A 57,671-nucleotide genomic window follows, 5' to 3' on the forward strand; every position below is an offset into this window, starting at 1 on the left:
GGACTGCACCTTTGAAGGTTCGCCAGTCACGATCCTGGTCGACGACCAGGCCCGGCCCCGGTTCGAACGCGCGACCGTGCGAGGCTCGACGCACACCGCGCTGTCGGTAAGCGCGGAAGCCGCGGTGACCGTCGGCGGACTGCGAATGACCCCCGAGAGCGGCGTCGGGATCGTCCTTTCCGGACAGTCCACGTTGGACCTCGCCGACGCGTCCATCGAGACCGGACGCGAAAGCGGGGTACGGGTCACCGAGGACGCCCGGTTGACGATGATGGACCTCCGGGTGGACTCGACCGCAGACAAGGCCGTTTCGTTCACCGCCAGCGCACCGTCCTCCGCGAAGTCGGCACAGGTGCGCGGCGGCGGCCTGCACGTAGCCGGAACCGCGGAGATCTCCTTGCAGGACTGCGAGGTCATCGATTCCACAGTGGACGGAATCACGGTCTCTTCGGGTTCGCTAACCGCTTCGCGCTGCCGGGTGCGCAACGCGCAAGGCAACGGCGTGTACGTCGCGGCTCAAGCGTCCTTCACCGAATGCGAGGTCCTCGGCGCGGGCCAGGACGGCTTCCACGTGGAAACCACCGAACCGGTCAGCATCCGCGACTGCGTCGTCAACAATGCCGCCGGCGAACTTGTGAACGGTGAACACGCGGACGTGGACAACCTGAGCACCGATCACACCCGCGCCGCCGAAGTGCCGGCCGGTCCGCCGAGTGACGTCGCCGCCGAGCAGACCGTGAGCGAGGCCGCGGGCGAGGTGCTCGAAGGCCCGCTGGGCGATCTGGAGGCGCTGGTCGGGCTGGCCGGGGTGAAAAAGGAGGTCACCGGCCTGATCAACCTGATCAAGATGTCCCAGATGCGCGAGCGGATGGGCCTGCCGATGCCGCCGATGTCGCGGCATCTGGTGTTCGCCGGCCCGCCCGGCACCGGCAAGACGACCGTGGCCCGGCTGTACGGCACGGTGCTCGCCGAACTCGGCATCCTGTCGAAGGGGCACATGATCGAGGTGGCCCGCCAGGACCTGGTCGGCCAGTACATCGGGTCGACCGCGATCAAGACCACCGAGGTCGTGGAGAAGGCTGTCGGCGGCGTGCTGTTCATCGACGAGGCGTACACGCTGAGCGCGCCGACCGGCGGTTCCGGCCCGGACTTCGGGCAGGAAGCCATCGACGCGCTGATGAAGATCATGGAGGACCAGCGCGATTCGCTGGTGGTGATCGTCGCGGGCTACTCCGAGCAGATGGAGCAGTTCCTGCAGTCGAACCCCGGCCTCGCGTCGCGATTCACCCGCACCATCGAATTCCCGAACTACAGCGTCGACGAACTGGTCACCATCACTACGGGCCTGACCCGCAAGCACTACTACGAAATGACCGACGACGCACTGGCCGCGCTGCGCGAGTATTTCGAACGGGTGCCGAAGAACTCGACGTTCGGCAACGGCCGCGTCGCACGCAAACTGTTCGAGGCGATGGTGAACAACCAGGCCTCCCGACTAGCCCTGCACCCGCCGTCCAAGGACATCGAACTAAACCGGCTGACCGCCGACGATCTGCAAGCAGAACTCACACAACTCCCCTCCGCGACAAAGTCGGCCGTCTCGGTCACCGCCGACCCAGCCGCCGCTGTTTCGACCAGCACGGGCTGGAAACGGCTCAGCGGCCTAGTCGGCCAGAAATCGGTACGAGAGAACGCCGAACGGCTCCTGCTCAACCTCGGCAAGCTCACCCACGAACGCCGCCCCCTCGGCCATCAGGCGAACCTGGTGATCAGCGGCAAACGCGGCACCGGCCGGTCAGAATACGCGAAACTGTACGCACAAATCCTCTCCGAATTCGGCATGACCCCGACCGGACAGCTAGTCCGCCGCAACCTAGCCGAAGACCTTTCGCCGCAATGGCCAGGCCAAGCCGAACACCTAGTCCGGGCCTCGGTGGAAGACGCCTCCGGCGGCACCCTGGTCATCGACCTGGACGGCGATTGGGACACTTCGCCGCACACCCCCGGGATCGAAGCCCTGGAAGCGTTGTCCGAAATGATCAGCCGCCGCCCGGCCGATCCCGTCGTGGTGTTCACCGGCGAAAGCCACCGAGTCGGCGACCTGCTCGCCCAACTGCCGACCCTGCGCGACGCTTTCCCCTACGGCTGGCAACTCGGCGAGTACACAGTGGACGAGCTAGCCGAAATCGCCGTGCGCCTTTTGGTCCGGCGCGGCCACGAGGTCCCCGACGACGTCCGCGACGCACTCGCCCACGAACTCTCCGCCGCGTCCGACCACACCGCACACGCCGCACACGAACTCGCCCGCACGCTCTCGGCCGCCGCCGCGTCCCGCACGCTCGCCGCCGCCGACCTGCGCGGCATCCGCCCGCCCGACACCGGAGCCCTGGCCCTCGGACCCGGCCTCGCCTCGGTCGGCTGACCCCTTACGGAGACCCGATGAGCTCGCAGTACGAAAAGATGCTCGAGGACGCGATGGGCGCCTACCAACGCCAGCGCGACCACTTCGACGAAACCCGCCGCGAGGTCGAAACCGCCACCAGCACCGTCACCTCCGCCCGCCGCGAGGTGACCGCGACCGTCGGCCGCACCGGCGAACTGACCGAGCTTTCCTTCCCCACCAGCGCCTACAAACGCATGGCCCCGACGGAACTGGCCTCGGTGATCGTGCAAACGATCTCCGCCGCACGAGAGAAATCGATCACCGCCGCCGCGGAACTGATGGCCCCCCTGCTGCCGCCCGGCATCTCCGCGCAAGACCTGATGAGCGGAAAAGCCGACGTCAACACCCTTTTCTCGGCCCGGGTGCCGGGATTCGACGAAGGGATCCTCCCGTGACCGACCAGTTTTTCGTCGACGCCGACGGCCTGGACGGCGGCCGCGACGGCTTCGACGGCAAGAGCGCCGAACTGCGCACGCTCGCCCAGCGGGTACAGAGCCTGGCCAACCCCGGCCGGATCCAGGACGCGGCCGGAAACGACAAGAACGGCAACGAGTTCTCCAAGACGCACATCCAGTCGGCCGCGGAGATCTACAATGGAATCAACGCCTGGGCCCTTGCTGTCGAAGCGACCCGGGACGCGATCTCCGACATGGCCACGTCGTTCCGCGAAGCCGACCAGGGCGCCTACGACGGATCGAACGCGCTTTTCAAGAACTTCACCGACCTGAACGGCAAAGTCCACAAAGCCGACCCAGGCGGCACCGATGCACCACCGACCGAATACCGCCGCGGCGTACGGATCCAAGGGAAACTCCTCGGCAAGCAGGACCCCGAAGCCGAAGACGGCGGCGGCTGGACCGCGGCCAAGAGCATCCGGGCCCAGACTCCCGACCGCGGCGAAGAACCACAACGCTTGAAACGCCTTTCGGCAGAACGCCCCGTCCTCGCCAACACGGAGGGCGAGGTCACCCCGCTGCAACCGGCCAAGTCAACCGTCTTCGTCCGCTCCAAGGCTCCCGAAGGCGAGTCCTGGCTGCCCGCCACATCGATCCCCGCCCAGCCCCCCGTCCCGCCGGAAGACCCGATCTCCTGACTCGTTTCCCGCTCCGCACAAGGAGGTGACCCGCGATGAGCCTGATGGTGGACCCCAGCCTGAACTGGGTGTTCTACATCATCGCGGGTGACGCCTGGCCCCAGGGCGACGAGGACAAGGCCCGCGAACTGGCCGCCGAATGGGACCAGGTAGCGCAACAGATCGCCGCCGCGGGCACCGGTTTCAGCCAGCTTTCGCAACAGGTAGTAGCCAACGTAGGCGGCGACGTAGCGACGAACTTCGCCGACCACGCGAACAAACTCAGCACCATGGGCGCCGGTTTCTCCTACCGGGCCCAACAACAAGCCGCCGCCCTGCGCGAATACGCGCTGAACGTGGAAAACGCCAAATACGGCATCCTGATCTCGATTGCGGTCACCGCCGCGGACCTGATCTGGGCAATGACAAACCCGTTCACCGCGCCCCTGATCCCCGGAATCTGGGCCGCCGGACGGACTGCCGTGATGCAGATCGAACGCTCGCTGATGTCGCGCTTGATGAGCCTGCTGTCAAGGGTCGCCCGAGAGGCCGCGCAGGAAGCCGCGGAAGAGGCGGCCGAGGAAATGCTGGCCGAGTTCATCCAGATCGCCCAGGGCAATCGCGACGGCTTCGACTGGAAACAAATCGGCCAAAACGCCGCCTTGGGCGCGATCGGCGGAGCGTTCGCCGCTGGCGCACACAGCGGTTTGGGGAAGTGGGGCCACAACGTCTTCGGCGCCGCCGGCGTGGAGGCAGCCACGGAAGTCGTAGTAGGCCTATCCGGCGCAGGACTCTTCGGCGGCGACCTGGACAGCCTAGGCTGGGGAGCCCTGAACGGCGGCCTCAGCGGCGCAGCCACGCACGGCGCACATCATGCCGGACAAAGCCTGCACGACAAGCTAACCGGCGGCGGCGATGCCGGCGGCCAGGGGAAGGGACCGAACGATCCCGGCGGGGACGGCGGGACGGGGAACATCAAGGTCAACCCGGTCAACGGCCCGACCTCGCCCGGCGGCTCGGGCGGGTCAGACGGCTCGGGCGGGTCGGGCAGTTCGGGCGGGTCGGGCAGCTCCAACGGCTCCAACGGCCCTGGCGGATCGGACAGTCCGAACGGCTCCGACGGCACGAGCGGCCCGAACAGCTCCAGCGGCCCGAATGGCCACGGCGGATCGGGCAGTCCTGGCAACTCCAACGGCACGGCCGGCCCGAACGACTCCAGCAACCCCGGCGACTCCCGCGGCCCCGGCAACTCCCCCTCCCCAGGCAGCAACTCCACCACCCCGAACAACCAGACACCGCCGGGAAACTCCCCCGGCAACTCAACCACGACGAGCACCCCCACCCCATCCAGCGAGCAGAACCCCACGAACAGCTCACCCTCGGCTGGCAACCCCGCCGCCCCGGGCGACTCCAACGGCTCGACCGGCACCCCCAACACCGCAGGCAGCCCGCCCCCGGCAAACGCCCCCGGCAGCTCCGACCCCACCTCCGGGAGCAACCCGCCGTCGACCGCCGCAAACTCGCCCGGCGACTCCAGCGCACCCAACGGCTCCGCGAGCAACACGACCCCAGCAAACGGCTCCAACTCGCCTGGTAATTCCCCGCAGAACCCCGACACGCCCGGCAATTCCCCACAGAACCCCGACACGCCCGGCAATTCCCCACAGAACCCCGACACGCCCGGCAATTCCCCACAGAACCCCGACACGCCCGGCAGTTCTCCGCAGAGCCCCGGCTCGCCCGGCAGCAACCACAACGCCGCCACCCCCTCCAGCAACCACGCCTCCGGCCCCAGTCCCAGCGCCGGAAACGAGGTCGGAACCAGCACCAACCACGACGTCACCACCCCCGCCGAAAACCCGACCGGCACCCCCGACCCGACCGGCAACCAAAGCCCGGCCACCAGCCCCAGCACGAACGGCAACCAGACCCCGTCCCCCGGCACGAACTCCACGCCCCACCCCGAAACCAGCCCCAACCAAGGTCCCGGCCCGAACACCACCCCCACCGGCCAAGGCGCGACCGGCACCGAGCACAACGCCGCCCCGCCACCGTCCACTCAGGACTCGGTCAAGACCGGAACTCCCGTCGCACCCCCGACCGACGCCGGCAACCCCGGAGCGTCGACCCCGTCCACACCGGACGCCGTCAAGCCCGGCAACCCGCCCAACCCCCACGGCGCGAACAGCCAGCCGATCCCTCCGTCCGCGAGCAACCACCACCCGGCGGCAACCCCCGCCACCAGCAACCACCTGCCCACCCCATCCCCCATCACCACCCCGCACCAGGACACCGGCCTCCCCGGATTCACCGGCACCCAGAACGCAAACCCCGGCCCCACACCCCAGCTCAGCCCGTCGAGCGCCTCCCCGCACTCCGCTCCGGAAATCACCCCAAGTCCGTCGCCCGACAACCACCCCGGCACCGGTTCCCCGCACGACCCCGGCACTCACCCCGCCACGAACCTCAACACCTCCCCCGCCCCTACGCCAAGCCCAAGCCCTTCCCCAAGCCCACCGCCCGGCCCGAGCCCCGCCGTTTCCCCGGCCTCGGCCGGCAACAACACCTCCCCGGCCCCTTCGCCAAGCCCAAGCCCTTCCCCGAGCCCGTCGCCCGGCCCGAACCCCGCCCTTCCCGCAACCTCGGCCGACAACAACGCCTCCCCGTCCCCCGACCCCGGCCGCACCTCCACCACCAACCCAGGCCCGGCCTCCGCCACCCCTGGCGCGAAAACCACCTCCACAACCAACCCCGACCCCACACCCACCAGCTCAAACCCCAACCCAGCCACGTTCACGCAGCCCAAGCCGCCTCCCCCGCCGACGTCCACCAGCGTCACCGGCATCGACTCGGCTCCCAGCCCGACCTCCACCCCAGGCACGACCGGACCGGTCACCAGCCAACCCCCGTCCCACGCCTCCCCGACCCCAGACACCAACACGCACCAAGCCGGCAACCCCGCCTCGAACCCGAAGCAGTCCTCCACCCCCAGCCCAGTTCCTTCCACCACCTCGCCGATGACCGGCCCCACCCCGACCCCCGCTCCGAACCCTGGATCGAAGCCAGCCCCTGCCCCCGCCCCGACGCCGAACCCCAGCTCAGCCACAGACCCGCGCCCGAACCCCACCACCGATCCGCGCCCGAGCCTGACCACGCGCCCCGACCCAACCCCGGCGGCGAGCCCCCATCCGGGTCCGTCGGCCAATCCGACCCCGGCACCGACCCCCGCCCAGAACACCAGCACCTCCTCCACCGGTGCAAAGCCCGCCTCCCCCACCGATGCAAAGCTCACCTCCACCGTGAACCCGGACCCCACCGCCACCCCCAACCCGGCCGCCGCGAAAACGGCTCCCAAGCCGCCCCCGACCCTGGCCCCAGCGAAGCCGATCAACACCAACCCCGCCCCAGCCCCCCAACCGCACCGGGACCTCCCCGCCCCCGCGCGAAGGAATCTCCACACCCCGGTCGCCGCCCCGAAAAAAACCGCCGCCGCGCCAAAGAACCTCCACACCCCCGTCGCCGCCCCGAAAAAGCCCACACCGGCCACCGGCCCCGGCCCGAACACAGGCAAGCAGCCTCCGATCACCGGCGGCAAGGCCGACTTCGCCCAGCACCACAAGAACTTCAAGTACACTGTCGTCCACGAAACCGGCATCATCGGCACTCTAGGCGCCCGCAACGAGAACAACCAGAACAGCATCGGCGTAGTAGCCACCGTCGCGGCAACGCCGAACGACGATCTCCGCGCCATCGCCGAGAAGTACTCAAGCGGATTCACCGGAAACTCCGCCGACGGGCGCTTCGCCCTGGTGATCGGGATAAACGGCACGCCAGGATCCGAACAAGCAATAAACCAGAAGATCCAGCAATTCCAGAATACCTGGGATAACCGTTTTCCAGTAGCCCTGATCGGGTTCACCTGGAAGCACCCGAGCAACCCGACCATCGACCAGAAGACGATCCCCTACGGCGGCATCCGCGAGACGATCGCCCGGAACCCGGTCACCGGGCGGCTCGTCGACGGCATCCGGGAAGCAGGCGGGAACAACGAGGTCTATCTGCACACGGGAGACGCCGACGTCCACTCTCTGAACACCCGCAACGGGCCGCTGTTCGACGCGGTCACCACCGCCGTCGGCCAAAACCCCGAGGGGCCGCCGGAGGTGGTCAGCGGCGGCTACCACGTCCGGCCCGAGGACGGGGACCTCGCGAACCGCGCCGCGCGGCTGGATCTCGACGTGCGGCAGGCCTTGGCCGGGATCGACTCCCGGTCCGTCTATTTTCCCGAGCCGAACACCTTCGTCCGGATGGCAGGGAACAAGCTCGAAAACGACGTCACGTTCGGCATCAAGAACCCCAACACCGGCACCTTCGAGTACGGCGCGAAGGAGGGCCGGGGAATCGTCGATTCGGTTCTGTCGCAGCGCAATCCCGGCTGGCAATACAGCGATCACCCGACCGCGATCGCGAAATTCTCCTCCGATCTCGCCATTCAGACCGACGGATCGCGCATCGCGGGCAAGCTCGGCACGGACCCGAACGGCATCACCGCGCTCGCCCAGAGCCACGCGAACGAGACGCGGTGGGCCGACCAGATCGGCCACTATCTCGGCAACCACACGACTCTTGATCCGAATCTGGCGAAGATCGCCGCCAAAGCCGCTTTCCACGGGATCACGGCGACCGGGCCGACGCCGAGCAAACCGGACAAGTTTTCCGACGTGGTCGCGAATCTGCCCAAGGACGACCGCACCGCGCTGGTCAAGGGCATGAAGGAGAACGTCGAGGACGGCAAGAAGCTCGCGGAGCTTACTCTGGCGACGCGGCAGGCTCTTGTCGACAACCTCAGCGGCAGCCGTCCGCCGACGCACACTCCGGCGGCCGCGCCGAAGAATACCGGGAACACAGCGAAGGACCTGAAACCGGAAAAGAAATTCCCTGGACCGAAGGACTGGAACGGTCGTCGCGACACTGCACCCGTGACGCGCTTTTCCTCGGAACGGTTCGATCCGATCAAGAAGATCGCCAAGCAGTTCGCCGGAAACCGTGCGGGTCTCCGGGGCGGGCAGCTCGCCGGGGCGATGGCGCACATCCGGTTCGACGTGCGGCGGTTCGAGATCTCGCCCGGACAGTGGGTCCGCGAACACACCATCCCGATCGATCTCACCTCCCATTCGGGGTCGGTGTCACCCGAGCAGCGCGACCGGTTCGTCCAGGAGCTGCAAACCCACCTCGACGACTGGGTCAACCAGTCCTACCGGCTGCCCGGCGGCGACCAGCTGCACGTCCGCCTCGACGTCCGCGTCGCCGACGACATCCACCCCGACGACACTGGCTGGCAGTCCGACCCGCGCAGCCGGATCCCGGTGAACCTGCACGATTCCACTGTGGACCCCGAAACTCCCGAAACGAATCAGCTGAACTGGGATGTGCACGATTCGACCTTCGGCGTCACGCACGAGCTGATGCACTTCCTCGGTCTCGGCGACGGTTACAAGAACGACGAGATGCTGTTCAACCGCGACGACCAGACCGGCGTGATGGGGCCGAAAGCGTGGCAAGATTCCCGGCTGAATCAGGGCAATCTCGACCAGCTTGAGTCCGTGTCGAACACGGCGAACATCCGTGATCACCATCTCGGCGACGCGCCCGCGCCGAGTCCGCAGCCGAGTCAGGACCACCACCCACAGCCCGATTTTGATGGCAAGCCGACTCTGCACACGCCGATCAAAGCCCCGCAAGAACAAGCGGTCCTCGTGGCGGACGAGCAGACCGAGGAGGAGCCTGACCACCGCCCGCTCTCGGAGCGGCTGCCTGAGTTCGCCCGTGACGGCAAAGCGCTCGGCTCGGTGGTCCCGGTCGACGTCCGCGGCGCGAAAGACGTTGGCACGAGCATCGAGAATCTAATCCACCGCCTGAACCCGAAACAGCAGAACCTGCCGCCGGCACAAGGGATCGACGCGATCACCGAATCGTTGGCCGGGCCCGAGTTCGAGTCCTTTATGGGCGATGGACGCAAGTCGATGGTCCGCGTCGGCGAGAAGTGGTACGAGGTGCACGTCACCGCGGAACCGGACTTCAGCGGGGTCAACGCCGACCAGATCACGAAGCTGCCGCAGCCGACGATCAGCGACGTCAAGAACGAGGTCAAGACCACCCACGCGAGCGCGAACACCGACACCACCGCGAATGTCGTTGGCACGTCGTACTTCGGGCTGTTCCCGGCTGGCCCGTACGCGTCGGTCGGCGGCACCGCACAGCTCGCCAGCCCCTCCGCGGAGCACACTGGCACCACGACCGGCACTGACCAGCGCGTAATCCGCACGGCAGGCGACACGGAGCGCGCCGACGCACCGGTGACCTACAAGATCACGGTGCGCACCGAAACCGGCGGCCTGGTCGGTTCTACTGTGGATGGACACGTTGGACTCGTGCTGTCCACCGATCTGGCCAACCTCAAACAAGAGCAGACGGTCGGACCGACGGAACCGAAGCCGGATTGGGCCAAGAAGATCGAATTCCTTTCGCCGGAAGCGGTCGATTTCGACGAGAACGCGCTGTTCGACCAGGTAAGCAAGAACCTGCATCCTTCGGTGACGAAATTCGGCGCCCCGGGCCGCACGTCATTGCGGGAGTTCCTCAGCCGCGGCGGGGTGCGCAGCATGCTCGGCACCGCGATGCAAGGCAGCCCGGTGGTGTCGAACGACCTGCTCAGCCCACACGGTGCCCACCGCGATGCAGTTCAGCTCGCAGCGCGTCCGACGAACGTCGAATACCTCGGCACGATTCCCGGCGACAGCGAACTGCGGTTCAATGACTCCGCGGTGAACGGCGGGAGCACCACCGTCTCGTCAAAGTACGGCGGTGAGTTCAACGCGATCTTCGGCGGCGGGTCCTATGTGCCCGGTACCGTCGGCGGGGTCGGCGGAGTCAGTGGCAGCTACTCCCGGAAGGTCAATCAACAGTCCACAAGCGGCACTAGTTTCACCAACAAGTCCACAGTGAACGCGAAGGGCGACATCGGGCTATACAAGGTCACTGTGGACCTCGACGTCACCACGTCCACCGGCGAGAAGACCACCGTGCAGGCCACTTCGTACACGCGGATGGGGTTGCCCGAGGCGAAAGCGCAGGGCCTGCCGGTCCCGAAGAACACGCCGGTGAAGTTCAAAGACGTCGGTGCGCGATACGAGCCGCCTTATCTCGCGGCGGCGATGGCGGCCGGAACCGCCCGGCCGGGATCGTTCGAACCGGCGACGCGGGTGCAGCCGCAGATCGAGAACGCCTTGCGGAATCTTCCTGGCGCGGACAAGTTCCTGCCGCGCTGGGACCCGTTCCAAAGCGACAAACAGGGCTCCAGCCAGGACATCGCCGAACGGTTCGCGAACCTGCGAAAGATCACGTCCGCGTTCTCGGTCGCCTCTCTGCGGGGCAAAATGGACAGTCTGCTCACGCAAGGCGTTTCCGCACAACTGAAGCGGCGCGGGCTGTTCACCGACGAATACATCAACGTCACCGTGAAGGCAAAGCCCGGGCCGGGCCGGCATCTTGGCCAGGCAGACGGCCGCGCGGTCAAGAACAGCAACGAAACCAGCCCGTCGCTGACCAGTGCGACCACCACCGAACGGGGCTGGTCGGTCGGCGTCGAAGGCCGGGTGATCATTCCAGGGGCGTCGGCGGTCGCGAACCTCGGCATCAGCCCGACCGTCACGCCGCTGCAATACTCGGACAACCGGACCTGGAAGAACTCCGGCGGCCCGACCGTCACCACGACGACCGGCAAAGGCGGCAGCCCGGATTCGCAGGTGTTCGAACACGACGTCGAATTCGAGGTCGAGATCACCAGCTACACCCGCAACCGGCCGTGGGTGCGGCGGCTGACGCCCGGGTCGCCGTTCCGGATCACGCCCAAGGTGTCCACTGTGGCCAAGACCGGCGACCCGGATCTGCCGCCGATCTCCGGCAAAGTCGATATGTGGATCAACGACGGCGCCGCTCTGAAGAAAGACCCGGCGGAATTCAAGCCCGGCAAGCCAGGCGTCGTCTCGATGCGGCCGGACGAGACTCCCAGCATCGACGACCTGCTCACCCAACAGCAAAACCAGACAACGCCGAAGTTCCTGCACGTGGAGGCCTTCGCCAACACCGAAGCATTGCGGGATGAGGCACTGCGCCAGCTCCAGCGTGCGGCCGGCGGTGATGCGGTGCTCGGCCTGTCCGGCAGCGAGGCGCGTGCTCGCGTGGACCGGATTTTCTCTCCGGAGAACTTCCGCGGCCTGACCCCGAAGCTGCTGAAACAAGGCGGAACGGCGAACGGATTCCGGTACGAACGACGCGTCGCCGACCGCGTCGGCGGCCTCGGCATGGGGATGTCGCTGAGCAATCCGAAGCTCGTGGCGGTCTCGGAAACCGGCGGCGGCGACCGGACGTATTCCGGCGGTGCCAAGGCGAGCTACGAGGACACGCACAAGCAATCCGTCGAAGCCAACGTGCAACTCGGCCTCACCGTTCGGCCGACCGGCACCGACACGCACGGCCAAGGCCAGCTTTTCGGGACCGCCAAGTGGAGCCCGTGGCAGCGCAGTTCCGGTTCGTCGAACGAGATCACCGCGAGCATCGATCACACCAACCGGTCCTCTTCGGACAGTCGAACGGTACTCGTGCAGTACGACACGAACGTCCGGCTGATCGCGGAAAGCCGGCAGGAAGGCCTGATCAACGGCTCGATCTCGCGAGCGGGCGCGGACGTCAAGCTGCCGGGCTCGGTGTTCGTGGCGATGACCGAGGACGAGGCACGCGCGGAAGGACTGCTGCCGCCGATCGAGCCGCGCACTCCGGCGCCGGGCAAGCTTTCCGCCCCACCGCTGGTCGGCGGCAAGTCCAGCTCGCTCGGCGCGGCAGTGCTGGAAGACGCGCCGAACCTGTCGAAGCTCGTGCAGGACGCCCGGCAGCAGCTCGGCAAGCTCGGCGGCAAGCTGCTGCCGAAGTCGGTGCTGGACGATTCGATGAACAACCTCCAGCGGACGCTCGACACCGCCTCCCCGGAAGCGGTCACCTCCCTTGTGGACGGTGCGCTCGACGGCGGCGTCTCGTTACTGGCTCAAGACCCGGGCGTGCTCTGGACGGACAATTACCAGCTGCTGCTCAAGGCGAAGATCGTCGACACGCAATTCCTCGACGTGAAGCACGACGGCAGCGAGGTCGACCACGTCGTCAACGCGACCCGCACGGACAAAAAGAACTCCGGCCACGGTTCGTCCTATGGCGGACAGGTCCGAGGGGCCGGCCGTGGCCTGTTCCAGGACAGCCAGCCCAAGGTCAGCGGCTACGACGGCGCGTACCTGGGCGCTTCCGGAACCAAGGCGAAGAGCGACCAGACCGTCGAGAACAAAGCCACGACCACGGCATTGACCTCGTCGTCAAGCGGGCCGTCCGCGCGGTATCAGCATCAGGTCCAGTTCGAATTGGTTGTCGCCCGGGACGGGCATACCTATCCAGTCGCGTCGCAGGAAGCAACGGTGACGGCGAGGTCGTCCGCGGATGATCAAAGGATCTCTGGCGACGAGCAGTATCACACCAAACTGTACGGATCTCGGACCACTGAACTCAGCGCCACGGAGTCCACTTCGGACCGTCTCGACGCCTGGCAGCAGGAGGGTTTCGGGCCGCTGCCGAAGTCTTCGACGGTAGAAGGGCTTCGCGGTGCCGCCGATGTGCGAGCCGCCGCCATTCGTGCGCTGCGGCTGGCCGGGGCGGGCAACGGCCTCACCGGGCCCGGCACCGGCGCGCACAATACGCTGTCCTCCTCGATCACCAATGAAACGCTGCAGGCACATCTCCCGGGCATGGTGGGCAAACCATTCTCGACCCCGGATCTGCATTCCTCCGCGGTGACCGGCAGCAGCCACGCCTCGGTGAAGGTGTACTCCCGCGTGGTGAAACCGGATCTGGTCGGGTTGAGCGATTCGGTGAAACTGGAGCGTTCGGACCAGACCGGGTCCACTTTCACCGGTGAGACCAAGGAAACGGTCACCGGCGAACAGCAGGGCAACATCGGCACCGGCGGGATCACCGACCCGGGCCGGAACACGCATTCCTGGGGCGGTCTCGACGTCCGCAGCCCGGTCGGCCGGACCGATCCGACGTCGAGCACCAGCGCCGCGCAACGGTCTGTCGTCGGCAAGGACAAGGGCCGGACCGGTCTGGTCGGGTTCGATGTCGAGTACCGCGTCGTCGCGACGGTCGACGGGAAGACCGCGGCGGTCGAGGTGCGGGTTCCGCAGTCCTCGCGGACGCGGATGAGTGAGACGGACCTGGAACAGTCGCTGGGCCAGCCGTTACCGGAGACGCTCACCTCAGCGCAGGACACGGTGAAGAAGGCCGCCGAGGATTGGCGCACGGCGGAAGAGGAACTCGAAAAAGCGCAGCGCGATTTCGACGACGCGTGGCTGTCCGAAAACGACAACGCCCGCACCACAGCCGAAGGTGCCCGCGGGTTGAACCTCCCCGCCGACAACAACCCGGTGCAGCAGATGCGCCAAGCGGTGCAGGACGCGCAGAACGAGGCGCGCGACGCGGGCCAAGCACTGCGTACCGGCAACGACGAGATCGCCCGGCTCAACGAACTCGACGAGCAGCTTCTTTCCCTGGCTCTCGGCGAGGAACCGGGATCCGTCGCGCAAAGCGATCTGGTCGCGAATGCGTGGAACGCGCAACGGCAAGCCCAGCAGATCCGCAACGAGCAGGCCGAACTGGTCCAGCAGCGGCAAGCGGCGCAGGATCGCGCGGCGGAAATCCTGGCCGTGCTCGACGAGTACCGCAACAACCACACCGAACATGCCGCCCGGCAAGACGACGCGAGCAACCGGATCCAGGAGGCCCGGGAGAAGGCCGACGAGGCGCTGCGGAAATGGTGGCAGGCCAAGTCCGAAGTGGACAGCCAGATCACCGCGCATGCTTGGCCGCGACCGGACGAGGAAACCCCGGAGCAGCACCACGAAGGCACCGTCGAGGCGAATGACACCACGACAGTGTCCGGTTGGGACAGCGACACCGACCGCCCGTACGACTTCGACCTGTCCGAGATCCAGACCCGCCAGATCACCGACAGCTCCGGCCGGGTCCGCGCGATCTCCTTCCTTCCGGCGAACGAACACACCGAGGGCGTTGAACAGGACTGGGTCTCCGACAATTCCGGTACGGTCAGCACTCTTCCGGAAGGCGCGACGCCGGAGAAGTTCAATCCGCTGTTGAAGCAGGCCAACGCGGACGGCACGGCCCCGGAACTGTCCGGCCGCCGGTTCGGCGAATGGGGCGAAGAAACCACCGCGCCATGGGACAAGGACTCCCTCTTCGTCTTCGCGCACGGCCGCGCGCAGTCGGTCAAGGTGAACCTGCTCGGCGGCCGGACGGTGCGGGTCGACGGGGACACGTTCGCCCGGATCGTGGCGCAAGCGGCTCCGCTGGCCCAATCCCATTCGTCCATCACGCTCATCGCGTGCAGCACCGGCCAGACCGACGGACCCGGCGGCCTCGCCCACGATTTCCAACGCGCGCTCAGCGAACTCGGCGGACCGTCCACAGTGCACGCGCCGACCAAGCCAGCCCTGTTCGGCCGGAGTTCGGCAACGCTCGGCAAAGCCGTTGGAGCGACACACGGTTTCACCACCGTCACCGACGGCGGGCATTTCCGCACTTTCGGCCCTGCTCCCGCCCAAAGCGATCAGCAAGCACCAGCCGAGGAAAACCACTATTCCTCCCCCGCCGACCTGGTGGCCGACCTGCACCGGACCAAGGTCAACGGCCCGCCCCCAGCACCGCTGCTGGGCCCGGACCTGTTCGGCCTGTACCGTGCCCCCGAACCGCCGGAATTCCTGCGCGGACACGACTTCCGCAACCTCACCGCCGGACAGGGCCTCAGTTTCCTGGACCGGCTGGACCTCGCCAAGGGCTACCAGTTGAGCCACGAACACCTCGATCCCGCGCAACTGGACGACAATCGCGAGTGGACCCTGGAGAAGGAACGGCCCGACGACAAGCTGTCCACGTGGGCACCCGGCGACGTCGAACCTCTCGCGAAGACAACGTCGACCCCCTTGCTGATGCACGCCATCTGGCTCGGCGGCCCACTCCAGGACACCGGCACCATGCACACCTTCCGCCAGAACTTCGGTGACGCCGCCGACCGGCTCGGCGAGGGCATCGTCCCCGTGCTGTGGACCGACGTGCCGCGCTGGCAAACCGAACTGGCGCTGACCACCACTGCCCCGGAAGAGGGCCCGGACCCGCTGCACGACGTCCGGGATCTGTTGAGGTGGGCGGCGGAACACGGGATCCAACTGGTCAATGTGGACGAAGTCTTCACCAGCGAGCATCCCATGCGGACACAGGAGTTCTACCTGTCCGAACTGGCCAAGCAGACCGGGCCGGGCTTCGCGGCCGCGAGCGACCTCCTGCGGCTGGAGCTGATGCACCGGTTCGGCGGCCTCTACACCGACGGCGACAACGTCGTGCACGCACTGGACGACGTCGTCCGTGCCGCCGAGTCCGACGCCGGTTACGCGGTACACCGGGTCGGCGGGAACATCGCGAACTCGGCGTTCACCATGTCGAAAGGACACCCGTTCGCCGCGTCCTATTTGGATCAGCTGCGCGAGAATTACGGGCAGACGCAGGCGAACCTGATGCCGCGCGAGGTCGACTCGCTCGGACAGGGCTTCTTCGCGACGCCGCTGGGCCGCGTGCACCGGCAGTCGGTGATGTACCGCTCGGGCCCGGTCGCGCTGACCGAAACAGCGCGGCGGATCGGCCTGAACTCCGCGCTCGAACTGCCGGGCATGACGGAGGTCCGGATGAACAGCGACCACAGCTGGCTGCTGCCGCCGCAGGGCGATCCGGCTCCGCTGTCGGACCGGTTCGAGACGCTGGAGCTGACCCAGCGCGTGGTCCAGACGCTGGTGCGCGGCCTGTACAACCGGGACGGCGATCTGCATCTGACCGCCGTCGAACCCGCGGTGCGCAAGCACGCCGATCCGGACCTCGTGTGGCAAGCCGCGTTGACCTACCTCGCGGACGACCCGGAATTGTCCGCCCTCGTCCGGACAGTCACCGATCGCAGCAGCTACACCGGCAAGGTGCACGACGTTCCCCTGCCCCCGGCCGCCCGCGCGCTGCTGACCATCGACGACAGCCGCGTGCATTACCACCTGGGCGAGGTCCAACGCGCCGCCACCCTGCATGCCGCCGACGCGGTCCTGGTAGCAGATTCGCCTGCCCCACTGGAAAATCTCATCGAGACACTCCGTTCGACCGACGGTTCGGTCGCACCGATCGAGGTCACCGGAACCGGTCCCGACGGTCATGCGCACGCCACCGCCGCGGCTCGCGAATTGGCCGGGCGCCTCGCCGACGCCTTGGGTGCCGACGTGCTGGACCGCGTCCCAGTGAAGATCCGAGTGTCCGAAGGAGACGGTCGCGTCGAGGTCTCTTTCCCGCCACCCATCGAGACGTCGAAAGTCTTCCGAGGTCTGGACAACGAGCCAATGCCCGCGACCCCGCGCCCCTGGAAGCACGGCGGTCACACCGTGGGGGTGCACTACTCAGTCCCCAATGGACCGTCCACAGCAGACTTCGTCCTGACGACCGACGCGACAGCCACCCGAGCCTTCACCGACCAGTTGCGCACCGACGGCACCGACCGTCCAGTCGACGCGGTCACCGTCCAGCCGTCAGCCAGCGCACACCCGGCCGCGGACTACCTGATCAGCGGCGGCACGCGAACTGCCGAGACGGACCTGATGCTCCAAGAACTGGTCCGGACCGCCTCGCACCGCTGGTGGTTCCGCCCGCGCCCGCCGGCCGGGCCGATCGCCCTGAACGACCGGGACGGCACCGTCAAGCTGCTCGGCTGGGTCCTCGCGGAACTCCGCCGTGATAAATTCACCACCCCGATCGAGGTCTCCCAGCACGAACGTCCAGATTTGATCTGGACCGCTGTTCGCGAACTGGCCGCCCTGTCATCGCTTCACACGCAAGACTTGACCGAGCAGCACACCATCCTGCAACTGCACGGCGTGACCGACACCCTCCTGGGCAAACCGGACGCGGCCGCGGTGCTCGAGGACCTGGCCGAGGCGACCCACCACGGCACCGACGTCACCCGAATCGCCGAGGCAGTCGAGGTCTTGGACCGGCACGGCGCTCTGGACGCCGTCCTCAACGCCCCAGGTGGCCGCGCATTGCTGCGGGAAGAGATCGCCCGGATCGCCGACCGCCCGAACCCCGACGGCTACGCCCGCGAGTTGACCGCCGCCATCGAGAAGCTGGCCGCGAAAAACCTGCCTGCGGACGCGTTCCGCACCGTATTGCGCAACGCCCTCGACGGCCGAAGCAGCTCCCGGCCGGCGTTGCATCGGCTGAGCGTCGTCGGGCTCGGCTGGCTGGACCGCTGGCACACCGCCGCCGCCATCCGCCGCTACCAGGCCGAGGAACGCGCCGCGTCCGCCCGGCAAGCCGCTGAAATGGCCGAACTCGCGCAAGGAGGCCCCGGCCGTGCATGAGCTTCGATCGGCGCCGCCAGTAGATTCACCACCGGACGCGGAGGAGGTACCGGCGATGTCCGATGACCAGTGGGTGCTGCTCGTCGACCCGGCGTGGCAACCGGAGCCGGCGGCCGCGAGCCCGCCGCCGCGGGCCGTGGTCGGCGGCTGGCTCGCGCGGGAGGACGGCTCCGTCAGCCGCTTCGAGCCCAACCCGGCCTACGAACCGGCGGCGGAGGACTCCCCGACCGATCCGCTGGACGCCGTACTCCGCCTGACCGCACGCGGCGAAGCCGACTTCGACCAGCTGGCGACCGTCTTCCGCGAGTCAGCCTTCGCCTTCGCGGTGGACACTGACGAGACGCCGCTGATCGCTCCGTCGCCGGACAACATCCCTTGCCTGCTCGTGACGACGGCTCCGGCCCACCGTCGGCGGGTCCGCGCCGCCGGCTGGCGTCCGGCCGCGCCCGCCGACCTGCTCCGCCTGCTGAACGACTACGACGACGTGGACCTGCTCCTCAACCCCGGCTCGCCCGGCTGCCTCCGGCTGCTCTCGGACAGCGTCCGCGAGATCATCACCTGACCCCGCGCATCACGGGCGCAGCACCTCCGCGATCCAGTCGGCCTGGTAATCGGTCCCCAACGACATTCCCCCGATCTGACAGTGCTGCTCAACCGCCTGCCTCCGGCTGCTCGCCGACAGCATCCGCGACATCACCACCTAACCCCGCACATCACGCCCGCAACACCTCCGCGATCCAGTCAGCCTGATAATCAGTCCCCAACGACATCTCCCCGATCTGGCAGTGCTGTTCACCACCCTCATCCGCGGTGAAGCGGCGCAGCTCGCGGTGTGAACTGTTCACACAATCGTCGTACGTGGACCACGCCTCGGAGACCGGGATCTGCTGGTCCTCCTCGCCATGGGTGATCAGGATCGGCACGGTGATCCGGCCCAGGATCCCGCGCAGGTGGAAGTTCCGGGTCGCCTCGACGCACTCCTCCAGCGAACTGGTGCCGAACACCCACATGAGATGTTTGAACAGATGCGGCACCGAAGGCTGTGCACCGTTCCCACCGACGCGGTTGCGCAGCCGTGCCGCGAAGTCGTAGTTGGCACCCCAGCAGACGCACAGCTTGAACCGCGGTTCGAAAGCGGTCGCCCGGGCGGCGTGGTGCCCGCCGAGGCTGAGCGCCACCATCCCGATCCGGTCCGCGTCGACGTCGGGGCGGCCTTCCAGGTAGTCGACGCAGGCCCCGGCCGGGATTTCCGCTTCGGCGAAGTTGTGCAGGCCGTGCTTACGTAACGCCTCCCCCACACCGGGGTTGTCAACGAATAACACCGAGACACCCCGGCGGTTCAGCGCCGTGCCGAAGCCGGTGAGAAACAGGAACTCCTTGATCCCGTCGAGGCCGTTGAAGTGCACCACGGCGGGAGCCGCGGACTCTCCGGCCGGCACCCACAGCGCGGGGAGGAACGACCCCTGATAGGGCACCGAAACCCGCTGGCAGTTCACCTCGCCGAGTTCGAGGTACTTGCCAAAGGTGGCGAGAAGCCGGTCATACGCCTCGACACGCGCGGGATTGTCGTGCTCCGGCATCCGCTCGCCCGTGATGTACATGACGGTGGCGCGCCGGTACTTCTCCGCAGCGGAGTAACGGCGTCCGGCGGCCTCGTCCCTCTCCGCCGCGCGGACGAGCCGATCGCCCGCCCCGATCCACGCCTTGAAGAACGGCTCAGCCAGCCCTGGCCCAGGGGCGTGGTCGCGGAGGTCCCGGCAGGCCCGGTCGATCTCGTCCAGGTTGGCCCCCATGTCCAGGGCCATGGACAACGACAGGTTGGCCGGATAGTCCTTGAAATAGTTCAGCACCGAGCTGTCCTCTCTGCCGGTTCAGTCCCCGGGAGCCACGAGGATTTTGCCGTCGACCGCGCCGGACGCCAGCGGTTCGAGACCCCGCAATACCAAGTCCGCCAGCGGGATCACCGAGTCGAGGAGCACCGCCTCCAGCGTCCCCTCGGCCAGGATTTCGAGCGCTGGCCCCAGATCCGCGGTGCACACATGGGCCACAGTGGACTCGACGGTGACCTCCCGCAGCGCCAGCGAGACCAGATCCAGGGCCGGTTTCTCCTTGGGCAGCCCTACTGCCAGCACCCGCCCGCCGGCGGTAACCATCCGCAGCGCGTTTTCGAATTGCCCGGGAGCACCGCTGGCTTCGATCACCACGTCGGCACCTCGGCCGCCGGTGGCTTCGAGGACCGCGCCGACGACGTCCGGACCGGCGGGCAGCGTGCGAGCCGCACCGAGTTTCGCGGCCCGCTCCAGCTTGGCACCGGGAAGGTCGATCACCGTCACTTCGGCCTGCCGCAGGTGGGTGAGCCCGGCGAGCACGAACGTGCCGATCGCACCAGCCCCGATGACCACCACCGCATCCCCGTCCCGGACGCCCGCTCGACGTGCCGCGTGCAGGCCGACCGCGAGCGGTTGCGCCATCCCTGCGGCATCGACGGACACCCCGGCGGGGATCGGCTGTAAAGTCTTCACAGGCACCGCCACGTACTCGGCCAGCCCGCCCGGTGCGTTCAGCCCGAGTGTGTAGTAGCCGCGGCAGACGTTGGTGCGGCCCTCCGCGCACCGATCGCACTGTCCACACCAGACACCAGCGCCGGAGGAGACCATGGTGCCGGAAGGAAACCCGGGAAGCCCGTCCACGACCTCGCCGACGAACTCGTGCCCGGGGATCATAGGCCCGACGTGCCCGCTGGCCGGATGCGGCCGGTGCAGCGGCACCATGACCGGGCCGCTCGCCCATTCCGTCGCGTCCGTTCCGCACAGACCGTTGCGCCGTACCGCGAGCAGCACTTCGCCGTCTTTCGGCTTCGGCACCGGAACCTGTTCGATCCGCACGTCGCGCGGGCCGTGGTACACCGCCGCCCGCATCATGCCGCGGCTCCCCGGACGCGCTCGGTCGCGGGCGAAAGGTCCGCGACGGAAGTGGTGCGCGGCAGGAAAAGCGTCGTGATCGCGGCGAGGGCGAAGAATCCCGCGCAGACGATCAGCCCGCCGCTGAACCCGATCGTCCCGGCGAGACCGGCGAGCGCGAACGGGGCGAACGCGGAGATCCCGCGGCCGACGTTGAAACAGAATCCCGCCCCGGTGGCTCGCGCGCGGGTGGGGAACAGTTCGCCGAGGTAAGACCCGAACAAGCCGAAGAACGCGGTGAACGCGCCGAAGACCGGGCCGAGCCACATCAGTGCCGTCTGGTGGGTCATCAGCGCGTAGACAGGCAGCGTGACGGTGACTCCGACGAGCGTCAGCACGATCGTCCGGCGTCGGCCGACGCTGTCGGCGAGCAGCCCGAAACCGTTGTAACCCAGGAACATTCCGAGGTTGAGGATGGTCACGAACATCGCGACCGCGGACGCGGGCAGACCGCGTTCGACGGTCAGGTAGGTCGGGAGCCAGGTGGTCGCGCCCCAGTACCCGGTCAGGGCCAGCGCGGCCATGAGGGTGCCCAGCAGGGTGGTCCGGCGCAGCGAGCCGCTCAGCACGTTAGCCACTGTCACGGAGCCGTCCGCGTCGTGTGATTCTTGCTCAGCCCAACTCGCCGACTCCGGGAAGAAAATGAGAACGAGTAACACCGGCACGACGACCGCGGCTCCGGCGGTGAGAAACATTAACCGCCAGTCCGGCAGGAAGGTTGCGGAGATGAGCGCGGCGATCGCCCCTCCGGCGGGGAACGCGCTGATCACGAACGCGGCGGCGCGACCGCGGTAGCGCGGCGGCCAGGTCTCGACCACGTAGGCCGACACGACACTCCACACCGCGCCCAGCCCGATGCCCGCGAGGAACCGGAGAATCAGGAACGCGCTGAAGTTCGGCACGGCGGCGAGCGCCGCGGTGAACCCGCCGAACACGAGCAGGGAGGCGATCAGCGCTTTCTTCCGGCCGAAGTTGTCCGCGACGTATCCGCCGGTGACGCTGCTGACGCCGATGCCGAGCAACGTCGCGGTCGCGAGCAGTCCGGCTTGCGTGACCGAAAGCCCCAGGTCGTGCCGGATCACCGGCAGCGCGAGGGACAGCAGCACGATCTCCAGCGCGTCGAACAGGTAAGCCAGGAAACATCCGCCCAGGACGATCCACCGGGAATTTCTCATTTTCGCATCTCCACGTTGAGTTGCCAGTGCAATCAGTGCTGGACGAGCACCAGGTCGAACTCGATGCCCGCCCAGCCGCCCTCAGGCGCGGTCCCGTCGGGCGCTGGCCCGGACTCGTGCCGCACCGCCTCGACGACCAGGCTTTCTTTCACGCCGAACACCGCGTCGTCGCCCAGATGCGGGTCGCCGGCGAGGAAAATATGGGTGATCAACCGCCGGTACCCGGGCGCGGTGACCATGAAATGCAGGTGCGCCGGCCGCATCGGGCCGCGTCCGGCTGCCGCGAGCAGATCGCCGACCGGACCGTCGTGCGGGATCGGGTACGGCGCGGGCAGCACGGACCAGAACCGGTACTCGCCGTCCGGTCCGGTGCGCAGCCACGCGCGGCCGGCGGACCGGTTGTCGGCGTATTGCACGTCGTAGAAGCCGTCCTCGTCGGCTTCCCAGACGTCGATCCTCGCGTCGGCGATCGGCTTGCCGTCGGTGTCGCGCACCTGCCCGGACACGTAGCACGGCGTCCCGGCCGCGCCGCGCGCGATGTCGCCGCCGAGCGGGATTTCCGGAGCTTCGTCGTGGAAAAACGGCCCGAAAACCGTCGCCTCGGTCGCGCCGGGAGTCTGCGGTTCGTTGATCGCGACGGTCAGCATGGACAGCCCGAGCACGTCGGACAGCAGGATGAACTCCTGCCGCCGGTCGTCGGTGAGGTGCCCGGCACGGGTGAGGAAGGCGATCGCCGCCTCCCATTCGCGTTCGCTGAGCCGGACTTCCCGCGCGAACCCGTGCAGGTGCCGGACCAGGCTCTGCAGCACTTCCCGCAGCCGCGGCCCGGCCCCGTCGAAGCTGGCCACGACCTCGTCGGTGACGGCTTGTTCCCGTTCAGCAGCAAGGGTTTCAGTCATGTGAGATCCTTTCCCGCCCACGCGGCATGCAGCAGAGATCGAAGGGCCGCGGCGGTGACCGGACGGGGGTTATCGGCGGGCATGTGAAGGTCCGCCAGCACAGTGTCCACATCGGACTCGGCCATTCCGAGTTCACGCAGTCCGGCCGGGACGCCGAGGCGTGCGCCCAGTTGGTACAGCCCAGCGACCGGGTCCGTTACCCCGAGCGCGCGGGCGATACGGGACGCGGCATCAGCAGCGTAGGGAGCGTTGAAGGCGAGGACGTACGGGAGCACGATCGCGTGCGTCTGCGCATGCGGCAGGTCGAACGCTCCGCCAAGGGCGTGGCAGATCTTGTGGTGCAGTCCCGATCCTGCGACCGCGAACGCCGATCCGGCCAGGTACGCGCCCAGCAGCAACTCCTCGGCCGCTGCGGGGTCGGCGAGCCCGGCGGCCAGGTGCCGGATCCCGTCTTCGGCGACCGCGCTCGACACCGGGTTGCGTCGCGGTGCCCAAAACGCTTCGACGCAGTGCGCCATCGCGTTGAGACCGCTGGCGGCCGCCAGTTCCACCGGCAACGTCCGGGTCAGGTCGGGGTCGTAGACGACGGTCCGCGGCAGCACCCGCGGATCGGTGCCGGTCGTCTTGCGGCCCGCCTCGGTCAAGCCCCACACCGGGGTGACCTCCGAGCCCGCGTACGTCGTGGGCACGGCCAGGATCGGCAGGCCGGTGGTCAGCGCGACCGCTTTGGCGGTACCGGTCGTCGAACCGCCCCCGACCGACAGCACCAGGTCGGCCCCGTCCGCAGCGGCTCGCGCCTGTTCGGCGGCCTCGATCGGGACGTGCGGGCGGACCTCGGTGAACGTCGCCGCGACCCGGCCGGCAAACGAGCTGGACAACTCGCCGGCCAGCTCGACGTTGTCCGCGATGACGAGAATCTGCTTGGCCCCCAACGCTTCCACTTCCGCACGCAGCCGGGACCGCGCGGTGCCGGAGCCGAAGACCACCCGGCCGGGCAATGCGTCGTAGGTGAACGCCGTCATCAGTTCGGCTCCGGCAGCACGGTGGGCTGGTAAGCCAGCAACAGCCAGCGGTCGTCCTCGCGCACCCACACCGCCAATGCCTTGTTGGCCAACGTCTTCCGCGTTCCGCCGGCGGTGATGTCCGCGCGCATCTCCCCCACCACGACCGCGGTGTCCCCGGAGACGAGGATGCGCTCGATCGGGTGGTCGATGCGGTGGTAGACGTAATAGCCCGACCGCAGCTTCTCCCGGTACGAATCCAGCGTGTCGGTGACGGCGTTCGAATGCGTGTAGGCGAGATCCGGGTGCGCGAGCGCGACGAACGCGTCGATGTTCCCGGAATTCATTGCGGTGTAACGGTCTTCTTCCAGCGCCCGGATAGTCGCTTCGACCTGCGCGGTCATGAAATCGTCTCCTTTTCGGTCACGCGCACGCATTGCGCAGCCGCAGTGCGGCGAGAACCTGGGCCATGTCTTCGTCGCCGAGCCCCGCGGCGATCGCATCGTCCAGGACGGCCCGGGACGCTTCCGCGCCCGGCAATCGCTGTCCCGCCACGTCGAGGGCGAGGCCGAGGTCCTTGCGGATCAACGACACTGGAGCGGCGACCCCGGCCGACGCCGGGGCGAGGAACGCTTCTTCCTTGTAGCCCACGTACGGGGCGCCGGCGGCGCTGGTGCGCAACACGTCGTAGAACACCTTCAGATCGAGCCCACCCGCCTCCGCGACGAGCAGGCCTTCCGCGACGCCCTGATTGACCGCGGCCAGCACGGTGTTCACCGCGAGCTTCGCCGCCGAACCCGAACCGACCGGTCCGGTGTGGACCTGCGTCGCGGTCATCGCCGCCAGAACCGGACGAAGCCGCTCGAACTGCGCGACGGTCCCGCCGACCATCGTCGTGATCGAGCCCGCCTCCGCCATCGACACACTCCCAGACACCGGCGCGTCCGCCAACTCCACCGGTCCGGCGGCCAGTTCGCGCACCAGTGCGGGCCCGACGGTGCCCATCACCACGTGCAGGTGACCCGGGTTCGCGCTGGTCAGCCCGTTTTCCACCAGGTCACGGGTCGTCGCTCCGTCCGGCAGCATGCTGAAGCTCAGCTGCGCTCGCGCGAGCCGATCGGGCGTGCCGACGACGGTCAGGCCGTCCGGTGCCGTCTCCAGCCCGGGGTCGTAGGCGAGGACGGTGTGCCCTGCCCGGGCCAGCCGGGCGGCCATCGGCGCGCCCATCCGGCCGAGCCCGGCGAATCCGATCAGCACGGGATCCTCCCTCGGAATGCGTTAACTCTTGTGTTCAGCTACATTAAACATCAGTGGACAGATGTCAAGTGTCAGCGGACACAACGAGGCGGGAGGGAACCCGGTGCGCGGGACTAGGTCAGGCGCGGGGGTCCGGCTTGGCGGAGAGCCGGTCGAAGCTGAGCAGGTCAAGTGCTTCGACCGCGTTCGACGGCTTGCCCGCGGCGGGCGCGGCGCCGAGCTGCGCGGCGACCCAGTCGCGGGTGTAGTCCAGGTCGTGTCGTCCGGCGACGAACCACACGCCGCGGGCGGGTTCGTCGCCCTGGTTGACGTACAGATGCGGCCGGGTCGAATCAAAGCAGAGCGAATCGCCCGCGCGGATGTCGTGCCGTTCGAAGTCGAGCAGCAGGGTCAGCTCGCCGGACAGCAGGTAGGCGTACTCGATCCCGCTGTGCCGCATGAGTTTCCGGTCCGCCGCGCTCGCCGCGCCGGGCTCGTAGGTGACGAGCAGCGCGTCCGCCGCGGTGCCGGGGCCGACCGCGAGCCGCTCCCATCGGACGCCGTTGGCCATCTCCAGCACCGGGTTGTCGGCGCCGCGCTGGACGACCTCCGGCTGCCCCGTTTCGACCGGGGCGACGGCTTGGCTTCCGCCGAGGCCGAGCAGGTCGTCGAGCGAGACGCCGAGGTGGCTGACCAGGGAGTACAGCGTGCTCACCGAAGGCTGGGACTTGCCGTTCTCGACCTGCGACAGCAGACTCGCCGAGATCCCGGCCGCCGAGGCCACGCCGCGCAGGCTCAGGCCACGGGCAAGGCGCGCTTGCCGCAGCGCCGGGCCGATCTTGTCCTCCACCTGCTGCCCCATTTGCTCTCACTGAACACTGCTGGCGATTTTAGTTCAATCACGGTACATCGCAACCTCCGGGAGGACCCCATGACCGCGCCGTTGTCCATCCGCACCGTTCTCGCCGGGCGACCGGTCTCCCGCGACGACGTGCTCGCCTGGGAGACCGGCCGGATGCGCAAGGCCGCCGCGAAAATCGGCCTCCCCGCCCCGACCGGCGACCTCCCGCGCATGCAGGAAACCTTCACCGAAGCCAAACTCGCCCTCGGCCCCGACGAGGTACGCCGCCGACTGGCCCGCGACCTGCGGCTCAGCGACGCCTCCGCCCGGGCGCTCACCGCGCTGTCCCGGGGGAAGCGGACCACCAGCACCTGTGACCTCTATGTCACCGGAGCGGGCACCGCGGCCGAGTTCGCCGCCTGGTTCTCCGACACTGGCCGGAGCGACTACGCGCACAGCATGATCGCCGCCAACCCCGACCACTTCCTGATCGACACCGCGCCCGACGGCCGTCAGGAAGTCGTGGAGACGACCGGCGGCAGCCCGTTCGCGACGAGGTTCTTCGTCGACTACGAGGACACTGCTTCGCTTGTCACGCCCCGAAATCCAGAGTTTCCGATCGAGGCGTCCGGCACCGCGCGCAGCAATGCCGGGCTGGCGATCGGCGGGGTGCGGCACGAATTTCGTGATCAGGACGGCGGATTCCACGCGCATCTGTGCGTCGAGTTCCCCCGGTGGACCGCGCCGTCGATGATCGCCCAGCACCGCATGCACCTCGCGTGCGAGTTCGGCAACTGGATCACTTTCGCCTTCGGTGGCTGAGACTCCGGTTTTTGTCGGTGCTGCGCGCGATGATGTCTCCGACAGCAGCCGAAGGGGAGGAAACGGCGATGCGAGTACTGATGAGCGGCGACGCACCGATCAGTTACGGGCAGATCTATGTCCAGAGCGAGCAAGGGCCACCGGGGTTTTCCGAGTGTTTCGGCGGCCAGCGCAACGGCCTGTGCGGCGGCGCGGTGCCCGGCACGCTGGTATTGGTCACCGGTCTGCACAGCGGCGAGGTCGGCTTCCGAGTGGAGTCGCACGACGAGGAGCCGCCGCTGGACGAAGCGTGGGAGGAGGTAGTCGAGGTGTCGTTCCGCCCAGTCGGCGAAGCGTCGCTGGTCTCCTGGGGCGGCAGTGGCTTCTGGCCGCTCGACCTGCGCGAGATCGACTACCGGGTCCGCTACAGCGGAACGCGGATGGACGAGGCGCACCGGCTGGGCATCCCGGAGGGCGAGTATTTCGAGCCCGATCGCTACCTGCTCCAGTTCTGGCCCGGTCCGCCGGAGCCGGACCGGGTGGTCAAGCAGACCAGCGCGGCCGCCGCCTACTGGCACGACACGGCCAGGAAACAGCCGCCGCCCCCGACTCCGGAGGAGAAAGCCGAAGCCGAGCGCCTCGCTCGGGTGCGGCGGGAACGAGCCGCCGAAGAAGCGCGCCTCAGGGCGGAAAGACACGCATGGGGCGGAAGCCTGCCCAGCGAACGGCTGCGGCAACTGGCGGGCAACGCGATGAGCGTGGCGAGGCTGGACCGTCCGCTGATCGACGCCGTCGAGCGAATGGATCCTGCCGCCCAGCGGCAGATCGCCCGGTGGACAGTCCGGCGCGCGTACGCCGAGGCCCAACTGACCGAGGTCGAGTGGATCGCCCCGGCCCTCGCGGCGATGGACCGGGGAGAGCCGCTGCCGCCACCGTTCGACGATGACCGGCGGGCGTGGGATCTCCTGCTCTCCGACGAACGGGTCCCGCGGACGCTGGCCACCTCGCCGGACGGCGAAAGCGACAACTGCCTGCAGCAGGCGATGGCGTTTCCGGCGGTGTTCTCCGCTCGGGAACCGGACCCGCTGAGGGCCGCGTTCGACGCGCTCTGGGCGGCGGCGGTGACGTTCGGGTATGGACGGCACGGGGCGTTGTTCGCTGAGGTGCGGCAGGCTTTTCCGGCGCTGGCGGGAGGTGCGGGGTGAGCTGCGTGGCGGCGTTCGCAGCCGGGCTTGCGTGGGGCTGAACCGGACCGCGCCGACGGGACATCGCGCTGGGAGGCCTCCGAGGGGCAGCCGTCAAACCTTTGGGGCACAACCGCTTCAGCACGACCGCGACCGGCTCAGAACGGAAGCGAACGCACCGACGAGACCCCCGCACAAAGAGCCAGCTCCCTGCCCGCAACCCCTCGATCACAACCACAGCCCTGCTCACGACAGAACCAGCCGAACCCCCGAAACCCACACCAGGAGGCCAACCGAGAAACCAACCACTAGCCCCAACCCGCGCCCCTCCGGCGCACCCAGGACCGGCTCACAACGGGACCGACCGCACCGGCGACACCCCGGGCTGCGGGTCGACCGGCAGCCAGTCGTTGCGGGTCGCGTGCAGGGCGAGCTGGAACCGGTTGGCCGCGCCGGTGCGGGCCATCAGGTTCTCCAGGTAGCGGAACATCGTGCGGCGGCTGACGCCGAGGACGCGGGCGACCTGGTCGTCGGTGAGGCCGGCGGCGAGGAGGCCGAGCAGGCGGCGTTCGCTGGGACGGATGGCGGGGCCGGAGCTGTCGTCGGCGAGGCCGAGCGGGAGGGCGACCTGCCAGCACATGTCGAACAGCCCGGCCAGCGCGTCGAACAGGCCGCACGCGCGGATCAGCAGCACTGTGCGGTCCGCGCCGGACAGGGCGGCGCAGTCGTCGACGATGAGGAGCTTCACCGGCACCTCGGGCAGCACTCGCGCCTCCTCGCCGCTTTTGCCGCAGGGCAGGATGTTTTCCGCGACGTACTCGGGTCGCTCCAGCGCGAGCCTGCCGTAGACGGCGCGGTAGCGGACGCCCCTGGCCAGGTTCTCCAGTTCGATCTCGTTGGCGTCCGCGTCGGCGTAGTACGGCGGGGAGTCCAGGCCGCGCACCTCGGTCCGCGCCGCCCGTTCGAGCTGCTGCACGCGTTCGGCGGCGGTGGTTCCGCTGACCACCTCGATCATCGGGTCGGCGAGGTCGCGGGCGGACTGTCTGCGGTAGCGCTCGTACAGGCGCGTCAGCGCGGCTCGGGCGGCGGCGAGTTCGGCCTCGCGCTGTCTGCTCAGGACCTCCAGCACCGGTTCCGGGCGCAGCGCGGACATCGGCGAACCGGGGCCGTCGGCCGGGCCGGCCAGTCCGATTCCGGCCAGCGAGGACAGCACGCGGCGCACCTCGCCCGGATCGCGGCCGGTCGCCGCGGCTAGCCGGTCCGGCGGAACGGGGCCCGACGAAAGTAGGTCGAGATAGATTTCTGCTTCGTCCGCTTTGAGCCCGAGAATCCTGAGATGGCCGGTTGCTTCGGGAACCATTCGGGGGCACCTCCACCGGGCGAGCCGACACCATTGCGCCACTGGCACCAGCGCGTCACCGCCGGGGCTGAACGAACTGTAGACAACGGAGCACCGAATGGCCCGACGCCGTTCGCAGGAATTTCCCTGGGAGGGATCGTGTCCCGTTCAGCTCGAAGAATCCTTGCCATGGCCGGTTTCGCGGCCTTGGCCTTGACCGCCCCGGCCCTGCCCGCCGCGGCCGCGCCCGCCGCGGCGCATCCGACCGCCCGCGTCTGCGCCGACAACGCGAAGCCCGGCATGGTCACGTGTTTCGCCGAACGCCAGACCGACACCATGCGCGCGCTGCTCTCCCCGGGCGCGCTGCCCAGCGGGTTCGGCCCGGCGGACCTGCGCTCGGCCTACAACCTCACCGCCGCGGGCAGCGCGTCGGCCACGGTCGCCATCATCGATTCCAACGACGACCCGAATGCCGAATCGGACCTCGCGAGCTACCGTTCCGCCTACGGGCTCCCGGCGTGCACCACCGCGAACGGCTGCTTCAAAAAGGTGAACCAAAACGGGCAAACCAGTCCGCTGCCGAGCCCGGATTCCGGCTGGGCGGGCGAAATCTCCCTCGACGTCGACATGGTTTCGGCGATCTGCCCGAATTGCCACATTCTGCTCGTCGAAGCGAACCAGCCGAGCATGGCCGATCTCGGCACCGCGGTGAACACCGCCGTTTCGATGGGGGCGAAATACGTCTCCAACAGCTACGGCGGCGGCGAAGACGGCTCTGAGCCCTCCTCCGACTCCAGCTACTTCCACCACCCGGGCGTCGCGATCACCGCGAGCACCGGCGACAGCGGCTACGGCATCAGCTACCCGGCTTCGTCGCGGTACGTGACCGCGGTCGGCGGCACCTCGTTGAGCCGCAACAGCAGCGCGCGCGGCTGGGGCGAAACCGCGTGGAGCGGCGCGGGCAGCGGCTGCTCGGGCTACGTGGCCAAGCCGTCGTTCCAGAACGTGACGACCAGCTGCGGCAAGCGCGCGGTCGCCGACGTCTCGGCCGTGGCCGACCCGCAGACCGGCGTCGCGGTGTACCAGACCTACGGCGGCAGCGGCTGGGCCGTTTACGGCGGGACCAGCGCGTCCGCCCCGATCATCGCGTCCGTGTACGCCCTCGCCGGCACGCCTGGCGCGTCCGACGCTCCCGCCGCCTACCCGTACTCGCACACCGGCAACCTCAACGACGTGACCTCGGGCAGCAACGGCAGCTGCTCGGCCACCGTGCAGTGCAAGGCGGGCCCGGGCTGGGACGGCCCGACCGGGCTCGGCACCCCCAACGGCACGGCGGCGTTCACCGCGGGCGCGCCCAGCGGCGGCGTCACGGCGGCCAACCCGGGCAATCAGAACGGCGTCGTCGGCACCGCGGCGAGCCTGCAGCTGTCCGCGTCCGGCGGCAGCGGCGGCTACACCTGGACCGCCAGCGGCCTGCCCGCCGGACTGTCGATCAGCTCCGGCGGCCTGATCTCCGGCACCCCGACCACCGCCGGCACGTACTCGGTGACCGCGACCGCCAAGGACTCCTCCGGGGCCACCGGCGCCACCACGTTCACCTGGACGATCACCCCGACCGGCGGGGGCACCTGCTCCGGGCAGAAACTCGGCAACCCCGGCTTCGAGAACGGCACCAGCCCGTGGACCGCGTCCAGCGGAGTGATCAGCACATCTTCCAACGGCGAACCCCCGCACGGCGGCACCTACCTGGCCTACCTCGACGGCTACGGCAGCTCGCACACCGACACGGTTTCGCAGTCGGTGAGCATCCCCGCCGGATGCCACGCCACGCTGAGCTACTACCTGCACGTCGACACCGCCGAGACGACCGCCTCGACGTCGTACGACAAGCTGACCGTCAAGGCCGGTTCGACCACGCTCGCCTCGTACTCGAACCTGAACCAGGCGAACGGATACCAGCTGCGCACCGTTGACATGTCGGCGTTCGCCGGCCAGACGGTGACGCTGACCTTCACCGGCGCGGAGGACTCGAGCCTGCAGACGTCCTTCTGCCTCGACGACACGGCGCTGACCGTGAGCTGAGGCCGCATCCGAGGAAGGCCGTCCCGTACGCGGGGCGGCCTTTCCTTGCCGTGTAAGGGAAGCGGTACGCAGCCCGGCTAGGCGGTTTCGGTGGCCAGCAAGTCGAGCCCGAGCGGGGTGCATTGCTTTTCCGTCGCGGTGCGACACGATCAGCTCGGCCTCGCGCAATGTCTTGGTGTGCAAGGACGCCGCGACCGAGACCGACAACTCGCGGGCGAGCCCGGTAGTGGTGCATCCGCCGACCAGCGACCGCAGCGCCCACACGCGAGGCGGCCTTTCCTTGCTACGCAAGGAAAGCGGCACTCAGCACGGGCTAGACGGTTTCGGCGGCCAGCAGATCCAGCCCGAGCGGCGTGCACCGGTGGCACACGGCTTTGCCGTCGCGGTGCGACACAATCAGCCCAGCCTCACGCAACGTCTTGGTATGCAAGGACGCCGACGCGACCGAGACCGACAACTCGCGGGCAAGCCCGGTGGTCGTGCGTCCGCCGACCAGCGACCGCAGCGCCCGCGCGCGAGTGGCCCCTAGCAGTCCGGCCAGTGGGTCCGCCGGGCGCTCCGGATTCAGCAGCGGAAGCGGGGTGAGCGCCGGATACAGCAGCGTGGTGGGGCGGTCGGGGTAGTAGGCCACCAGCGGATGTCCCGACCACAGCAGCGTGGGCCGCACGATGATGCCGTGTCCGTGCAGGGTGAGGTCGAGATCGCGGGGACAGTCCGCTTCGAGCGTCAGGCCGTTCCACCGGACAGCCGGGCCGAGGCTGGCGAACAGGGCGTGGATGCCTTGCCGCGCAAGGATTTTCGCTCGCCACGCGGTTTCGGCGTCGAAGCCCGCGCGCAGGCTGTGCCAGCGTTCGGCGAGGACGGTCCGGTAGCCGGTGCGGATGGCCTCGTCCAGCACCCGCCACGCTTCGCGGTCCTGCCTGGCCAGGCCTTTCGTCCAGGAGGTCAGCGGGCGGTCGATCGCGCACACCCGCCGGAGTTCGGCGCGCACCTCGGCGCGCGGGGCGGACCGGACGCGGTCGAGCCCCTCCTCGACGGTCCGGCTGGGCGGATCGAGAAACATCGGGCCCGCCCCGGAGGGCGACACGAGTTGCAGCAGCGGTTTGCCCTGGGCAGGCAGCCGCCGCGCGACCCGCTCGCGCCACGGCACGAAGGCCGGGCCCGGGTCGCGCCGCTGCAGCGTCTGCATCGCGAGGGTCAGCTCGACGAGCGGAGCCGGACGTTCGGCGATCGACACGTGCAGAAGATCTTCGGGCGTGCAGCGCAACCGAAACACGAGATCCCCCTCGGTGTGAGTTCCAGCTTAACCCACCGCGCCCCCGCTTTCCGGTGCGCGAACAGCGGATTTCCCGCAGGGGCGGGGCATTGAGCTTTCCCCCGGACCGACGACCGGGCACCGCATTCGGCCGATGGGAATAGTCCGTTCGCGTCCCCTTACGCCGCGCGGCAACGCTGACTGGCACGGCGGCGGCACCGGGGCAGGATGCCGCATCACGCGTCGATCACCTCGGCCAAAGTCGGCAACGACGGATGCGCGCCATGCCGCGTCACCACCACCGCCGCCACCTTCGCCGCGAAACCGCAAGCGTCGACGACGTCCGCGGTGGTCGGCTCGCCGGGAATCTCCGCGAGCCGTGCGGCAAGGGCTCCGACGAACGAGTCTCCGGCCGCGGTCGTGTCCACCGCCCGTACGGCGACCGCCGGGACCTGCGTGGACGACGAGGCATCGAGGACCGCGCAGCCCTCGGCCCCGAGCGTCACGATCACCCAGTGGCATCCCGCGGCGAACAGTTCGGCACTGCCGCGCCGCACACCGTCGGCGTCGAACGGGTCCTGGCCGGTGAGCTGCCGGAACTCGATCTCGTTCGACACCACCACATCGCTGAGCGGCAGCAGCTTCACGGCCACGTCGTCCGCGGGCGCGGTGTTGAGGACGGTCAGCACGCCGCGCGCACGAGCCGTCGCGAAAGCGCGCTCTGTCGCGGCCACCGCGGCCTCCAACTGGCCCACGACGACCCGAAGCTCCGGCAGATCGCTGATCGCCGTTTCGGCGGCATCGGCCGGAATGTCCGCGTTTGCCCCGGCTACGACGACGATCGAGTTGACGCCCTCCGCGTCGACGGTGATCGCCGCCCGGCCGGTCGGCGACGCTGACCTTCGCACGTGCGTCACGTCCACGCCCTCGGCGAGCAGGGCTTGCCGGTACTCGTCGCCGTCCTCGTCCTGGCCGACGCAGCCGAGCACGGCCACGCTCGCGCCGAGGCGGGCGGCGGCCACCGCCTGGTTGCCGCCTTTCCCGCCCAGCTCCCGGCTCGTCGAAAACCCCAGCAGGGTCTCCCCCGGCTCCGGGATGCGCGGCGCCCGGACGATGTGGTCGACGTTGAGCGACGCGACCACCGCTACCGAGGGGCTCATGCGGTCAGCCACCGGGCCGGGACGTCGCGCATCAGCCGGGCCACCGCGTCGGCCGGGACGCCCTCGGCTTCGAGGAGATCGGCGAAGATCGTCGGCACGAACACGAGGCCGTTGCCGCCGTTGTGCGTCCACATCTGCTTCAGGAACAGGTCGTGCGACAACATGATCTGCTCTCCGAAACCCTCGTGCACCCATCGCGCCACGGCACGCGCGGTCTGAGCGACCGTCGGGGCCACGCCTTCGCCGGGGAACGAGATGTCCAGGCCGATCATGTCGAACTCCAGCAGCACGCCGCGTTCGAGAAGCTCGCGCTGATAGCCCGGGTCGTCGCCGGACGGATCGCTGTGCGCGAGCGCCACTTTGGCCGGCCGCGCACCGCATTCGTCCAGGACGAGGTCGAGCACCTCGTGCCCGCGGCGCTGCCAGCCCGGCATGTGGATGTTGAGCCCGACCGCGGGCCGCGCGGCCTGGGCGAGCGCAGCGGCCCGCAGGGAAGCGCGCTCCCCGTCGGTGAAGAGCGGCGAAACGCCGACCTCGCCGATGACCCCGGCCCGGATCCCCGTTTCGCCGACGCCCTGGTCCAGCTCCGCGAGAATCCGCGACGTCTGCGCTTCGACGGCGACCGCGGTGATGCGCTCGCCCTCGAACTTCTCCAGGTACGCGCCGGTGCCCATGACGACGTTGACGCCGGTCGCCTCGGCCACCGCCGCGAGGGCGCGCGGATCCCGGCCGATCGCGGCGCTGCCGGTCGCGTCGACCACCGTGCCGCCGCCCGCCGCGGCGAACGCGGTCACCTCGCGCACGACGCTCGCGTGGTCCTTCACCGCCACGTTGTCCGCGCAGCAATAGGGATCCTGGCGAAGCAGGAACTGCCAGCCCGGCCCCACTTCCGCCGCGGCAAGCCGCCAGGTGGACGCGTAGGCGGGTTCGGCGACCGCGGACGACAGGTCGTTGAAAAGGTGCTCGTGCGGCAGCACCAGCCCGAGGTCCGCCGCGTCGATCGCACCGAGGACGCCGCGCACCTCAGCCACGATGCACCTCCGCGGGTTGCGCAAGGGTCGCTGGTTCCGCGGTATGCCGGGACGGGATCATCGCGATCGCCGCGGCCGCCAGAGCCACGAAAGCACCGATGACGGTGACCAGATGCAGGCTGGAACCCGCCGCGGGAGCGATGACCTCGAGCAGCAGCGACCCGATGAGCTGGCCCGCGGTGGACGCCAGGCCCAGCAGCAGAAGCCCCAGCCCGCGCACCAGCAAGGCCATCAGCGCGATCGACAGCAGGCCGAGCGGTCCGCCGAAGTACATCCACCACGTGCCGGGCAGCACGAAGTGCGCGCCCGACGCCGCCATCCGCACCACGTACACGAGGCCGAGCGCGGCGAAGCCGATGAGGAAGTTCCAGGTGATGGAGACGAACATCGAACCGGAGAGCAGGCCGATCTCGGAGTTGCCCGCGGGCTGCCAGCCGGCGAGCAGGCCGCCGACGAACGGCATGACCGCCAGCGCGATCATGTGCGGGGCCGACCAGTTCGGGGACACGACCAGCACGGTGGCGCAGATGGCCAGGATCGCCCCGGCGACGCGCGGCGCGCTCATCGCTTGCTTGAACGGGACGCCGATGCCGAGCCGGTCGCACACCACGCCGGAGATGACCATGCCGGAGATCAGCGAGGTCTGGAAGATCGCCACCCCGAGGAAGCCGACCGTCACGCCTTCGGAGAGCACGATCACCGCGCCGCACAGACCGGCGAAGAAGTTCCATCGCGGGATGTCGCCGCGCACCAGCTGTCCGGGCAGCCGGAGGAACGCGGTGCGCGTTTTAGGCCGCGACAGCACGAGGATCAGCATCAGCACGAGGCCGGTGCCGAAGGACACCAGCGCGGCGGCGTGGCCGTCGCCGAGCGCGGTGCCGAGATGCCCGTTGACGAGCGACTGCAACGGGCCGAGCATCCCGGCGAAGACGGTCGCGATCGTCAGGACGACGGCTGAGGTCGCGCGGCGAGTGGGTGACGTACTCATCGAATCCTCCTTGATCCTGAGTGCGGCGCGGCTCAGATTTCGCGGCCGGCGAGCCAGGCCATCGCCTGCGCGAAGAGCTTGCGGTAGCCGTCCCAGCTCATGAACTCCTCGGGAGCCCAGTGCGGGGAGATGTCCGAGGTGAACGCGAGGGTGCGGCCGCGGCCGACCTGGCGCGCGGCCAGCATGACGTCGCCCTCGACGGTGGCGAGCAGTTCGGCGTCCGGCTTCAGCGTGGTGTGCTGGTAGCCCAGCAGGATCGGCCATTCCCGGTCGAGGCCCGCGACCACCGGGTGGCCGGACCGCACGACGCGAGCGTTGACGCCCTCGGGAGTCTCCACGCGGTCGTCGTACGGGTCGATGTCGACCGGCAGGATCTCCTCGATCGGCGTGCGGTGGTAGTTGGCCTTGCCCTCGAAGCCCTGGAAGCTCAGGTAGCCGCCGGCCATCATCAGCCCGCCGCCGTTCTCCACCCACTCGCGCAGCAGCTTCAGCCGGTTCGGCGTCGGACGGCCGCGGGTGAAGGTGTCCGGGTGCAGCAGCAGGGTGTTGGAGCCGACGTCGGACAGCAGCACGACGTCGTACGCGTCGAGTTCTTCCAGCGTCTGCGGGAATTTCTCGGCCACGTCGTGCGAACGCAAGTGAGTCACCTCGACCCCTTCCGCCGCCAGTGCCGCGAGCAGCCGCTCGCACCCGATCTCCACCTGCGTGTGCGCGAACGGGTCGTATCCCTTGTGGTCGATCGTCGCACTGACCCACGACTCCCCGGCTAGCAGGACCTTGACCATCGACGACTCCTTCGGGGCGAAAAGTGTTAGCGCGTGTTGCGCAACGTAGCGCAACACCGCCAATATAGGATGCGGTTGCAGTCGCCGTCAACGCTCGAACGGGGAGGAGCCGGATGTCGCTGGCGAAGGTGGCCCGGGAGGCCGGAGTGGCCGTGTCGACGGTGTCGAGGTACGTCCGGGGCGAGCTGAACGTCGCCTCCGAGACCGCCCGCCGCATCGACGCCGCGCTGTCCGCCGAAGGGCATCCGCCCGTGCAGAAACAGGCGGCCGGCCTCAGCCTCGGCCTGGTCGTTCCGTCGCTGGAGAACCCGTATTTCTCCGCACTGGCGGACGCGGTGGTCGACGCCGCCGCGGCGGACGGCATCGACGTGTTCACCGCGCTCACCGGGTCGTCGCCCTCGCGCGAGCGCGCCAGCGTGGAACGGCTCATCCGGCTTCCGGACGTGTCCGGGCTGATCTACCTGGGGATGAACACCACCAACGAGGCCTTCGCCGACCGCCTGCCCGGCGACTTCCCGGTGGTCTTCCTCGACGAGTACGTCAAGGCCGCCGGACCGCGGATCGCGCACATCACCGCGAACAGCTTCGGCGGCGCCTTCCAGGCGACGACCCATCTGCTGTCCCAGGGCCACCGGCTCATCGCGCACGTCGGCGGCCCGGCCGGGCTGCGGACGGCGGACCAGCGCGAGGCGGGCTACCGGGCGGCGCTGAAGGCGCACGGCGTCGAGGTGAACGAATCGCTGATCGTGCGCGGCGCCTTCAGTTCAGCCTTCGGCATGAACTTCTTCGCGCACATGGCCCGGGCCGACGCCACGCCGACCGCCGTGTTCACCGCCAGCGACATCGCCGCCGTCGGCCTGCTCGAAGCCGCCCGGCGTGCGGGAATCTCGGTGCCGAAGGACCTGTCGGTGATCGGCTGCGACGGAATCGCGCTCGGCGAATGGACGTCGCCGAGGCTGACCACCGTCGCGCAGCCGACCGAGGAGATGGCCCGCGCGGCAGTCGACGAGATCACCCGCCTCGCGGCCGGCATCGCCCCCGCCGACCACGTGCTCTCTATGCAGCTCGTCGTCCGCGAATCGACCCAGGAGCACCCCGCATGACCGACCGCACGACCGACCGCATGACTGACGAAGCCCTTGCCCTGCTCCGCGACCTGGTGCGCCAGGACACCACGTCCGGCGGCAACGCCGCGCAGTCCGCCGCCCAGGAGCTGGCCATCTCCTACGCCACCGCCACCCCGGGCGTCCGCCTGCGGCAACGGTCCGCTTCCGGGAGGCCGTGGGTTCTCCTCGGCACCGGTTCGCCCGACGGGCCGCTTTTCGTGTGCCACATCGACACCGTCCCGGTCGGTTCCCTCGATCTGTGGGACCGCGCCCCGTTCTCCGCGGACGTCGACGAGGAGTTCCTGCACGGCCGCGGCAGCGTCGACATGAAGGGCGGGCTCGTCGCCGCGCTGGCCGTGTTGCGCAACGCCGCGGAAGCCGGTGCCGACGCGCAGGTCCTCATCACCAGCGACGAGGAGGTCGGCTGCCGGGGCGCCGCGGAGGCCTCGGCCGCGCTGAACCTGACGCCGCGGATCGTCGTCGTGCCGGAGGCAACCCAGAACCGCGTCTCGCTCGGCCATCGCGGAGCCACCTGGCTGCGCCTGGCCGCCGCCGGCAAGGCCGCACACGGCTCCACGCCCCACCTCGGACGCAACGCCGTCCAGCTGCTCGCCGACCGGGCCCTCGGCTCGCTCGGTTCCCTTCCTCTGTCCACTGAGGACTATCTGGGCGAGGAAACCGTCAACGTCGGCACGTTCGAGGGCGGCACCGCGACGAACATCGTGCCCGCTTCGGCGACCTTGACCCTGGACGTGCGCACCGTGGACGGCGGCGCGCCCGCGATCGCCTGGGCGGCTTCACTCGATCCGGCGATCACCGCCGAGGTGGAACTCGACCTGCCCGCGGTCCGCACGCCGAGCCTGCCGGACGCGCTCGCCGGCCAGGCCACCGCGCCGGCCGCCAGCTATTTCACCGACGCCTCGGCACTGGCCGGGTCCGTGGGCGGTGCGCCGATCGTGATCTGGGGCCCCGGGGATCCCCGCCAGATGCACGCGGCGAACGAGAAGCTGGAGCTGGAGTCGTGGCGGCAGGCGTTGCGCAACTATCAGGACCTGGTGTTGCCTGGCGCACGCTGACCGTTTCCGCGAGACGCAGGTCTCTTTGCTTTACCGCGCGTGTGCAACTATTGTCGACGCTTGTAACCGGCTGACGCCGCCGCGAGCGCCGTCTGCCGCGCGGTAACGAGAGAGAAGAAAAACCTATGTCGCTCAACGAAATCCTGCCCGGACGGCTCGGGTTCGGCACCGCCCCGCTCGGGAATATGTTCCGGGCCATTCCCGAGGACGAGGCCCTGGCGACCGTCGAGGCCGCCTGGGAGCAGGGCATCCGCTACTACGACACCGCGCCGTTTTACGGAGCCGGGCTGGCCGAATCGCGGCTCGGCCAGGTGCTGGCGGCCCAACCGCGCGACTCCTACGTCCTGTCGACCAAGGTCGGGCGCGTCGTCCTCGACGAGCACGAGGACGCCGAGCGGGACTTCGGCGAGAAGGGCGGCCTGTTCGAGCACGGCAACCCCAACAAAATCCTGCACGAGTGGACCGCCGACGCGACCGAACGCTCCATCGAGGACAGCCTGAAGCGGCTCGGCACCGACCGGCTCGACATCGTCTGGGTCCACGACATCGCCAAGGACTTCCACGGCGACCTGTGGCTGCGGAAGTTCGAGGAGGCCCGCACCGGCGCCTTCCGCGTGCTGTCGCGGCTGCGCGACGAGGGTGTCATCAAGGCCTGGGGCCTCGGCGTCAACAAGACCGAGCCCATCGAACTGACCCTCGACCTCGACGAGCCCCAGCCGGACGGCTTCCTGCTCGCCGGCCGCTACACGCTCCTCGACCACGAGCATGCCTTGCAGCGGCTGCTGCCGATGGCACAGGAGCACAACGTCAGCATGGTGATCGGCGGGCCGTACAGCTCCGGCGTCCTCGCCGGCGGCACACACTTCGAGTACCAGCAGGCCCCGCCGGAAATCCTCGAGCGGGTCGACCGGCTCAAGGCGCTCGTCGCCCGGCACGGGGTCAGCATCAAGGCCGCCGCGCTGCAGTTCTCGCTCGCGCATCCGGTGGCCGCTGCCGCGATCCCCGGCGCGACGCGACCCAGCCGGATCGCCGAGGACACCGCCGCGCTCGCCGAGCCCGTCCCGGCCGCGTTCTGGCACGACCTGCGCGCCGCCGGTCTCGTCCACCCCGCCGCTCCCCTGCCCGACAACGCCTGAAACCGGAGCACCACCATGGCATCCACTTCCGTCAGCCGCACCGTGCCCGCCTCGCCCCAGGAGGTCTGGGACCGCATCGGCGGCTTCGCTTCCCTGCCCGATTGGCTTCCCTACATCCCCGAAAGCACCGCGCTCGACGGTGGCCGCACCCGCCGGCTGACCAATCCGGAAGGCGAGACCATCGTCGAGCGCCTGGTGGGCTTCAGCGACACCGAACGCCATTACACGTACGCCATTCTCGAAGCGCCGTTCCCGGTCACGGGCTACCTCTCGACGTTGCGTGTGCACGCCGTGCCCGGCCAGGAAAACGCGGCTGAGGTGCAGTGGTCGGGCAGCTTCACGCCCGACGGAGTCACCGAGGACGAGGCGGTCGAGCTGTTCGCCGGCATCTACCGCGACGGCCTCGAAGCCTTACAGAAGACGCTGACCGCCTGAACGACGTCAGGAACCCACACTATCCATTGTGGACGCCCGAGCCGCAGTATCCTCCATATCGCCGCGAGTCTCCGGGCTGAGCACAGTCGCGACGAGGAACACCGCGACCATCGCGCCCAGGAACAGCACCAACCGTCCGGGCACCGCGTCGAGGCCGGGGCTCGCCAGGTTCACGAAGGTCGGCATCAAGCCGCCGATCATGAACCCGAGATTCCAGCACACCGCGGTGCCCCGGGCACGCAACGCGGTCGGGTAGCGCTCGTTGAGAAACACCAGCACCGGGGCGTAAGCGGCGTTGGCGAAGAACGCGAGCAACGTCGCATACAGCCCGACCAGACCGGTGTTCGCCGGATCGGCGTGCGCGACGAGCCACGTCAGCAGCGGCAGCACGACGAGGTTCGCCGCGCCCATGATCAGCATCATCCGGCGGCGGCCGAAGCGTTCGCTCAGGTGCCCGGCCGCCACCGCGGCGACGATCACGCCGAGGCTGGCCACCAGCAGGATCACGCCTTGGGTGGTGCCGTGCACGCCGGTCACGCTGCCGAGCAACGTCGGCAGATAGCCCGACGTGAGGTAGTACTGCGACCCGGCACCGGCGACCAGCACGATGTTCAGCGCGAACACCTTGCCGCGTCCGCCGCGCACCAGGTCGCCGATCCGCGCCCGGGGAGGCGGGCCGGAGGCGCGGGCGGCCTTCCACAGCGGCGATTCCTCGACGCCGCGGAGCACGAAGTAGCTGAGGATCGCGGCGAGCAAACCGGCGAAGAACATCACCCGCCAGCCCCAAATATCGAACTGCGGCCCGGGGAAAGCGGCGCTGATCCCGATGTAAAGGCCGCTCGCCATCGCCGCGCCGAGGCCCGCTCCCCCGGCGCCGACGAGCCCGGACATCAGGCCGCGCCAGCGTGGCGGCACGCTTTCCGTGCCGAGGGTATGCGTCGCGGCCACGACCCCGCCGACGAAAATCCCCTGTACCAGCCGCAAGGCCAGGAACAGCAAGGGCGCGGCGACTCCGACCGCCGCGTAGGTCGGCACCGCGCCCATCGCCGCGGTCGACAAACCGACCCCGGCGAGCACGATCACCATCGTCTTCTTGCGTCCGGCCCGGTCGCTGACCGCACCGAAGATCGCCGCGCCCGCGGGCCGCAGCAGCACGCTCACCGCGAAGGACGCGTACACCGCGGCCAGGCTCAGAGTAGGGCTGTGGCCAGGGAAGATCAGCTTGCCGACCGTACCGGCGATGTAGAGCAAGATGAACAGGTCGAAGAGATCGAACGCCCATCCGGCGACCGAAGAAACCGCCGCATAGATCGTCGCGCGGCGAGACTGGGGTTTGTCCATAGCCACCTCCTTGTGGTGCACAAACTCAGGGGTTCAACGGCGCCGCAGCGCGCGCCGGATCCGGTCGAACAGCGTGCCGAGCATGAGTTTCGCCGCGCTGGGCGGTTTGACCGGGCCTTCCGGGGCCTGCCCGGACGTCGCGGCCTCGGCGACCGCGGCGGCGAACTGCTCGAACATGCGCCGGCTGATGTCGCCCGCGAGCGCACGGCCGAACTGCGCGATCCGCCCGGTGAGATACACCTTCGCGTCGGCGTGCAGGACCGTGCCGTCGCCCGAAGCTTCAGTGCGCAGCTCGATGTCGGCCTGGGTCTGCGCGCCTCCGGTGTCCTGGCCTTGGGCGAGCACGCGCATCCGGCCTGCCTCGCGGTCGTGTTCGAGGATCTTCGCGACCCCGTTGAACGCCAGCTTGATCGGCCCGACCGACACCCGGGCGCGGCCGGAGTACAGATCGTCGCCGAGTTCGCCGGTCAGCTCCGCACCGGGCAGACATCTTGCCAGCAGAGCGATATCGTCGAACACCGTCCACACGCGACTGTCCTCGACGGCGACCTCGGTGGCGATCTGCACGGCGATGGTTGGTGCCCCGTCCGGAAGGACGATCTCGGTCGCGACCGGTTCCTCGTCGGCTTCTGGCAAGGAACCGGCGGTCTGCCCGGCCGAGCGGCCCGCCAGCGCGTGCCGCCCGCAGTTGCCCGGAGCGGGAATCCCCGCCGGGAACTCCTCCTGCGTCTCGCGAACGGCCGTGACGATGTTTCGGTACCCGGTGCAGCGGCAGATCACGCCGGACAGTTCCGCGGGCAGTTCTTCCGCCGTCACCTCGGGTTTCTCGGTGAGCAGATCGTAGGAACTCATCAGGAACCCCGGCGTGCAGAACCCGCACTGCAGCGCGTGATTCCGCCCGAACGAGCGCTGCAGCGGATGCAGGTCGTCGGGTTTGCCGAGCCCTTCGACGGTGGTGATCTCGGCCCCGTCGAGCTGGATCGCGAACAGCAGGCACGCGCGGGCCGCCTCTCCGTCGACCAGCACCGTGCACATCCCGCACACGCCGTGCTCGCAGCCGACGTGCGTGCCGGTGAGCCCGAGGTGATCCCGCAGCGCGTCGGAGAGCGTGACCCGCGCGGGCAGTCGCAACGTCGTCTCGGTGCCGTTCACCGTGAAGGACACTTCGACCAGCTCGCCGGGCTCCGCACGCACCGGACGCGGCTGTCGTTCCGCTGTCGTCATGCGCCTGCCTTTCGTTCAGCAGCAGCGATTTCGCGTTCGGCCAGCACGCGGAACAGCCGACGCCGGTAGTCACGGGAAGCGTGGACGTCCCCGTCGGTGTCGACCATCTCGTCCAGCAAGTCCGGTGTGATCTCGGCCAGCGCCGCAGTGCGAGTGACCGGGCGGTCGGAGATGCCGAAGCCGGTGACCGTGGCGCGGCCGCCCCGCACGTGGACCGCGACCCCGGCGAGGGCGAAGTCGCCATGCCTGCGGGCGATTTCGCCGAAGCCGTAGCCGTCTCCCTTGCTAGCCAAGGGGAACCGGACCGACGTGAGCACCTCGTCGGGGCCGAGTTCGGTCATCATCGCTCCGGCGAAGAAGTCCCGCGCGGCCACCGCTCGCGAGCCCGACGGGCCCGTGAGCATGAGGCTCGCGTCGAGGCAGCACGCCACCGCGGGCAGTTCGGCGGCTGGATCGGCGTGCGCGAGGCTGCCGCACACCGTCCCGCGGCTGCGCAGTTCCCGATGCCCGACCCACGGCAACGCCAAGCCCAGCAGGGGAACTTCGCGGCTCACCGGGTCGCGTTCGACCACCCGCTGCCGGACGGTGGCCCCGATCTCGGCGAACCCGTCGCCGCGGCGGATCTGCCGCAGCGACGCGATGCCGTTGATGTCCACCAGTACCTCGGGGCGGGCCAGCCGCATGGCCAGAACCGGCACCAGCGACTGGCCGCCCGAGATCACCTTGCCGCCCCCGTCGGCGCGGGCGAGTTCCGCGACCGCTTCGTCCACTGTGGAGGGACGGGCGTAGGCGAACGGTGCTGCCTTCACGGCCAGATCACCGGCCTTGGAATTTGGGCTTGCGCTTGTCGCCGAACGCCGCGACACCCTCCGCGAAATCGTTGCTGGAGCGCAGCATCGCGTACGCCTTGCGCTCCAGCTCGATGCCCGAGTACAACGGCGCGTCGACGCCCTTGTCCAGCACCTCCTTGGCGGTGCGGGCGGCCAGCGGCGAGTAGCCGAGCAGCACGCCGACGATCCGCTCGACCTCGGCGTCGAGCGCCGCGCGGTCCGGGACGACGTTCGCAACCAGTCCCCAATCCCCCGCCTGCCCCGCCTTGATCCGGCTGGCGGTCAGGATGTGGTACTTCGCCCGCGACAGTCCAATCAGCCGGGCCAGCCGCTGCGTGCCGCCGGAGCCGGGGATCATGCCGAGCCGCATCTCCGGCAGCGCGAACTCGCTGCGCTCAGTGCAGACCCGGATGTCGGTCGACAGCGCGAGTTCGAGGCCGACGCCGAAGCAGTAGCCGTCCACCGCGCAGATCACCGGCTTCGGGCTGCGCGAGGCGGCGGTGACGTTGTGGCCGAGGTCGGTGAACGCGACCGGATCGACCTCCATGAAGCCGGCGATGTCGCCGCCCGAGGAGAAGTGCTCGCCCTCGGCCTGGACGACGACCGCCTGGATGTCGTCGTCGGCGTCGATCTCGGCGAAGCGGTCGGCCATGACCTGGCGCGTCTCCCACGTGATGATGTTGAACCTGCCGTGGTCGAGCGTGAGGTAGGCGACGCGGCCGTCGTGCCCGCGGTGCAGCCGGATCTCGCCTCCGGTGAGTGCCATGGTCAGTTGTTCCCTTCCTTGGTTGCCGCGCTGCGTTCGAGCAGCTCGTGCACGACGTTGCCGTGCAGGGGCAGGCTGGTGATTTCGACGCCCTCGCCGGACAGCGCGTCGGCGACGGCGTTCGCGATGGCGACGGGCAGGCTCATGCAGCTGCCCTCGCCGCACCCCTTCGCGCCGAGTTTCGTAAGCGGCGAAGGGGTTTGCAGGTGGTCGCTGTCGAGTTCATAAGCGGTTTCCGCCGTGGTGGGGCAGAGATAGTCCATGAACGTCGCGGTCGGCTGGCCGTTCTCGGTGTAGCGCATCTCCTCGTACAGCGCGCCGCCCAGCGCGTGCGCGAGCGCGCCGTGCACCTGGCCTTCCAGCAGCACCGGGTTGAGGATGGTTCCGGCGTCGTGCACGCTGTACACCTGCTCCAGCCGGACCTCGCGGGTCTCACGGTCGATGCGCACCACCACCAGCTCCGCGACGAATCCGTAGCAGAGACTGGAGTTGATCTGGTCGCTGCGGCTCGGCGCTTTCGACTGCGGCGGGGTGAACGCGGCTTCCTCGTACAGCCGCGCGGACACGCCGTCGGGCAGCGAGCCGGGGTCCCAGTGCACGAGCCCGGCCGCGTGCCGGAACGACACCGAGCGGTCCGGGTTCGCGGTCTCCCGCACTGCGCCGCCGGACAGTTCGACGTCCGCCGGGTCGGCGCCGAGCAGCGTCGCACCGGCGACCTTGATCGTCGCGGCGATCCGTTCCGCCGCTTCGACCAGCGCGCTGGTGAGCAGCGGGGCGAACCGAGACGAGTAGCTGCCGGTGCTGATCGTCCACGGCGTCGTGGCGGTGTCCATCTCGACCACCGGCCGCACCTGTTCGCGCGGCAGGCCGAGCTGATCGGCCACAATGGACTGTGCGACCGTCGCGTGCCCCTGCCCCTGCGGCACCGTGCCCAGCAGCACCGAAACGAGGCCGTTCGGGTCGACGCTGATCCGCACGTGCTCGGTCGAACCGGACTTGCCCCGGCCCGCGGCCCGTTGTTCGGCGGGGGTGGCGAGCCCGACGTAGCCGATGTTCGTCGCGGACGGGTCGACGATCGTCGCGACGCCGATGCCCAGGTATTCGCCGCGCTCGCGGGCTTCCGCCTGCCGTCGCCGGAGCGCCTGGTAGTCGCTGTTCTTCACGAGCAGATCGAGCGCGCCGTGGTAATCACCGGAGTCGTAGATGCCGCCGGTCGGGGTGGCGTAAGGGAAATCGGCGACGAAGTTGCGGCGGCGCAGCTCCACCGGATCGAGACCGCCGGTGTGCGCGATCTCGTCCATCAGCCGTTCGAGCCCGAAGTAGAGCTGCTGGCCGCCGAAGCCGCGGTTGAGGCCGGTCGGGGTTTTGTTCGTGACGACCGCGCGCGAACGGATCCGTACCGCGTCGATCCGGTAGGCACCGGTGATGTTGCCGAAGCACCGGTAGAGCGTGCTCGGCTCGGGCGGCCGCAGGTAGCCGCCGACGTTGTCGATCAGATCCGCGCGCAGGCCGACGACCTGGCCGTCCGGCGCGATGGCCGCCTCGAACCGCATCTTCCGGTCGGACCCCGCCGAACTGGCCAGCAGGTGCTCGACCCGGTCCTCGGTCCAGCGCACCGGCCGCCCGGCGTGTTTGCTGGCGAGCGCCATCAGCGCGACATACGGGTAGATCGCGGCTTTGATGCCGAAGCTGCCGCCGATGTCGGCGGGCACGCGCAGCCGGATCCGCGACGCGGGCACGCCGAACGCCCCGGCCAGCACCGCGACCATGGAGAACGGGCCGTGGAAATTCGCCCACGCCTCGACCGCCGGGCCGTCCGCCTCGTCGCGCCACTCCACGACGACCGAACCGCATTCCATCGGGGTCGACGAGTAGCGCGGGAAGTCGTACTCCCGCGCGACCACGCGGTCGGCAGCGGCGAAAACCGCGTCCACGTCGCCGAAATCGAAGGTGCGGTCGGTGGCGACGTTGCTGTCCGCCGTGTCGTGCAGCAGCGGCGCGCCGTCGGCGAGCGCGTCCTCGATCTCGATGACCGGCGGCAGCGGCTCGTAGTCGACCTGGACGAGTTCGGCCGCGTCCTCGGCGGCATACCGATCCGCCGCGACCACCACCGCGACGGGTTCGCCGACGAACCGGGCCTTGTCGACCGCGGTCGGGTAGTACGGCATCGGCGTCTTCACCGCGAGCGGGAACGGCTTCAGCCCGGCCGCCACCTCCTCGGGCCCGAGCACCGCGGCGACCCCGGGATGCCGGCGCGCGCGGTCGAGGTCGACCCGGCGGATCCGGGCGTGCGGATGCGGGCTGCGGACGATCGCCGCGGTCAGCGTCCCGGCGAACGGATCGAGGTCGTCGAGGAACCGGCCGCGGCCGGTGAGCAGCGCCGGATCCTCGATCCGCGCGCAAGCCTGGTCCGTCACGGGGTCTCCTGCAGATCGTGGGCGGCGAGTTCGCGGCGCAGGATCTTGCCCACGCCGGACTTCGGGATCTCCGGCACCGCGACGACGCGCTTGGGCCGTTTGAGCGAGGGCAGGCCGGACTCGTCCCGCGCGAACCGGGCGACCGCCGCGACGGCCTCGTCCGGCGTGATTCCGTGCTCCGGCACGACGAACGCGGTGACCGCCTGGCCCCACCGGTCGTCCGCGGTGCCGGCGACGACGACCTCGCGCACCGCCGGGCAGGCGGCGAGCGCGTTCTCGATCTCCCCGGGGTAGATGTTCTCCCCGCCCGAGTTGATCATGTCGTCGATCCGGCCGGACACCCACAGGTCGCCCTCGTCGTCGGCGACCGCGAGATCGCCGGGGAAGTACCAGCCGCCGCGGATCGTCTTCGCGTCCGCGTCGGGACGGCGCCAGTACCCGGCGAACGCCTCCGGGCTCGCCATCGACACCGCGATCTGGCCCTGCTCCCCCGGCCCGGCCAGGTCGTCCGGGCTGGCGTCCGGCTCCGGCCGCACGAGCCGGACCCGGGAGAAGAACCCGGCTCTCCCCGCGCAGCCCGGTTTGGCCGCCGCGTCCGGGCCGATCGAGAAGGTGTAGATCTCCGTGCTGCCGTAGTGGTTCACGAACGACTGCGGCTCCAGTGCATCCCGCAGTTGCTCGGCCAGCGAGGTCGTCATCGCCGCTCCCGCGTACCCGATTTTGCGCACCGACGCGGCTTCCCCGAGGCGGCCGGTGCGCAGCAGCGACCAATAGATCGTGGGGACCAGAAAGAGGCTCGCGATCTTTTCCCGCTCGATGAGTTCGAGCGTCTCGTCGGCGTCGAACCGGACCTGCGGCACCCAGGTGCCCGCGGTGAGCACTGTGGACAGCAACGTCCGCATGCCCATGGTGTGGAACAACGGCATCACGCCGAGCGTGGCGTCGAAATAGGACTGTCCAGTTTGGATGATGTGGGCGAGTGCGGCGGCGTGCTCGGCCGCGTGACTGCGCGGAACGCCTTTCGGCTTTCCGGTGGTGCCCGAGGTGTAGAGCATGACGCTGGGGTCGCTGTCGCGCACCCGCACGATCGGAGCCGGTCCGCCGCGTCGGGCGCGATGTTCGACCTCTTCGGCGGAAACACTGCGGACGCTCTCGTCCAGCGCCTTGGCGACGAGTTCCGCGTTTTCGTCGTCGTAGACCACCAGCGCCGGCTCCGCGTCCGCCACGCAGTACGCGAGTTCCGGCACCGCGAACCGGAACGACAGCGGCACCGAAACCGCGCCGATCTTCTGTGCCGCCAGGTGCAAACTCGCCAGCGGCAGGCCGCCGGCGAGCACCAGCACGACACGGTCGCCCGCGCGCACTCCCAGTTCGCCGAGCGCCCGCGCCAGCCGGCTCGTCCGGTCGTCCCATTCGGCGTAGGTGAGCGGATCCGCGCCGCCCACCGCCCGCCGCGCCGGATAGCGCTCGGCCGTCCACCGCATTGCCGTGCCCAGGTCCATCAGTGCTCCGTTACAGCCGTCCGGAAGCGGAAGAACTCCGCCGGTTGATGATCTGTTTCAGACCATCCGTTTCAGACGGTCAGGACCGTACGGTAGCCTTCGGAGCATGTCAAGCGTGCGGTTGTCCACGACCTCGTACGTCGTGCTCGGCATGGTCGCGCTGCGCGGCGCGTCGACCCCCTACGACCTGAAGCGCGCGGTCGGCCGGTCGATCGGCTACTTCTGGACTTTCCCGCACGCGCAGCTGTATTCCGAGCCGAAACGGCTGGAGGACGCCGGGCTCCTCGACGTGCACGAGGAGCAGCACGGGCGCAGGCGGAAGCTGTACACGATCACCGCCGAGGGCTCGGCCGCGCTGCGGACCTGGCTCGCCGAACCGGTGCACGAGCACTTCGAACTCCGCGACGTCGCGGAGATCAAGCTGTTCTTCAACGAACTCGGCGAACTCGGCGACGTCGCCCGGCTCGCGGCGAGCCAGATCGAACAGCATGAACGCCGCATCGCCGAGTACCAGGACATGAAGGACCGCTTCGGCGAGGTGCACGACGTGGCGAACCGCATGGTCACGCTCGAATTGGGGCTGGGCATGGAATACGCGGCGCTCGAGTTCTGGCAGCGGGTCGCCGGGCAGGTCGAACGCGGCGAGTTCCCCACCGCCGCGCGCCGGGCGGAGCAGTGAGGGACGCGGCGTCCACGGGATTCGCCGCCCCGGCCGCCGATAGTCCACAAAGGACACCAAGGAAAAATGCCCGGTTGATGCCCCTAAAACCGCTTCCGCGAGTCCGTGAGGGGAACCCTGGGGGAATCTGATTCCCTCAGGGTTCCCCTCACGGACCGCAAACCAGCCCGGCGCGCACCCCGCCGCGCCGACCCCCTTGCCACGGCAGGGAATCGCTCCCGGGCTGCCGCCCGCCGACTCCGCCCCGGGCCGGAAGCCTCCGGAGCTAGAGCATTGTTGCCCTAGCCGGACCGGACAGTCCGGCCTAGCGTCCGTGGTTCGTGCAGTCCTCAGCACGGAGGCGCGGCTGTGGTGATCGAGCAGGACCTCGCCCGGATCTACGAGGCGATCCGCGCGCTCGCCGGAGGCTCCCCGGTGGCGCTGCGGCACGTCGCCCAGGTGTGCCGGGACGTGCTGGCGGTCGACGGCGTCGGCGTGCGGCTGGCGGATCAGCGCGGTCTCGGCGAACCGGTCTACGCCACCGATCCGCGCGCCGAACGGATGCTCGAACTCCAGATCACCGTGGGGGAAGGTCCCGGGCTGACCGCGCTGCGGCGCCGGTTCGCGGTGCTGTCGGCGGGGCTGGACGAGCCGCGGCGGATCCGGCAGTGGCCGTTGTTCGCGCCCGCCGCGGTCGACGAGGGGATCCGCGCGATGTTCGCGTTCCCGCTGGCCACCGGGGCGGCCTCGATGGGGGTGCTCGAGATCTACCGGGCGAGCGGCCGGACCCTGTCCGACGCCGAGCTGGATCTGGCGCTGACGATGGTCCAGGTCATGACCGGCCACCTGCTCGGCCAGGTGGCCCGCTCGGCAGGCGGCGACGCGGAAGCGATGATCGACGAGGGGCTTTACCACCGCTGGCGCACCGTGCACCACGCCACCGGGACGCTCGTGGCGCAGCTGGGCTGCCCGGTCACGGAAGCGTTGCTGCGGTTGCGGGCCCACGCGTACGTCACCGGTCGCAGGTTGTCCGAGGTGGCGGACGACGTGACCGCGGGCGTGCTGCGACTGCCCTCCGACTACCACGGCGACCGCGAGAAGAACGACTCAGAAGACCGTCGCGACGAAGGCGACGACGGCGAGGGCAGGAGGCGGACGGAATGAACACGCTGAGCGGCGAATGGGCGTCGCTTCTGCTGGCGGCTGCCAGGACGGTGGCCGTCCCCCGGGCTGGGCTGGACGCGGCCTGCCTGCTCACCGATCTCTGCGCCCGGTTGCCCGGCGTGGACGAAGCAGTCGTGCTGCTGCCCGACGACAGCGGCCGCGGCGTCCCGCTCGCGGGGACCGACAGCCAGCTGTTCGACGATTTCCTCGCTTTCCGGGCCGACGAGGACCTGTTCTCCGCCGCGAAAACCGGCCAGGGGCCCGAAACCGACGGCACCAGCACGGTGTACGCCGATCTCGCCCAGCAGACCAGCCGGTGGCCGGGACTGGCCCATGTCGCCGCCGTGCACGCCGTCACCACCGTGCACACGGTCGCGATGGAAGCGTTCGGCACGGTCGTCGGCTCCGTCGTGCTGGCCAGCCGCGAACACCGGACGCTGTCCGCCAGCGAGATCGACGCCGTGCGCGGGTGCGCCTCGATCGCGGCGGCGGGCATGCTGGCCGACGTCGTCGCCGACAGTTTGCCCGACACCGCTCTCCGGCTGACCCGCTACACCGCGCAGCAGGACCAGATCGCCGTCTGGCAGGCCACCGGGATGCTCGCCGCCAGCCGGGGCGTCGGGCTGCCCGCGGCGGAGGCGATGCTGCGCGAGCACGCCCGGGAGCGGGCCCAGCCGCTCGCGGACAGCGCCGCGCACGTCGTGGACCACGGCCCGGACGCCGCGGACGAGTTCGCCGAGCCGGGCGGCGACCCCCGGGTCCTGGTGGTGGATCCGGACCGGTTCGCGGTCCGCTGCCTCGCGGACGTGCTGCACGCGGCCGGCTTCGAGGTCACCGCGACCACTTCCGCGGCGGCGGCGCGGGCGGCGCACACCGCGCCGCCTCCGGTGGCGATCGTCGACCAGACGGCCGCGGGAGCGGCCGACCTGATCCGGATCCTCGCCGAGGAGCCGGGGACGCAGGTGATCGTGATCTCGCCGATGGCGGTGCGCCAGGCTCCGCCCGCGACCGCGAGGGTGCTGCCCAAACCCGTCCACCCGTCGCAGATCCTGGCCGCGGTCCGGGACCTGCACCCCGCCGCGGGCAAGCGGGTGGCGTGATGAAACAGCGGCTGGCCAGCGGATGCGACCGGCTGGACACGATTCTGGGCGGCGGGCTGATCGACCCGTCGATCACCCTGCTGGCGGGAGCCCCCGGATCCGGCAAGACCGTGCTGGCCCAGCAGTACGCGTTCGCCAACGCCGACCCCGCCCGTCCGGTGGTCTACTTCAGCACCCTCACCGAGCCCCTGTCGAAGATCACCCAGTTCCTCGACGGCCTCACGTTCTGCGCGCCGGAGCGGATCGGGACCTCGGTGCTGTTCGAGGACCTCGGCGACGTGGTGACCTCGGGCGGGCTGAACGCCGGGCTCGCCAGGATCACCGAGATCGCGACCCGCACCCGCTGCGCTCTGCTGGTCGTCGACAGCATCAAGGCCCTGCGGTACGCCACCCCGGACCAGGCCGCCTACACGCGGTTCCTCTACGAGCTGGCCGGGCGGCTCAGCGCGCTGGCGACCAGCACCCTGTGGCTGGCCGAATACGACACCGCCGAACTGGCGACCTCGGCCGAGTTCACCATCGCCGACACGACCATCGCGCTGTCCACCCAGGCCAGCGGCCAGCGCACCAACCGCGCCCTGCAGGTGCTCAAGCTGCGCGGCAGCGGCTTCCGGCCCGGCTGGCACGCCTACCGCATCTCCCAGGACGGGCTGGACGCCTTTCCCCGGCTCAGCGACTCCTCCGACGGCGACGGAACGGCCGACCCGGCGAGCCTGGCCCGGGTGAGTTCGGGCATCGCCGGGCTCGATTCGCTGCTGGGCGGCGGATTCTGGCCCGGTTCGAGCACCATCGTGGCCGGGCCGCCCGGCTCCGGCAAGACCGTCATGGGCCTGCACTTCGCCTTCCACGGCACGGAACTGGGCCAGCACAGCACGTTCACCACGCTGCAGGAGAGCCCGCTCCAGCTCAACCGGGCCATCCACAGCCTCGGCTGGGAGCCGCGGTCGCGCGGCGTCACGCTGCGCTGCGAGTCCCCCAACGACATCTACATCGACGAATGGTTCTACGACCTGCTGGCGTCGCTGAACGCCAGCCAGACCCGCCGCCTGGTCATCGACAGCCTGACCGATCTCGCCGCGGCGTGCGAGGACGAGCGCCGGTTCAGCGAATTCCTGCACTCCCTGCTGGGCCGCTGCTCCCAGGTGGGGATCAGCACGATGCTCACCCTGGAGATCCCGGACCTGTACGGACGGGAAGGCCTGTCCGACACCGGGATCTCCCATCTGTCCGACAACGTGATCCTCCTGCAGTACCAGCGCGCCAGCGCCCGCGTCGACCGGGCGCTGACCGTGCTCAAAACCCGGGCCAGCGCGAACCGTCCCTACACCACCACCTTCGAGATCACCGGCAACGGCATCGTCATGGACGATTCGGCCGGTCCGGACGTCACCGCAGCGGGTCGAAGGCGCTGAGATCGATCCCCGGGTCGGCCCGCCGGGCCAGCCGGGCCGCGATCGAACCCGCGTACGGCCCCATCGTGAGCCCCGACGCGCCGAGGCCGTTGGCCACCACCAGCCCCTTCACCTGCGGCACGGCGCCGAGCAGCGGCCGGATGTCCGGCCCAGCGGGACGGAAGCCGACGCGGGTCTCCACATACGTCGCGTCCGCCAGCCCCGGCGCCACCGACAGCGCTTCGGCCAGCACTTCCGCCAGCCCGGCCGCAGTCACCCGGTGGTCGAAACCGGCGCCCTCCTCGCGTGTCGCGCCGACCACGATCCGCGAATCGTCGAAGGCCAGCAGGTAATGCCGCGACTGGGGCAGCACCACCGGCCAGTGCGAGGTTTCCGTTCCCGGCAGCCGGAGATGGACGATCTGCCCGCGCTGCGGTTCGACCCGCACCTCGACCCCGAGCGGCTTGAGCAACGCGGGAGACCACGCCCCCGCCGCCGCGATCACGCCGTCGGCGCCGAGGAACTCGCCGCCAGCCCGCACTCCCCCGTCCACGATTTCGGCGGTGCCTTCGACAACCCGCGCCCCGCGCCGCACCGCCGCCCGGCGCATCGCGTCGCGGACCAGCCGCCCGTCCAGGCGGGCCGCGCCCGGAATGTGGATGGCCGGGCCGTCGTGCGCGAGCGGCGGGAACAACTCCCGGGCCTGCTGTGCGTCGATCAACTCCACCTCGCCGGCCAGCGGCGATTCCTTCGCCCGGTTCGAGATCCGCCGAAACTCTTGTGCCGCTTCGCTTTCGGACACCAGCCGCAGCGAACCGACCCGGCGATACCCGAGGTCGGTCTCCCCGTCCTCGGCCAGCGCCGCCCGCAAACCCTCGTAGTACTCCGCGCCGCCGGTCGCCATCCGGTACCAGTCCGGATCGTCCACGGCGGACGACCACGGGCAGATGATGCCCGCACCCGCCGACGTCGCGCGGCCGGTCGCCGCCTCGTCGACCAGCACCGTGTCCACCCCGGCCCGGACCAATTCGTACCCGGCTGCCGCACCGACGATCCCGCCACCGACCACGACTACCCGCATTTCGTTCCGCCCCTTCGCATCCGATTGTTTTCCCTCACCGCACGCCGCCCATCCGCCGCTGCACCCAAGGCGCGAGCAGCAGCAAGACGACGCCCGCGGCCATCACGGCCGCGCCGACCCCGGCGAAATAGCCGATTTCGGTGTCCTCGCTGTACAACTGCACTAATTGCGCGTTGATCCCGCTCGCCGCCGCCGAGGCCAGGAACCACAGGCTCATCATCTGCGCGAGAAACGCCCGCGGCGCCAGCTTGGTCGTCGCCGAAAGCCCTACCGGCGACAGGCACATCGACCCGCAGATCACCACGAAGTAGCTCGCGACGAGCCACCACGGACTGGCCGGCACGTGCACCCCGTGCAGCAGGCCCGGCCCGGCCATCAGCACGAACGACGCACCGCCGAGCAGCAGCCCGAGCGCGAACTTCCGCGACGTCGCGGGCTGCCGGTCGCCCAGCCCGATCCACAGCCAGGCGAACACCGGGGCCAGCACGAGCGTCGCGATCGGGTTCAGCGACTGGAACCACGAGGACGGCACGGAAAACCCGAAGATCTCCAGATCCGTCCGCTTGTCCGCGAATTGCGCCAGCACCGAACTGGTCTGCTCGTTGACCACCCAATAACACACCGCGCCGAGGAACAGCGGAATGTACGCGATTAACCGGGACCGCTCGACGGCGTCCGTCCGCGGACTGCGCAGCATCATCGCCAGGTACGCCACCGGCAATACGACCGCCAGCACGGTCACCGCGTTGATCAATGTGCGCACGGTCAGCGCTCCGGCAATCCCGAACACGCCAATTACCAGTGCCAGCACCACAATTCCCGCACCGGCCCGAATCGCGACCCGCCGCCGTTCGCCGTCGCGCAGCGGATTCGTCGGCGCTTCCCCGGCCTGTCCCAGCCGCCGCCGTCCGCGCGCGAACACCAGCAACCCGGCCGCCATCCCGACCGCGGCGAGCGCGAACCCGACGTGGTAATCCACCTTCTGCCCGAGCGTGCCCACGAGATACGGCGCGATGAACGCACCGAGGTTGATTCCCATGTAGAACACGGAAAACCCGGCGTCGCGGCGGTTGTCCTTCAGCGAGTACAGCTCGCCGACCAAACTGGACACATTCGGCTTCAGCAGCCCGGTGCCCGCGACGATCAGCAGCATCGACACCAGCAGCGCGGGCAATCCGCCCGGCACCGCCAGCGCCAGGTGCCCGCACATGATCAGCACACCGCCGGCCTGCACCGCGCGCCGCATGCCCAGCACCCGGTCGGCCAGCCATCCGCCGCCGACGCCGGACATGAACACCAGCGCGCCGTAAATCGACACCAACGCCGAGGAGGTCGCCTTGTCCAGGCCGAGGCCGCCCTCGGAAGTCCGGTCGTACAAGTAGTACAGCAGGATCGCGGACATTCCGTAATAGGAAAACCGCTCCCACATTTCGACGAAGAACAACGTCGCGAGGCCGCGTGGGTGGCCGAAAAACCGTCGGTCGCGCGCGGACGTCATTGTCTGCTCGTTCATAGCCGCCTTTCGGGCAGTCGTGGAACGACGAAAGAAGAAAAAGCGTTCAGCAGGTGGTGCCGTCGGACCGCCGCAACAGCGGACGGTCGACAGTCCAGAGCACTTCGGCGACGACGTCGCCTTGGTTGTGCACTGCGTGCGGTGTCGTGGACTTGAAGTGGATCGAATCCCCCGCCGCGAGCACCACAGTCTCGTCCTGCAGCAGGAAGGTCAATTCGCCGTTCAGCACGTAACAGAATTCCTCGCCGTCGTGCTGAGTGACCGGCGATGGCTGATCGGTGGGGCGCACCTTGGTGGCCAGCACCTCGATGCGCTGGTCCGGCAGGTCCGCGGTGAGCACCCGGTGTTCCCGCTCGCCCAGCACCACCCGGGCGGCGCGCGGATCGTCGTGCCGGGACACGGCGTACTCCGCCCGGCTTCGCTTGCCCGCGGCGCCGAGCAGGTCGACCGCGTCCACGTCGAGCGCGCCGGCGATCGCGAACAGCGAGGTCAGCGAAATCGCGTTGACGCCGCGTTCGGCCAGCGAGAGAAACCCGGGCGAAAGACCGCACCGCTCGGCCAGCTCCCGCAGCGTCAGGCCGCGTTCGGACCGGAGCCGCTTGATCGCCGCCCCGACCTGGCGGGCTGGATCGTGGTCCGGCACGGCTCCGTCCTCCTTCCGTCTTCCTTGAGTTTAGTTCGGCAAAACAGAGCCAGTCAATACTAAACACAAGCGCGCGTACTGCATCGCCCGGCGAATCCTCTTGCCGGACAACGAAAAACGCGCTCAGCCTGCCCGGTGGCCTGCGGACTGGGCGGTGACGGCCGCGGCCTCCGCCGCGACCACCTCCTCGGCGTCGTCCAGCCGGGCCGCCAAATTCGCCCGCGCCTCCGCGACCTCCCCGGACACCAGCTGCTCCGCGAACTCCTTGTGCACGGCCAGCCGTTCCTTGAGGTTCTCCCGGACCTGCGCCTCCTGCTGCTCGGTCGCGGTGATCACCAGCCGCAGCTTCTCCATCAAGTGCCGGTGCGCGGTGGTCAGATGCCGCGACCCGAGCAGCTCGACGACCTCGACGTGGCACCGGATGTCCGCCTGCACGAACCCGGTGACGTCGTGCTCGTGCACCGTCTTCTCCAGGTCCCGCACCGCGTCGGTGATGCGGGCCAGCTGCTCGGCCGAAGCGTGCGCGGCGGCCTCGACCCCGCCCAGTTCGAGGAACCGCCGGGCCCGGTAGATGTCCCGCACGTCCTCCGGGCTGAGCGTGGTCACCTGAAGTACCCGGGTCGCCGGATGCCGGGTGAGCAGGCCGTCCATCAGCAGAGTGTTGAGCGCCTGGCGGATCGTCGCCCGGGACGCCCCGAGGTCCTCGGCCACCGCGTCCTCGGTCACCGGCGTGCCAGGGCTCAGCTCGCCGCTGAGAATGCGCTCGCGCAGAATCGCCACGCTCTTCTCGGCGACCGTCTCCCGCTGAATTCGGCCCATACCCCCCGGTTCCCTTCTCGAACAAACCTGGATCGATTCTACTGGTCGCCCGGCCGGCGAGGCGGCTGCGTGCGGGCGCGGCGGACCCCGGGCGCGAGAAGCCTGTCGGGCCGGAACTCCGCGAGCAGCTCCTGCGCCGCGCCGTCGTGCACCTCCTTCGCCACGAGATCGCCGAGCAGCGGCGCGAGGGTGACGCCGCTGTGCGTCGCGACCACGTAAAGCCACGGTTGCGCGGGCACCGGCCCGGCGACGGTGAGCCCGTCCGCCGGGAGCGCCCGCTGGCCGACCCGCAGCTCCGAAACCGTCGCGGCCCTGGTGTGCCGCAGCACGCTCCGGAGCCGGTCAAGCAGCTCCTCGGCGAGCGGCGACCCGGGGTCCGGAACGGCCCGCGGATCCGCGGTGCGGTCGAGGTCGAGCGCCTGCAACTGCAGCCGCCCCGCCCCGTCCGGGCGGACGTTGAGCCGGGACGTCGTGAGCAGCCCGCGCAGCGCAGCCGGCACCGGGCTGGTGACCGCGAGATAGCCGACTGTCGCGTCGCCGGGGTGGGTGAACGTCTCCATCGCGAGCGGGACGTCCGCCTGCGCCAGCAGCTTCCCGGTCCACCGGCCGACGCAGCTGATCACGCGGTCGCAGCCGAGCGCCGTGCCGTCGGCGAGCCG

At 69.4% G+C, this 57,671-nt stretch carries 44 protein-coding genes and 1 pseudogene (2 of these 45 only partly in view); 17 read left to right on the top strand and 28 right to left on the bottom strand.

Annotated elements, in window-relative coordinates; genetic code table 11:
• From ACFSVL_RS38970 to ACFSVL_RS46640, 4 genes and pseudogenes are all read left to right on the top strand, one after another.
• Positions 1–2,422: the 3' portion of a right-handed parallel beta-helix repeat-containing protein gene (locus ACFSVL_RS38970; protein ID WP_378311912.1), read on the top strand. The gene continues 863 nt to the left of window position 1, outside the view; the window shows 2,422 of its 3,285 coding nt (coding positions 864–3,285); its start codon lies beyond the left edge, outside the window; the stop codon is at positions 2,420–2,422.
• A 17-nt stretch (positions 2,423–2,439) separates the two neighbouring features.
• Positions 2,440–2,838, top strand: a complete 399-nt coding sequence (locus tag ACFSVL_RS38975; protein WP_378311913.1) for a YbaB/EbfC family nucleoid-associated protein — start codon at positions 2,440–2,442, stop codon at positions 2,836–2,838.
• Entirely contained in the window at positions 2,835–3,536 is a 702-nt protein-coding gene (locus ACFSVL_RS38980; protein ID WP_378311915.1) for a hypothetical protein, read from the top strand. Before ACFSVL_RS38975 ends, ACFSVL_RS38980 begins: the two co-directional genes overlap by 4 nt.
• Before the next feature lie 44 nt (positions 3,537–3,580).
• Positions 3,581–3,946, top strand: a pseudogene (locus ACFSVL_RS46640) (WXG100-like domain-containing protein); the annotation flags it as partial.
• 99 nt (positions 3,947–4,045) lie between these two features.
• On the opposite strand, the gene ACFSVL_RS38985 reads toward ACFSVL_RS46640, so the two are convergent.
• The 3 genes from ACFSVL_RS38985 to ACFSVL_RS38995 all read right to left on the bottom strand — a co-directional run bounded on the left by ACFSVL_RS38985 (position 4,046) and on the right by ACFSVL_RS38995 (position 6,831).
• A complete protein-coding gene (locus ACFSVL_RS38985; RefSeq protein ID WP_378311916.1) occupies positions 4,046–4,168 on the bottom strand; it encodes a hypothetical protein in 123 nt (40 codons plus the stop codon).
• 218 nt (positions 4,169–4,386) lie between these two features.
• Positions 4,387–5,469 (bottom strand): hypothetical protein, encoded by a 1,083-nt coding sequence (locus ACFSVL_RS38990; protein WP_378311918.1) that lies wholly within the window; start codon positions 5,467–5,469, stop codon positions 4,387–4,389.
• A 495-nt stretch (positions 5,470–5,964) separates the two neighbouring features.
• The gene (locus ACFSVL_RS38995; RefSeq protein WP_378311920.1) at positions 5,965–6,831 is read right to left on the bottom strand and encodes a hypothetical protein; all 867 of its coding nucleotides are present in this window, start codon (positions 6,829–6,831) and stop codon (positions 5,965–5,967) included.
• On the opposite strand from ACFSVL_RS38995, the gene ACFSVL_RS39000 reads away from it, so the two are divergent.
• The gene (locus ACFSVL_RS39000) at positions 6,815–18,073 is read left to right on the top strand and encodes a TcdA/TcdB catalytic glycosyltransferase domain-containing protein (RefSeq protein ID WP_378311922.1); all 11,259 of its coding nucleotides are present in this window, start codon (positions 6,815–6,817) and stop codon (positions 18,071–18,073) included. The two genes, ACFSVL_RS38995 and ACFSVL_RS39000, sit on opposite strands and share 17 nt — an antisense overlap.
• 55 nt (positions 18,074–18,128) lie before the next feature.
• Positions 18,129–18,635 (top strand): type VII secretion system-associated protein, encoded by a 507-nt coding sequence (locus ACFSVL_RS39005; protein WP_378311924.1) that lies wholly within the window; start codon positions 18,129–18,131, stop codon positions 18,633–18,635.
• A gap of 151 nt (positions 18,636–18,786) precedes the next feature.
• Here the strand turns inward: ACFSVL_RS39005 and ACFSVL_RS39010 are convergent, their stop codons facing one another.
• From ACFSVL_RS39010 to ACFSVL_RS39045, 8 genes are all read right to left on the bottom strand, one after another.
• Positions 18,787–19,923 (bottom strand): alpha/beta hydrolase family protein, encoded by a 1,137-nt coding sequence (locus ACFSVL_RS39010; protein ID WP_378311925.1) that lies wholly within the window; start codon positions 19,921–19,923, stop codon positions 18,787–18,789.
• 21 nt (positions 19,924–19,944) lie between these two features.
• Entirely contained in the window at positions 19,945–20,994 is a 1,050-nt protein-coding gene (locus ACFSVL_RS39015; protein WP_378311927.1) for a zinc-dependent alcohol dehydrogenase, read from the bottom strand.
• A complete protein-coding gene (locus ACFSVL_RS39020) occupies positions 20,991–22,208 on the bottom strand; it encodes an MFS transporter (protein ID WP_378311929.1) in 1,218 nt (405 codons plus the stop codon). The genes ACFSVL_RS39015 and ACFSVL_RS39020 overlap by 4 nt, the downstream gene beginning before the upstream one ends.
• A 32-nt stretch (positions 22,209–22,240) precedes the next feature.
• On the bottom strand, positions 22,241–23,107 hold the full coding sequence (locus tag ACFSVL_RS39025; RefSeq protein ID WP_378311931.1) for an intradiol ring-cleavage dioxygenase: 867 nt from the start codon (positions 23,105–23,107) through the stop codon (positions 22,241–22,243).
• Positions 23,104–24,129 carry a maleylacetate reductase gene (locus ACFSVL_RS39030; protein WP_378311933.1) on the bottom strand — a complete coding sequence of 342 codons (1,026 nt, stop codon included), beginning with the start codon at positions 24,127–24,129 and terminating at the stop codon, positions 23,104–23,106. The genes ACFSVL_RS39025 and ACFSVL_RS39030 overlap by 4 nt, the downstream gene beginning before the upstream one ends.
• Positions 24,129–24,512: a nuclear transport factor 2 family protein gene (locus ACFSVL_RS39035; protein WP_378311935.1), complete on the bottom strand. Its 384-nt coding sequence runs from the start codon at positions 24,510–24,512 to the stop codon at positions 24,129–24,131. Before ACFSVL_RS39035 ends, ACFSVL_RS39030 begins: the two co-directional genes overlap by 1 nt.
• A 19-nt stretch (positions 24,513–24,531) precedes the next feature.
• Complete coding sequence (locus ACFSVL_RS39040; RefSeq protein ID WP_378311936.1) at positions 24,532–25,365, bottom strand: NAD(P)-dependent oxidoreductase; 834 nt, start codon at positions 25,363–25,365, stop codon at positions 24,532–24,534.
• A gap of 118 nt (positions 25,366–25,483) precedes the next feature.
• A complete protein-coding gene (locus ACFSVL_RS39045; RefSeq protein WP_378311938.1) occupies positions 25,484–26,206 on the bottom strand; it encodes a helix-turn-helix domain-containing protein in 723 nt (240 codons plus the stop codon).
• Between the two features lie 69 nt (positions 26,207–26,275).
• On the opposite strand from ACFSVL_RS39045, the gene ACFSVL_RS39050 reads away from it, so the two are divergent.
• Both ACFSVL_RS39050 and ACFSVL_RS39055 read left to right on the top strand, forming a co-directional pair.
• The gene (locus ACFSVL_RS39050; protein WP_378311940.1) at positions 26,276–27,007 is read left to right on the top strand and encodes a hypothetical protein; all 732 of its coding nucleotides are present in this window, start codon (positions 26,276–26,278) and stop codon (positions 27,005–27,007) included.
• A gap of 68 nt (positions 27,008–27,075) precedes the next feature.
• Entirely contained in the window at positions 27,076–28,191 is a 1,116-nt protein-coding gene (locus ACFSVL_RS39055) for a hypothetical protein (RefSeq protein ID WP_378311941.1), read from the top strand.
• 328 nt (positions 28,192–28,519) lie between these two features.
• Here the strand turns inward: ACFSVL_RS39055 and ACFSVL_RS39060 are convergent, their stop codons facing one another.
• On the bottom strand, positions 28,520–29,530 hold the full coding sequence (locus ACFSVL_RS39060; protein ID WP_378311943.1) for a helix-turn-helix domain-containing protein: 1,011 nt from the start codon (positions 29,528–29,530) through the stop codon (positions 28,520–28,522).
• A 168-nt stretch (positions 29,531–29,698) separates the two neighbouring features.
• Between ACFSVL_RS39060 and ACFSVL_RS39065 the strand changes: the two genes are divergently transcribed.
• Complete coding sequence (locus ACFSVL_RS39065; RefSeq protein WP_378311945.1) at positions 29,699–31,591, top strand: putative Ig domain-containing protein; 1,893 nt, start codon at positions 29,699–29,701, stop codon at positions 31,589–31,591.
• A 313-nt stretch (positions 31,592–31,904) separates the two neighbouring features.
• On the opposite strand, the gene ACFSVL_RS39070 is transcribed toward ACFSVL_RS39065, so the two are convergent.
• The 5 genes from ACFSVL_RS39070 to ACFSVL_RS39090 all read right to left on the bottom strand — a co-directional run bounded on the left by ACFSVL_RS39070 (position 31,905) and on the right by ACFSVL_RS39090 (position 36,810).
• Entirely contained in the window at positions 31,905–32,828 is a 924-nt protein-coding gene (locus ACFSVL_RS39070; protein WP_378311947.1) for an ArsR/SmtB family transcription factor, read from the bottom strand.
• A gap of 254 nt (positions 32,829–33,082) precedes the next feature.
• Positions 33,083–34,006: a ribokinase gene (locus ACFSVL_RS39075; protein WP_378311948.1), complete on the bottom strand. Its 924-nt coding sequence runs from the start codon at positions 34,004–34,006 to the stop codon at positions 33,083–33,085.
• Complete coding sequence (locus ACFSVL_RS39080; protein WP_378311949.1) at positions 34,003–35,037, bottom strand: phosphotriesterase family protein; 1,035 nt, start codon at positions 35,035–35,037, stop codon at positions 34,003–34,005. The genes ACFSVL_RS39075 and ACFSVL_RS39080 overlap by 4 nt, the downstream gene beginning before the upstream one ends.
• Positions 35,030–36,025 carry a DMT family transporter gene (locus ACFSVL_RS39085; RefSeq protein ID WP_378311950.1) on the bottom strand — a complete coding sequence of 332 codons (996 nt, stop codon included), beginning with the start codon at positions 36,023–36,025 and terminating at the stop codon, positions 35,030–35,032. Before ACFSVL_RS39085 ends, ACFSVL_RS39080 begins: the two co-directional genes overlap by 8 nt.
• Positions 36,026–36,057: 32 nt before the next feature.
• On the bottom strand, positions 36,058–36,810 hold the full coding sequence (locus tag ACFSVL_RS39090; RefSeq protein WP_378311951.1) for a glutamine amidotransferase: 753 nt from the start codon (positions 36,808–36,810) through the stop codon (positions 36,058–36,060).
• Between the two features lie 113 nt (positions 36,811–36,923).
• Between ACFSVL_RS39090 and ACFSVL_RS39095 the strand changes: the two genes are divergently transcribed.
• From ACFSVL_RS39095 to ACFSVL_RS39110, 4 genes are all read left to right on the top strand, one after another.
• Entirely contained in the window at positions 36,924–37,913 is a 990-nt protein-coding gene (locus ACFSVL_RS39095) for a LacI family DNA-binding transcriptional regulator (protein WP_378311953.1), read from the top strand.
• Complete coding sequence (locus ACFSVL_RS39100; protein WP_378311955.1) at positions 37,910–38,992, top strand: M20 family metallopeptidase; 1,083 nt, start codon at positions 37,910–37,912, stop codon at positions 38,990–38,992. The genes ACFSVL_RS39095 and ACFSVL_RS39100 overlap by 4 nt, the downstream gene beginning before the upstream one ends.
• A gap of 125 nt (positions 38,993–39,117) precedes the next feature.
• On the top strand, positions 39,118–40,128 hold the full coding sequence (locus ACFSVL_RS39105; protein WP_378311957.1) for an aldo/keto reductase: 1,011 nt from the start codon (positions 39,118–39,120) through the stop codon (positions 40,126–40,128).
• A 15-nt stretch (positions 40,129–40,143) separates the two neighbouring features.
• Complete coding sequence (locus ACFSVL_RS39110) at positions 40,144–40,563, top strand: SRPBCC family protein (protein WP_378311959.1); 420 nt, start codon at positions 40,144–40,146, stop codon at positions 40,561–40,563.
• A 6-nt stretch (positions 40,564–40,569) separates the two neighbouring features.
• Here the strand turns inward: ACFSVL_RS39110 and ACFSVL_RS39115 are convergent, their stop codons facing one another.
• The 6 genes from ACFSVL_RS39115 to ACFSVL_RS39140 are packed head-to-tail and all read right to left on the bottom strand — an operon-like array spanning position 40,570 to position 48,643.
• Positions 40,570–41,904, bottom strand: a complete 1,335-nt coding sequence (locus ACFSVL_RS39115) for an MFS transporter (protein WP_378311960.1) — start codon at positions 41,902–41,904, stop codon at positions 40,570–40,572.
• A 33-nt stretch (positions 41,905–41,937) separates the two neighbouring features.
• The gene (locus ACFSVL_RS39120; RefSeq protein WP_378311962.1) at positions 41,938–43,128 is read right to left on the bottom strand and encodes a xanthine dehydrogenase family Fe-S subunit; all 1,191 of its coding nucleotides are present in this window, start codon (positions 43,126–43,128) and stop codon (positions 41,938–41,940) included.
• Positions 43,125–43,937, bottom strand: a complete 813-nt coding sequence (locus tag ACFSVL_RS39125; protein WP_378311964.1) for an FAD binding domain-containing protein — start codon at positions 43,935–43,937, stop codon at positions 43,125–43,127. The genes ACFSVL_RS39120 and ACFSVL_RS39125 overlap by 4 nt, the downstream gene beginning before the upstream one ends.
• A 7-nt stretch (positions 43,938–43,944) precedes the next feature.
• Positions 43,945–44,724 (bottom strand): enoyl-CoA hydratase/isomerase family protein, encoded by a 780-nt coding sequence (locus tag ACFSVL_RS39130; protein WP_378311966.1) that lies wholly within the window; start codon positions 44,722–44,724, stop codon positions 43,945–43,947.
• Between the two features lie 2 nt (positions 44,725–44,726).
• Entirely contained in the window at positions 44,727–47,141 is a 2,415-nt protein-coding gene (locus tag ACFSVL_RS39135; protein WP_378311968.1) for a xanthine dehydrogenase family protein molybdopterin-binding subunit, read from the bottom strand.
• The gene (locus ACFSVL_RS39140; RefSeq protein ID WP_378311970.1) at positions 47,138–48,643 is read right to left on the bottom strand and encodes a class I adenylate-forming enzyme family protein; all 1,506 of its coding nucleotides are present in this window, start codon (positions 48,641–48,643) and stop codon (positions 47,138–47,140) included. The genes ACFSVL_RS39135 and ACFSVL_RS39140 overlap by 4 nt, the downstream gene beginning before the upstream one ends.
• Positions 48,644–48,749: 106 nt before the next feature.
• Between ACFSVL_RS39140 and ACFSVL_RS39145 the strand changes: the two genes are divergently transcribed.
• From ACFSVL_RS39145 to ACFSVL_RS39160, 4 genes are all read left to right on the top strand, one after another.
• Complete coding sequence (locus tag ACFSVL_RS39145) at positions 48,750–49,322, top strand: helix-turn-helix transcriptional regulator (RefSeq protein ID WP_378311972.1); 573 nt, start codon at positions 48,750–48,752, stop codon at positions 49,320–49,322.
• Positions 49,323–49,670: 348 nt separating this feature from the next.
• Complete coding sequence (locus ACFSVL_RS39150) at positions 49,671–50,465, top strand: GAF and ANTAR domain-containing protein (RefSeq protein WP_378311974.1); 795 nt, start codon at positions 49,671–49,673, stop codon at positions 50,463–50,465.
• Complete coding sequence (locus ACFSVL_RS39155) at positions 50,462–51,565, top strand: hypothetical protein (protein WP_378311975.1); 1,104 nt, start codon at positions 50,462–50,464, stop codon at positions 51,563–51,565. Before ACFSVL_RS39150 ends, ACFSVL_RS39155 begins: the two co-directional genes overlap by 4 nt.
• A complete protein-coding gene (locus tag ACFSVL_RS39160; RefSeq protein WP_378311977.1) occupies positions 51,565–52,977 on the top strand; it encodes an RAD55 family ATPase in 1,413 nt (470 codons plus the stop codon). The genes ACFSVL_RS39155 and ACFSVL_RS39160 overlap by 1 nt, the downstream gene beginning before the upstream one ends.
• Here the strand turns inward: ACFSVL_RS39160 and ACFSVL_RS39165 are convergent.
• The 5 genes from ACFSVL_RS39165 to ACFSVL_RS39185 form a co-directional block, all read right to left on the bottom strand.
• Positions 52,952–54,037: an NAD(P)/FAD-dependent oxidoreductase gene (locus ACFSVL_RS39165; protein ID WP_378311979.1), complete on the bottom strand. Its 1,086-nt coding sequence runs from the start codon at positions 54,035–54,037 to the stop codon at positions 52,952–52,954. The two genes, ACFSVL_RS39160 and ACFSVL_RS39165, sit on opposite strands and share 26 nt — an antisense overlap.
• 34 nt (positions 54,038–54,071) lie before the next feature.
• Positions 54,072–55,550, bottom strand: a complete 1,479-nt coding sequence (locus ACFSVL_RS39170) for a peptide MFS transporter (protein ID WP_378311981.1) — start codon at positions 55,548–55,550, stop codon at positions 54,072–54,074.
• Positions 55,551–55,596: 46 nt separating this feature from the next.
• Positions 55,597–56,193 (bottom strand): helix-turn-helix domain-containing protein, encoded by a 597-nt coding sequence (locus ACFSVL_RS39175; protein WP_378311983.1) that lies wholly within the window; start codon positions 56,191–56,193, stop codon positions 55,597–55,599.
• Positions 56,194–56,316: 123 nt separating this feature from the next.
• Positions 56,317–57,012, bottom strand: a complete 696-nt coding sequence (locus ACFSVL_RS39180; protein WP_378311984.1) for a GntR family transcriptional regulator — start codon at positions 57,010–57,012, stop codon at positions 56,317–56,319.
• A 38-nt stretch (positions 57,013–57,050) separates the two neighbouring features.
• On the bottom strand, positions 57,051–57,671 hold the 3' portion of the coding sequence (locus ACFSVL_RS39185) for an NAD(P)/FAD-dependent oxidoreductase (protein WP_378311986.1). The gene runs 546 nt beyond the window's last position; only the last 621 of its 1,167 coding nucleotides appear in the window; its start codon lies off the right edge, out of view; it ends in the stop codon at positions 57,051–57,053.

The organism is Amycolatopsis silviterrae, from assembly GCF_042684085.1.
GTDB lineage: Bacteria > Actinomycetota > Actinomycetes > Mycobacteriales > Pseudonocardiaceae > Amycolatopsis > Amycolatopsis silviterrae.

Coding starts and splice junctions, on each gene's coding strand:
- ACFSVL_RS39160 (WP_378311977.1), top strand. CDS start 51,565: ATGAAACAGCGGCTGGCCAGCGGATGCGACCGGCTGGACACGATTCTG.
- ACFSVL_RS39090 (WP_378311951.1), bottom strand. CDS start 36,810: ATGGTCAAGGTCCTGCTAGCCGGGGAGTCGTGGGTCAGTGCGACGATC.
- ACFSVL_RS39055 (WP_378311941.1), top strand. CDS start 27,076: ATGCGAGTACTGATGAGCGGCGACGCACCGATCAGTTACGGGCAGATC.
- ACFSVL_RS39095 (WP_378311953.1), top strand. CDS start 36,924: ATGTCGCTGGCGAAGGTGGCCCGGGAGGCCGGAGTGGCCGTGTCGACG.
- ACFSVL_RS39180 (WP_378311984.1), bottom strand. CDS start 57,012: ATGGGCCGAATTCAGCGGGAGACGGTCGCCGAGAAGAGCGTGGCGATT.
- ACFSVL_RS39115 (WP_378311960.1), bottom strand. CDS start 41,904: ATGGACAAACCCCAGTCTCGCCGCGCGACGATCTATGCGGCGGTTTCT.
- ACFSVL_RS38975 (WP_378311913.1), top strand. CDS start 2,440: ATGAGCTCGCAGTACGAAAAGATGCTCGAGGACGCGATGGGCGCCTAC.
- ACFSVL_RS39170 (WP_378311981.1), bottom strand. CDS start 55,550: ATGAACGAGCAGACAATGACGTCCGCGCGCGACCGACGGTTTTTCGGC.
- ACFSVL_RS39005 (WP_378311924.1), top strand. CDS start 18,129: ATGTCCGATGACCAGTGGGTGCTGCTCGTCGACCCGGCGTGGCAACCG.
- ACFSVL_RS39060 (WP_378311943.1), bottom strand. CDS start 29,530: ATGGTTCCCGAAGCAACCGGCCATCTCAGGATTCTCGGGCTCAAAGCG.
- ACFSVL_RS39015 (WP_378311927.1), bottom strand. CDS start 20,994: ATGATGCGGGCGGCGGTGTACCACGGCCCGCGCGACGTGCGGATCGAA.
- ACFSVL_RS39025 (WP_378311931.1), bottom strand. CDS start 23,107: ATGACTGAAACCCTTGCTGCTGAACGGGAACAAGCCGTCACCGACGAG.
- ACFSVL_RS39110 (WP_378311959.1), top strand. CDS start 40,144: ATGGCATCCACTTCCGTCAGCCGCACCGTGCCCGCCTCGCCCCAGGAG.
- ACFSVL_RS39075 (WP_378311948.1), bottom strand. CDS start 34,006: ATGAGCCCCTCGGTAGCGGTGGTCGCGTCGCTCAACGTCGACCACATC.
- ACFSVL_RS39045 (WP_378311938.1), bottom strand. CDS start 26,206: ATGGGGCAGCAGGTGGAGGACAAGATCGGCCCGGCGCTGCGGCAAGCG.
- ACFSVL_RS39140 (WP_378311970.1), bottom strand. CDS start 48,643: ATGGACCTGGGCACGGCAATGCGGTGGACGGCCGAGCGCTATCCGGCG.
- ACFSVL_RS39030 (WP_378311933.1), bottom strand. CDS start 24,129: ATGACGGCGTTCACCTACGACGCATTGCCCGGCCGGGTGGTCTTCGGC.
- ACFSVL_RS39100 (WP_378311955.1), top strand. CDS start 37,910: ATGACCGACCGCACGACCGACCGCATGACTGACGAAGCCCTTGCCCTG.
- ACFSVL_RS39130 (WP_378311966.1), bottom strand. CDS start 44,724: ATGGCACTCACCGGAGGCGAGATCCGGCTGCACCGCGGGCACGACGGC.
- ACFSVL_RS39165 (WP_378311979.1), bottom strand. CDS start 54,037: ATGCGGGTAGTCGTGGTCGGTGGCGGGATCGTCGGTGCGGCAGCCGGG.
- ACFSVL_RS39145 (WP_378311972.1), top strand. CDS start 48,750: ATGTCAAGCGTGCGGTTGTCCACGACCTCGTACGTCGTGCTCGGCATG.
- ACFSVL_RS39105 (WP_378311957.1), top strand. CDS start 39,118: ATGTCGCTCAACGAAATCCTGCCCGGACGGCTCGGGTTCGGCACCGCC.
- ACFSVL_RS39065 (WP_378311945.1), top strand. CDS start 29,699: ATGGCCGGTTTCGCGGCCTTGGCCTTGACCGCCCCGGCCCTGCCCGCC.
- ACFSVL_RS39020 (WP_378311929.1), bottom strand. CDS start 22,208: ATGAGAAATTCCCGGTGGATCGTCCTGGGCGGATGTTTCCTGGCTTAC.
- ACFSVL_RS39085 (WP_378311950.1), bottom strand. CDS start 36,025: ATGAGTACGTCACCCACTCGCCGCGCGACCTCAGCCGTCGTCCTGACG.
- ACFSVL_RS39050 (WP_378311940.1), top strand. CDS start 26,276: ATGACCGCGCCGTTGTCCATCCGCACCGTTCTCGCCGGGCGACCGGTC.
- ACFSVL_RS39035 (WP_378311935.1), bottom strand. CDS start 24,512: ATGACCGCGCAGGTCGAAGCGACTATCCGGGCGCTGGAAGAAGACCGT.
- ACFSVL_RS39120 (WP_378311962.1), bottom strand. CDS start 43,128: ATGACGACAGCGGAACGACAGCCGCGTCCGGTGCGTGCGGAGCCCGGC.
- ACFSVL_RS39155 (WP_378311975.1), top strand. CDS start 50,462: ATGAACACGCTGAGCGGCGAATGGGCGTCGCTTCTGCTGGCGGCTGCC.